Genomic DNA, 57,671 nt, shown 5'->3' with positions numbered 1-57,671 from the left:
ATGTTCTTTTAGCCTTTTATGGGGATGAGCTGATTTTATCACGGGAACTACTCCTTTAAAATTCGGATATGCTTTTTATTTTTATTATGTGCGTACTTAAATTTTTTGAAATATTTTACAAAAGTAAACATTTATAATAATGCTAAAGATCGATATTTTGCAAACATTTTCTGTAATAATCTATTAATTTTTTGTAAATAGTAATCCGGGCCCTCTGCGAATTAAATATAAATTTTTATATTTTGTTTTGTTTTTTAAGGCATACCCTGATTTTTTTCAAACTCATCAATTTTTTAATCTGTATCACCTGTTATTTTCTGCTTTTACTTCTTATTATTTTTTAGTAAATGAATTAGTAATGTTATTTGATGTTTATATTCTTTTCTCGCATTTTCTTACATTGACTTATATAATATTTTTAGCAAAAATTTTTGTGTTTGATACTGTATGCCCTTATTTAACCCCGATTTTTTTGATCTATTCTTGATTTCTATTATATTTTTGCTTTATGTTCCATGCCAGAAATGAATGTTGTATTATATGTTAATCGTTTAACTTCTTAAGAAACTTTTTTATACTTTGCAATCATCGTATACGAATAATCTCACAAAATCTTGTGTGAAACTAATCAATTATTTATGGGAGGTATACTTATGCTGTTAAGCATAATTTCATCAAGTGCTATTTCCTCGAGTGCAATTTCCTCAAGTGCAATCTCTATGGTTACAAGTCCCGGGATCCCTCAATATGGTGCTGCGGTGGTTGTAGGGCTCATAAGCCTTCTTTCTTTGAAGGAGATCCTTTCAGCATCCGAGCACTGGAACAGATCACTGGACAGTTCTTTTAATATGACAATTCTGCCTTTGCTGTTCAGCTTTGCTGCAATTGTCGTTTACAAAGTAACCGGAGTAATTTAAATTCCGCATTTCCGGAATCATTCTCTTTTTTGCCGCATCAGACAGGTTTCGTGCAACTTTGCACTATTATTTTTTTAATACTTTCTGATTTATTTCAGTCACTTTTTAGCTATTTTTAAATTTTCGCGTCTTTCTGTCATTATTTTTTCTGTGTATCAAAATAAGAAAAGACCGTTTAACATTAAAGCTGAACAGAATAAATAAACTGTAAAGAAAGTGACAACTCCAAGACAAACCAACATTTTAATTAATAATTAAAAGTAAAGGGCAAATAAGAGGAAAAATAACTGGAGAATATCCGGATAGAAAAAGTTGAAGTTAAAGTTGAATTTAACTTTCGAATAATGAATTAGAGGATCGAATAAATTAAGTTGTTCAGGTAGATAATATCTCAAAAAATTTCAATTTTTTTTGTTTGGTAAACATAATATTATTTGATTGTGAAACTTGATTGTGAAACTTGATTGTGAAACTTGATTGTGAACTTACTTCTCTATTTCGATAAACCCTATCCATGACAAATTATTTTCCAGTTTACACTTTATTACTTTTTTCTTTTTCTATCTTTTTTATTTATTGTTTTATATTCTTAATCTCCACTATTTTTACAAAATCTTTTGCAAAACTTTTTATAGGGCATCTTTCCGTACACGAATATTTTCTATAATGTTTCATGCCAGTTTACTCCTGAAGCCCTTTAAAATTTTTCTGTTACCTTAATTTCTTCTTTTTTGCATGATCTTTTTCTGCCTCAGAATTACGGGCTTTCCTTTTTCCCTGTCTATTATAAAATCTCCTGTCCTGGATATTAAGTAGATAATCATGAGGAGACTGAGAATATAGTCAGGCAAATACTGGCTATATATGTTTATTTTTTAGTGGCTGTTAGCAGGGATATTTATCTGTCTTTTATACAGTTTCACTGTTCATTTTTTTACATCTGCTCCTTGATTAATCATGTCAATTACAGCCTATTTTTTTCAGGTAAACAGGTTTTCTATTCCAATAACCTCTCCCTCTGCAATGTATTACGTGCTGGAGATAGGACCGCTCATAAGCCTGATTCTAATATTTTCCTGTTATTAATTTTAAAACCGTGTTCAATGAATCCGGGAGGACAATAAAGGCATCTACCCGCTATTAAAATTTAGGAACTTGGAAAAAGTGTTTTATAGTATGTTGTATTATTATACCAATGATCTAAGATTATGTCAGTAGTCTATTATTATATCAATGATTCTCCAGTATCCGGGGTATATGCTTTAATGTTTAAAGGGGTGTCTTTATGCTCTTAAGTATAGTTTCAACCAGTGCTATTTCCTCAAGCGCTATCTCTTCAAGTGTAATTTCCATGGTCACAACCCCTGGTCTTCCTCAATATGGGTCTGCTGTAGTTGTCGGGCTGATTTCCCTTCTTTCCTTGAAGGAAGTTCTTTCCGCATCCAAATACTGGAATAGACGACTTAATAACTCTTTTAATTTGCCAATTATTCCTTTACTGTGCAGTTTTGCTGCGATTGTCGTTTTTAAGGTTGCTACAATCCTATGAGATTATTACTTCTCTTTATTACTTCTCTTGAAATTACCGGCTCTTTTTTGAAAAAAAGTTTTTTTTCATCTTATCTTTTTTATTACTTTCTCATTGCTTCCTGTCGTCAGTATGCTCTAATTTTTCTTTTATCTCTTAAAAAGGGGTTTTCCATTTTTGTTTAATTCATGATATCAGGTTTTCTTTCAGGAATATTATGGTTTTTTCGAAATAGTAGAGAAAGGAGATCTGAAAAATAAAGAATATAAGAAAAGAAAAATGGATCGGGAAGAAAACCCAGAGAAAATTTTAAAAAATTTATTGAATTTTAATTTGGTTTTGTATGAATTGTTTAGAGTCCTGGTAAGATATTTAGCTGGTGGGGCAGGATCCCGAAGAGGAAAACGTTAACAAAACCGTGAAGGACCGCAATAAAAGGCAAGCTCCTTGTTTTGTAGAAAGCGAGTCCCATGATAAGCCCTACAAAACCCGTATAGAGAATTTCCTGAAAAGTGCCGTACCCTGAGTGCATCAGCCCGAACATAAGGCTTGTAATCAACAGGGCTTCCCGGACGGTGAGAGCTTTTTCGAGCCTGCTTTGCAGGATTGACCTGAAAATCAGTTCTTCAACAAGCCCCACGAAAAAAACCATTATAAAGGTAAGCTTAAGAAGATTTACAAAAGTCAGGTCCGGAATCAGGTATCCTGACCGGATTGTAAGGTATTCCCCAAATCCGAGTAAAAAACCCAGAGGAACTGCAATAAGCATGTAAGGCACGAAATTCTTCATAGTTATGCCTATCTGCTCAAGGGAATCACGCTGGTGAAGTATAATAGTTATCACAGGAATTGCAAGGGGTCCGTAGACAAACATGAAGGTGTAAAGGGTAGTTTCAAAAAATATCGGCATTGAAAGGTTAATAAGCCTGAGTACGGGCAGAAGCATCAATGCCTGATATATCCTGTGTACCTCCGGATCTTTTAAAAATATGTCTGAAAGAGAGAGGGAGATAACGATCCCTATATGTACCCAGACAGCTGCACCCATCCTGCCTGAAAAGATCAGAAGTTCCGCAATTGTTATGCCCAGGACAGGAAGTGCCGTAAGAAGCCTGAGCCGTTTGGCTTTGAATTCTTCCTGACTATTTTCCTTAATATTTTCCTGAATATTTTCCTGAATATTTTCCTGACTATTTTCCTGAATATTTTCCTGAACATTTTTCTGAACATTCTGGACACCCTGGACATTCTCCTGAATGTTCTGAATCTTCTGGGCGTCCTTAATATTTTCCTGAATTCTCTGAACGTCCTGACCCTTCTCCATGCCAGATTCTTCAGGCCCTGTTATTTTCCTGATTCTGATCCGGGGGAGTCCTTTTATATATTTTTTTGTAACCTCCGGATTTCCAGAAGTTATGTGCAAATACCCTATAAGAATCAGAACTGCTGCCCCGATTCCTCCTGCGGTATATATGATATCTACATACTGCTCGATTTTCTGAATTGGGTCGGGATCTTCATGCAGAACCGATGCAGATACGGAGTTTTCTGTTTCTCCCGAAACCTCTGAATATATCTGTTCTGAAAGATGCCCTGTATCTGTTGAAGGGGATAATTCCAGGCTGCTTCCTGGTGCGGCATGTGCAGAAATTGCCAGCAGGGTCAGAGTAAGGACTGAAACGATAACCTGAATATTCAGTTTTTTTTGCTTATTGTGATAATTAGTTGGTTTTCGCACGGAAATTGCTCCTCTTTCAAACAGGGCAGTCCAGATTTATTTTGTGGACATCTTATTAAATGTTTTTTAGTTGTTTTCCTTATTAAATCTTGGGGATGTTATACGACTTTCATATTATACAGGTTTTTATTATAAAATCTTATATGAAGTTTTGTAGATAGTTAGATGTTTTAATTTCCAGGGTCCAAACTTAAAGAGTCTAAACTTAAAGGGTCTAAACTTAAAACTGGAGCAAAAAAGTTTTGAGTCCGTAAAAATATTACAGACCCGTTTTCCATAAGAACTTTTTCAGGATTCCGAATAATCGAATTTTCAGAAGAAACCCGATAAATAAAACCCGAAGCCTGAATCCGGTATTCCGGATATTGGGACAGAATGGCACAGATCGAAAATAAGATTCTGGGCTCCAATCCCACTTTTTCGAGTTATGAAATTTCTGTATCAGGTGTATCAGGTGTATCAGGTGTATCAGGTGTATTAGGTCCCTGTTGAGTTTACATTTATCCAGAGGTGGAGGTCCCTGTAGGACGTGTTCTTATCTGTCTCGTTAAAGAGCAGGAACTCAAGTTTCATGTTTTTCCCTTCTTCCGGAGGAGTGAGCGTTAGAGATTTTTCCCAGGTCTCGTTATGTGCGAGTGATACCTGCTGCATATTTCCAGGAATTGGAAGGGATTTATTTTCAAGCCTGACGTCCAGTGTGTAGTTTACAGGCCTGTACTCGTGGTTTACGACCCCTATAATTACTTTTCCGCTATCTCCGAGTGTGTAGTTTGTCGGGTAATTATCAGCCATTCCTTCAGGCCCGAGGATATAGAACTCCGTGAAGTGTTCCCCTTCTTTTGGGGTAATAATCACATACACGAGGGTTGTAACGGAGAGGAGAATGGAAATAACCAGAATGATTGTAAGGGTCCTGTCAAGTCCTGGTTCGGGCTTTTCCAGAATTTCTGCTTTTATTTCGAGCAGGGTTTTCCTGAAGGGAACCTCAAAGGCATCAGCTTCGGGAAGTTTTGCCCTCCTTATGTAGGCAAGCCCGCACATTATAATTGTGAACACTGACAGGCTTATAAGGATTGGCAGAAGCCTTATTCCCCACGGGGTATAGTTAAGCCCAAGACCTATCAGGGGCACGACCGCAATACTCAGCCCGAAGGAAAGGGCTGTCCTTTCAATGCCGTCAAGGTCTGATTTCGCGGGAAAAAGTGCAGCTATCAGGGCATATCCTGGCAGGAAAAGTACAAGGGGCAGGCCGAGGATATTACGGAACACAGTTTCACTTAATCCGGGCATGAGCACAAAGAGATCGGTAAGGAGCACAAGCCCTATAACGGTCAAGAGGTCTGAAGGAATTTTCTTTCCGGTCATTCAGGTCATCCGGCATATTATTTAAAAAAATTATTATATTTCTCCAATTTCTTCCGGAGAGTTACTATTTTTTCCTCATACATTTTATTCTTTCGCTCTTTCCACTTTATTTGTTTGTTCCGAGGAATTTTTTTCGTTCCTGTATTTTTTCTTTTATGTATTCAGGGCTCCATCCTTATACATTTTTTGCTTCAGTTTTTCCCCTTTTATTATTTAATTTCTATGTATATCTTTTGATTCGACTCGTCATTTTCCATTTAATTTGAATTTGATTTTAAATTTGATTTCATTGGTCATCGGTTAAGGTATTTTTTTGCCTGAAAGCTATCGATTTTGCACCAGAAGCCTATCTTAAATTTTGGTCGATTTACATGAAATCGATATCCTGTTCATGCCTATAATGAAATTAAATATTTGATGAATGTCGTAGGAATGGAGGCAATTTATCACGATTCTTCACTTCACCGAATACTCATGAATTTGATTTTAAATTTGATTTTGATTTTGATTTTGATTTTAAATTTGATTTCGATTTTGATTTTAATATATACTTCCCAATAAAGCCCGGAAAAATCTTGAAATTATTTTTTCAGAGTTTTTCTATCCTGTCTTCTTCTCCCTTTATCTAAATGCGGCAAGTGGGGTATATTTCAGGCCAGACTCCAAATCTTCAGTTCACAGGAGAAATTTATCAAGAATACTGGAAAGCCCGCGGTGTCTGAAGGCGGAATTTTTGTGCCCTTATGCTGTTGTTTTTTCGAAATTAATTTTTATCTTACTTTATATATCTTTTTTATGTTCTCCTTTTCCCGTATTTTTTGCACTTACGTAACCCAATGGTATAATGTTATATCCGTATAATCAATGGCTCTCCAGATACTATTATTACTTATTTATTATTATGCCACAGTACATCTGTCAATAAATTTATATATTCGCGGCCCAGATGTCAATCTAAAAAATTAAAGTATATTTGGGACTCAAACAGTTATAAAGTTGGTCTGGATTGCGGTGCAGCGACCGGTATTTAATGACGTTTGAGCCGCTTTAATTATTTCTACTTTATAATATAAATTAAAATGGGGTCATACATATGAGTAACGAACTTCTTATGAGCAGTGCAGAGTATCCGGCTCATCAAGAAAATAAGCGTTTCAGGGGGGCATCCTCTCAAAATATAACTGTAATCCTTCCGGCATGCAATAATGAAGTTTCAATCGGAAGCCTTATCCTTCTCACCAGGCTCTATGCCGACAATGTAATTGTTGTCGATGACGGCAGCACTGACAGGACAGTTGAAATCGCCAGGAAAGCCGGAGCCCATGTAATTGTTAACGAAGCCTGCAAAGGAAAAGTCGGATCCCTCAGGACCGGCTTCACAGCCGCAGCTGACCTGGGAGCAGATATTATAATAACTATGGACCCGGACGGCCAGCACAACCCTGCAGATATTCCCAGAATCGTAGCCCCAATAATTAAAGGCGATGCAGAAATGGTAAACGGCAGCCGTTATCTGAATTATCCCGGCAAAAATTCTTCCGTTTACAGCCGCACGGGCCAGACCATGCAGGACATTTCTGCAAATATGAACTTCAACCTCAAAATTACCGACACTCAGAGCGGTTTCCGCGCCTATGCAGCCTCTACAAAGAGCATTTTCCGCTTCAGCGGCAAAAAAACAGCCATAGAAAACGAAATGCTTGCCGACGCCGGAAGGTCAGGGATCCGCATTGCTGAAGTCGAGATAGGGGCCTGCACCAGCGTCGGAGCTTCGATCCGGGACCCGGTAAAGTACACGCTGGGCGCCCTGAGGACCATGGCTGAAGATATAGAAGCCAACAAGCCTCTGTACTTCTATTCCGTGCCAGGCTTTGCTCTTGCGACATGCGGCTTCTTTATGGGTTTCAAATTCATGGCAGATTATTTCTTCGGAATCGCAAGCCTCAACTTCGGGCACACATTCCTTATGGTCTTCCTCGCCCTTGCAGGCGCGTACATGACTCTCAGGGGAATAATTGCCCACTCAATGGCAGGAGCGGTCAGACAGACCGATTCTACCTGATATTTTATTCAGTAAAGGCAATTTAAACCAGCACGGCATTAAATCAATTCAATCTCTTTAAATAACAAAGCCCTGATAACTATTCAGGAACACGGATCTGAGCATTCAAACGAACCAAGTTATTGTTTTTTATTTCCGTGCCTGAATAGTTATATTTATACTTATATATTCACCGTTTACTTTATATGCAGTTAAATCCCTCTAATTTCGTTAAATCTTTAAATGTATTATTCTGGGGTTATTCGAATGAATAATGAACTGGCAATGGGCAATAACACCCATTTAGTAACAAAAAATGAGGAAATTCCGGATGTAAGAGGAATATCCCCGCAAAATATAACCGTGGTACTCCCCGCCTTCAATGAGGAAGTCTCCATCGGCAGCATAGTCCTCCTCACGAAGCACTACTGCGACAACGTAATCGTGGTCGACGACGGAAGCTCTGACCGCACAGCCACAATCGCCAGAAGAGCAGGAGCCCACGTAATTGTCCACGAGGCAAATAAAGGCAAAGGTGCAGCCCTCAAGACCGGCTTCACAGCCGCAGCCGACCTTGGCGCAGATGTGATTGTTACAATGGACTCTGACGGGCAGCACAACCCTGCCGAAATCCCCAGGCTCGCAGCCCCAATCATCGACGGCACGGCAGAGATGGTAAACGGCAGCCGCTACCTGAGCCATAAGGACAAAAATACCCCTATTTACCGCCGCGTCGGGCAGACCATCCTTGATACAGCCACAAATATGAATTCCGGCCTCAAAATTACAGATTCCCAGAGCGGTTTCCGAGCCTTTGCAGCTTCAACTAAAGACGTTTTCCGGTTCAACGCCAGAGGCATGGCAATAGAAAGCGAAATGCTTGCCGATGCTGGCAGGTCCGGGTTACGGATTAAGGAAGTAGAGATCGGGGTAAGATATGACGTTGACGGCTCAACCGTAAGCCCGATAGAACATGGTTTAGGCGTCCTTGTTATGATTTTAAAGGATATTGAATTTAACAAGCCTCTTTATTATTTTACAGCTCCCGGCCTTGCACTTGGGGTAGGCGGGCTGTATATGGGTGCTCATTTTCTGCATGAATTCATCCTAGGTAAAGGATTATACTTCGGGCCTACAATACTAATGATTCTTTTTATCGTTGTGGGAACTTTTATGGCATTGACAGGAATCTTGCTGCATTCTGTATCTGCGATTGCGAGGGAAACGAAGGCAGTTCAAACTTAAAGGCTAAGCTTTCAGGCAGCAAACAATCAGATCATTATGTGTTTTTAGGTATGATTTCCTGAAGATTCTTTATGTCTTAAAACGTCAAAAATATGGATAAGTTTTTAATAAATGCTGATTGGTTAATAAATGTTTATTTATTTTAAAACAGAGCGGGTTATTCGATGAAATTATTAGCGTTTGTCTCCACTATAGATTTAAAATACAAATTGGGATGCACCCCTTCATGGTGGCAGTTATTGAAAGCCCTCCACGAGACCGGAAACGAAGTAATAGTGGTTCCTTACCTTGGTGGGGCGGTGGAAAGCCTGTGGTGGAGAACTTACGAAAATTCGTGCAAGTTTGAAAGTATATTATATAACAACTTCCTGAAATCTCAGAGAAAAGTCGCTGATCCTTCAAAAACAAACGGTTTTCTTTCTCCCATCACGAAAAACCTGATCAACCTCGATATCAAGCCCAAGATCAAAAAACAACTACAGGACATCATAAACAACGAAAAAGACCTTGATTTTATCCTTTTCATGAATATCCCCCTCAACCATATCACAGGAATCCCTACGGAAATTAAACAGGAATTTGGAATTCCATGCCTTTACTATGACGGGGATATGCCCACAATCCTTCCAAAATATGCAATGTCTCGCGGCTTTAAGTTTGACTATTATCTAGAAGCCGACCTTTCCGAATACGACACATTCTTCGTCAACTCAAAAGGCGTAATTGAAGACCTTAAAGAAGCCGGTGCAAAAAACGTAATCCCCCTCTACTATGCAGCAGATGCAGATCTTTTCGCCCCCGTAAATGTGGAACAGACCATTGACGTCTCATTCTACGGCCACGGAAGCGAACTAAGGGAAGAATGGATGGCAAATCTGATCTCAAATCCCAGCAAAAGGCTTCCCAATGTTAATTTCTCTGTAGGAGGCGGCAATTTCGGGATAGACATGGGCAATGCAAAGCTTATAGGTCCGGTTTCATACAGCGCCTTCCGCGAATTTTGCTGTAAAAGCAAGATCAACCTGAACATTACCAGATGGTCTCACACAAATGTTTATGCCTCTGCCACAGCCAGGCCATTTGAGCTTGCAGCCTACGGAGCCTGCATAGTTTCCCAGCCTTATAGCGGGATAGAAGAATGGTTCAAGGTTGGAAAAGAGCTTATCGTTGTCAACAGCGAAGATGAAGCTGTGGAAACCTATGAATGGTTATTGTCATCTGATGAAGAAAGGCTGAAGATCGGTGAACGAGCCAGGCAGAGGATTTTGAAAGATCATACATACAGGCACAGGGCTGAAACGATTGTTACGTCGGTAAAAGGAACAGTGTCGAGTATTTTGAAGGAACCAGCTTACGAGCACAGGGCTGAGATGATGATTGAAATGAGCAAATCGTGCAACTAAAGTGAGCGCAGTTCATATGAAAATATTGCAGGTTACTAATTTCTTTAAACCTTCTTGGGAAGCGGGAGGTCCTACTCGTGTAGTATATGAAATTTCAAAAAAACTGGAAGAAAATGGGCATGAAGTTACTGTTTACACTACAGATGGATATAAATCAAGACTAAACGTTGAAAAAAATGTGCCTTTAAATATAGATGGGATCAAAACTTATTATTTTCGCAATTTATCCAATTACTTATCTAGAAGATTGGTGTTACCAATCCCATATTACGCACCATTCGTAATAAGGAAAAATATCAAATCTTTTGATATTATTCATATTCATGAATATAGGACACTCCTTGGAGTAATGGTACATTATTATGCAATAAAATATAATATCCCTTATGTACTACAAGCACATGGTACAGTATTACCTTTTTTTGAGAAGCAAAAACTAAAACAAATTTTCGACTGTTTCTTTGGAAGTTTACTGATTGATTCAAAAAAACTTATAGCTCTAACTGAGAAAGAATCTGATCAATACCAAATGATGAAGGCAAGTATAGACCAGATAGAGATTATACCAAATGGCATTAATTTTTCAGAATATTTGGAATTACCTAAAAAAGGATCGTTTAGAGAGAAGTATTCTCTAAATAAAGATGAAAAAATCATTCTATATTTGGGTCGAATACATAAAATTAAGGGAATTGATATTCTTATAAATTCTTTTTCAAAAGTTATGAACAAATATGATAATGTAAAACTGATACTTGTCGGTCCTGATGATGGATTTTCCTCTGTATTAAATAAACAGATAGAATCCCTAAAACTCAATGATAAAATTCTATTTATAGGGTCTCTTTATGATCGTGATAAATTAGAAGCCTATGTGGATGCAGATATCTTTGTTTTGCCTAGTTATTCAGAAGGGTTTCCAACTACTGTTTTAGAGGCATGTGCTTGTGAGACTTCTGTGATTATTTCTAACACTTGTAGCATTACAGATATAATAGATAATAAAGTTGGATATGTAGTAAATCTAAAAGATAATCAACTTTGTGATTTAATTTTAGACCTTTTAGTAAATGATGATTTAAGAACTAAGTTTGCCACTGAAGGTAGAAAATTAGTAGCAGAAAATTTTGACTGGTCAACTATTTGCAAAAAAATTGAAAGATTGTATGCAGAATGTATTAATTCCAAAGACAATTTAGGTTGATGTTTTATATTATAATTGTTGAAAACACAATAAACAGATTCGATAACAGTTTCTATCAACAAGATTATTAAAAATTTAAAAATCTATATGCTTAAACTTAATTACGTTTTGTCTGTTTGATGCGAAAATGTTTAAAAATTATTAGAATCTTGGTAACGAGAATGCTTCACTTTGCTTCAATATTCTTCGAAATTCTCCTTAAAAGATTTATCAACGGCTTAGTATCTTAAATGAATATGAATATGTTATAATCTGGTTTATTTACGAAAATTGTTCACGTAACTAACTAGTATGCTCTTAGAATGAGTCACCAAGAGAACTTACTCTCAGGTGAACAAAAAAATAGGAGTGTATATGGAAATTATAACTTCCGTAGTTTATAAGCGTGCTCAAAACCAATACTTTCTTAATTTGAATTCAAAATTTAATTTATGAAAGACTTCGGAATCCATGCACCATTTATGAAATAAGGTAACATCATTAAATAAAATTTCATTGTACACCAGTTAAGGAAGAATCGTTAACAATTTCATCGACTCCCGCAAAATTTGTCAAATTATAAATATTAAGCTGGAGTTTTATATCGATTTCAGTTTCAGCGCTCAAGATTTGAGCTGATTTCTTCTGTTGAAATCAAGATCAGTAGCAAGAAAACCTTAAACTATGATCAATGGATATGTGTTGAATTTATAGGTAGATTAACTGAAATAAAAGCTGTGCCTTTGTTACTTGATATAATTCAAGTGATAAAAGAGATCATCGCCTGAAGACAAAAATGGAAATAAACAATGAGTGGTAAAATTGAAGATAGTACATATTATGAATTGGTATATTCCTAAAATGGGATACCAAGAAAATTATCTTCCATCAGAACAGAAAAAACTGGGATATGATGTTGAAATTATTACATCAGATAGAATTCCCCCCTTCAAGGAATTTCGCGGAGAATTTCAGGATGAGGAAAGAATAATCGGGAAGGGATTATTTGAAGAAAACAACGTAACAATTCATCGATTGCCTGTGCTCCTAGAATCTAAGGAAAGTAATCAAGTTATCTTAATGGGGCTTAAATCAAAATTGAGAGAATTAAAGCCAAACATAGTCCATGTGCATGGAGAAATAAACCCTGTAACATTACAAACAATTATATGCTGCAAAAGGCTTAGATTTAAAGTATTCGTCGATAGTCATTCTAATAGTGACAATTTTAAACTCAATTCCCCATTAAAGCGGCTATACTATAAATCCGCGAAGGTGTTTTATATCATTTTTGGAAAACGAGTTCAATGCTGGTTGCCTATTACTAGTGCTTCTAAAGACTTACTAACAGAATATTTTGGCATAAGTGAAAAACACATGGAGCTCCTGCCATTAGGGGTCAATACTAACAGATTCTTTAAATGTAAAGAGTCCCGAGAGGCCAATAGAATTAAATTAGGCTATAGTGAGGACGAATTTGTGTTAGTATCTTCAGGGAAGTTCGATACTTCGAAAAAAATTGACATCTTGATCAAAGCTTTTTCAATAGTTGTGAAGGAAGTCCCTAAATTACGTTTATTATTGATCGGCAAAGGTTCGAGCGAATATATGAACTATTTAAACTCGATAATTGAGAGTGACAGTTTAAACGAATATATACGTATCCTAAATTTCGTAGACAACTCAGAATTAGGAATCTATTACAATTTAGCAGATGTGGGAGTTTGGCCTGGCACCAGTTCAATCTCTGTTATAGAAGCTCTAGGTACTGAACTACCACTTATCTTACCAAAAGGAAATGATGATTACAAAGTTGTATTTGACGCTAGTGCAGCGATTGATTTCGAAAAGAACAACATATATTCATTAGTAACGGCTTTGAAGAGCTTGATTCGATCTCCAGAGATGAGACTAGAGCTTAGTAATAATGCTAGAATCCTTGTAAAAGAAGAGCTCTCTTGGGAAAAAGTGGCTGAAAAGAGTATTGGAATATATTGTGGTAGTCGCCCCAAGGTTAAAGGACTGGTGGGGTGTCCTCCCGGCTCTTCCCAACGAGGTGATGGCTCGGGTATCCCGGGAAGATTTGGTCAATAATTTGGGATAAGCCGAGTATATTAGGTTTTGGTACTTAGCTTCGGAATGGATGCCTGAATTTTAGATTCAGACCTTTGGGAATGGGTTCGTGAATAAAATGAGGTGATAATATGAAATCCTGCCTGATCTATCCGGGAATTGAAAACTATCGGTCGAGGCAAAAGATGTTTGAATGTCTTGGCAACATTGTTGAAAAGGAGTTTATTATTACTGATCATATTGGGGACAAAAATAGGCTTCTGACAAATGAGAACGAGAGAGTTACATATATTGGATTATATGAGCACCAAAAACTAAAACCAATATTTATGTACGATACATATAAAAAAATGAATGAGTTGCTTTGTTACAATGATATTGACATTATTCACGATTATTTCTATAATTCGATTATAAGTAATACATTGCACAGAAGACTACATCTCCACGAACATGATTACCCTAAAGTAGTCACATCAATTGTTAGTAGAAATATTGGATGGTATAAGGAGATTCGTAAACTAGAGCCATATCCTAGTTTACGATATTCATATTTACGGGGAGTTAATATTTTTCTCGAGTATATCTCCTGCAAGCAAGCGGATGGTATTATGGTAAACTCCGAAGAAATTAAACAAGATCTTATAAGATACTGTAAGATATGCCCTGATATCATCCGAGTAATACCAAATTCTGTCGATACTGATTATTTTCGACCAAATTACGTTAAAAAAGACCAACTGGGATTGAATCCTGAAGAAAACATATTGTTATTTGTTGGCAATGTTTTTAGACTCAAGGGAATCTATGATCTCTTTGATGCTTTGCCAAAGGTGCTAATAAAGGAACCAAATACCCGTTTGATTATAATTGGCTCGATCCACAAAGATGAACTGCAATATTTATCCAACTATATAAAAGAGAGAAAGATCGAGAGTAATATACTATTCTTAAACCACATGTCGCAAGATGAGTTAATTAAATATTACTCTGTTGCAGATGTGTTTGTATTTCCATCACTCTATGAAGGATCTCCACGATCTGTGCAGGAAGCAATTGCTTGTGGGTGTCCTGTAGTAGCAACAAATATTGGAGGTATAAATATTTTAGATGAAAATCATGAATATATATCATTTGTTAATATAAAAAGTCCCGATATGATCTCCAAGAAAGTACTGGAACTAATAAAGGATTCGAACTTGGCAAAGGCAAAGGCTAAAAAAGGAATTCATCATATTCAACAAGAATTTAGTGACAAGAGTGTTGCAGGTCAAATAGTTGAGTTTTATCATCACCTGGTGGGATAACTTGGTGGTGAGCTTGTCTTCTCTTATAGTATGGGATCTAGGCAAGCACTGAGTATCATAATTAAGTTGCCAGAGCATTAGTGTCGCGTTAATCATTAAGGATTAATAGATACAACTGATAATATGCGACATTCTATGGCAGACACGACGATTTTCTTGCATAATATCTCTTAAAATTGGTAGAAAGTCCCAAGTTACGTTCTAAGATTGCTAAAACATCAAATTCGTCGTTTTGCAAATACTTCCTTAGGAAAAATTTGGAGTAAACGATATCGTATGTTCTATGGAGGGATTGAGATTAAATTAAAAGAAGATTGTGAAGACGAGCCATTGATCATATACGAAAAAAAGAGAGCATATTCAACATTTTGGGCAAATATAGAGAGATTTGTGTACCTGGGGTTTTCAGCAACTTTCTCTCGTTTTCTAAAAAATAATATTTTTTATCTTTGCTTGTTATTTGTTTTTATAGGGGTTATTTGTCTTATAATTAATTCCAATCAATATGCCTCATTTCCTGGATTACTTTTAGTTAGTATTTTTTTAATTCTCTTCCCGACAATCATAATTTTTTCTAAATATTCCTGTTATTTGAATAAATCTGAGTCAATTCTTTTAGTTTTCATCCCCTTAATTTTTTTAAATTACCTCTATTTTATAAAGGAGGGGTCACCAGTAGGTTTTGAAGATGTTCATCAACATGTTTTTGAATTCACTAAACTGTTTGATCAAAGTGGGAAGCTATTGTTTTTAAACGCCCAACAATTGTCTTTCAATTTTGTGGGTTTATATGTGATATTTAAATTTTTAGCAAATATTTGTAATGTCAATGTTATTTTTTTGGCTTCTTTAGTTCCTCCCATTTTTAATTTAATTTCAATAATTTTTGTATATGTGATTGCTAATAGGCTTCACTCTCATAAAATTGGTTTAGCATCGATGTTGTTTTTCGGCTGGGAAAATCAGGTTCTTATTTTTGGTCAAGAAATGAGAACACAAACATTAGGTACACTGCTCATTTTTTCTTTATTTGCTTTTATACTCATTTCAACAAAAAATAAAAGAAAATTCCCCTCTGAAGTCATAGTTTTAATTATATTGTTATTTGGGATTGTAACTACATCTTTTGTTTCTATATTTTATACATTTATTCTTCTCTTATCCACATTAATCACTCAGTATATTATTTCAAAAATTTACAGATCTTCTAAAACTCGATCTATAATTTCATGGGAGATCTTTTCTCTGTTTATAGTATTTTTTATTTTCTACCTCCTTTATATAGGAGTTTCATTCTCGGATACACTTTCTTGTATTTTGAAATTAATTTATGAAATGGGACAGGAAAATACCTCAATTTCTTCTTCAGTTTCTTCTAATACAGGACAAACAATTTATGGAATCTTTGTCCAAAAATTCACATACTTTTTTTGGGGTGTTTTTTTATTGTCGACATTATTTTACACTTCATTCGCATATACTCTGAAAAAAGCACCGAATTTAATATTTACGGGAGCATTTGGATCTTTATTTGTATTTTGTCTTCTTAATGGTGTAATTGGTCTTCTTTCACCTGGTCGAGTTTATGTAATATCTTTTATTTTTATTTCCATTGTGACCTCTTTTGGACTTTTAGAATCTGCTAAATATATTAAACAACCTTCAATAAAATCATTATCCACATTTTTTTTCTATGTTACTATGACACTTTTCATTATAGCTTCTGTTTCGAAAATTCCAAATTATGTTGTCGGGAATACAGAACCTTTAAGGTCAGAAGAACCAATAGATCTTATAACATACTGGGACTCTGATTTGCCTCAACACTCCTTAGTTTCTTTTATATCCTCTTATATGAATGATGACCAAATAACAAAATCTTCAATGCTGATTCGCAGATATGAATTTATGCAAGTATCAAATTCAAAAGAATTCAAAAAAAGTCAAATGGGAAATAATTATTCTAAGAATTTTATTGAGCCAACAGGATTTTGGATACTCCACGATTCTTTTCATGGTCGCCATTATACCAATAGAGATAGTTTACCTCCTAGTTATTTATTGCAAGATTTCAATAAAATATATCACTCTCAGGATTATGCTATCGCCTATAGAGAATCATAATTCTTGTAACATTTGTAATTAAGGTATCTTGTTAAAGCTACATTTTTCTCTTTCCAAGCGGCGCCGAGAGGGGTGACGCGGCGCCTGGCAGGAGATTCGACAAGAGTATTGAGGAGGTGTCGAATTGGTCTGCAGTCTCACGGGGAGAGTAGTTCTTGCTTCTGGTGTAATGAAATCAGATATCTAGGTGGGAAGCTCTTCTGGGGGGAAATATCTACGAGATATCTATTAACTCCCCAATGTTGTAGTCATCTCTTACTTCCTTTAAGAAATTGAACTTAGGCGGTATTTAGTCTCTTGCAAGTTTACTACAAAAATGGATTATACTTACTCATTTTACCTTACAATATTTCCTTTTGACTATTTATACAGTATCTAGAAGCGAGTACAATCACAGTGTTGTCATAAAACTTTCCTTAAGCAAAACATCAAATAATGTCCGTCTTTCTCGGTTGATTACCTGAATTTGTTCCATACCCAATAACTTTTTTTGCAAAAAAGGGTTCAAAGATAAAAATCTATAATTAATATCCATGCGTCTTCGGTTAAGTGAAGAGTCGTGATAAATTGCCTCCATTCCCACGACATTCATCAAATATTTTATTTCATTATAGGCTTGAATAGGATATCGATTTCATGTAAATTGACCAAAATTAAGATAGGATTCTGATGCAAAATCGATAGCTTTCGGGCAAGAAAATTCCTTAACCGATGACCAATGAATTAATATCAATAATATCTTTATCCACTTTGGATAGTGAACTATATTCAACCTTTCCCACTTCATATTTTTCATCGGTCGAGCGGATTAGCTCAAGTTAAAGAATTTAATCATAATATCTACAGTGCTTTTTACTGAGGGGTGATATTATCGTCGGAATAAAGATTACTACTTGATCCTTCTTGAGTTACTAACACCTTCTCTTTCAAGTACTTCCGCTCCAAACCTATCGTTAAGCACGTCCATAGTAAATAATAACATACATAAGCAATACCTGCACCAATCAATCCCATCCATTTAATAAATATGAATAATAATGAGAAGTAGCCGATTGCACTCAAAAGGTGTACCCAGAATGTTGTTTTAGGGTGGCCCATTGATAACATAGCCGGTTGTAAAGGAAAACCATAGATAGCTATAACCATTGCCAACATGTACCAGACAAGAACTGGTTGAGCAGCAACGAATTCTGCTCCGAAGACAAGCTGGATAAAAAAGGATCCAAATAGAATAACACCTAGCCAGATTATTGTAGCCCCTCCCCCTGCAACAAGACCCGAACGAACAATGAGTTGCTTAAACTTTTTAATATTTCCTTTTGCCCATAGTCTAGACAGGTCTGGATATATAACCTGATAGAAGGGATCTGAAAGCATAGCTGGAATCGCTGCAATCTGCTTTGCAATTTTAAACAGACCAGCTCCCTCGACTCCTGCAATACCTCCAACGATTATGGTATCAAGTTCTCTAACAGTCATTTTAATTGAACTGTTCAGATTTGTTGTCAGTACAAATCCCCAGATTCCAGGATGCTTAGTTGAGATGCCTTTTATGGGCACTTTATGTATTTCTTTAAAACCTTGTTTATGAAGTTCACGCCAGCCTAGGCCAAACAGTAACAATTGGCCAATAATTGTCGTTGCCATCCAGAGGATAAGAACAGACCACAGGTCTACACCAATAAACAACAGGATTAAAATTCCTATGAACTTTATCGCTGCAGTTATAATGTTTTGAACTGCAAACAATCGAAAGCAATTGAATAGTCGAAGTATTCCGGTCGGAGTGCCACTTATGTTGAACAGAATAACGAAGCTATAAAGAGCTGCCATCAGGACTGTCTCGCTCTCCCATGCTAGCAATTGGCCAACCCATGAGACAGCCACAGTAGCAACGACGGTCCCGAGAATTGCTGTGGCTACATCTGTCAGTGTGCAAAGTTTTACAATAGTCTTAAAGTCGTCATCGCTTTTCCTTACCAATGCTTCGGCTCCGTACTTGATCAAGGCCTGCCAGGACTGGAAATGTACCAACTGGTCTACGATGGTGACATATGTAGTGATTAGCACAAGTATACCAAACTGTGTTGGTCCCAGAATTCGCGCTGTGATTGCAAAAGTAGCGAGCCCCAATATCCATGCAACAATATTTCCACTCAAAAGAGTACCAGCATTCTTAAAAAATAGCCTAAAAGAATCTTCTTTGCACCATTGATAAAGCGTATTAAGAGAAATGTGCCTAGTCATATCAAAAGAAGAACTAAGTCTCATACCCGAGGCCTCCATTATTTCAGCAGAATATCCAGCAGTTTTGATTTGTGATGGAAAATGAAACAAAATATAAAATACCTTATTATAAACTTAACAATTTTATACTCTCACTACGCTGCCATTTCAATCATGATTGCAGTAGGATTTGAGAAGTTCAAGATATATTGTCTCTACTTGGCGAGCCATACATTCATAGGATCTATTTTTTATAACCCATTTATACCCATTTTCTCCCATTACTTGTGATGACTTAGGATCATTTAATAACTCAAGTATACCATAAGCAAACGATTGAGGTTGAAACTTAACCAAAACTCCAGCCCCACTTTCTTCAATAACTTCTTTTTGTTCTGGAATTTCTTCATTTGCTACAACCGGCTTACCCATTACCATATATTCAAATAGTTTTGTAGGCGAACTTACTTTATTAATTTTGAGTGGGGACATAGGAGATAAACAAATATTTGAAGCAGAAATGAAATAAGGTATGTCAAAATATGAAACTTGTCCTGTAAAAATTATATCTTTGCTGATTCCTAGTTCTGTAGATAATTCTTCGAGATGCAGTCTGTCATTCCCATCACCGACCATTAACAATTTTATATTTGGATTTACTTCATGGACGTGTGAAAAGGCGTGAATAATTGGATCAAGCAATCTCAGTTTATCCATAGTTCCTACATAGAGAAGAACCGTGGAGTCAGTTAAACAATATCTTTCTCGTATCTTTGAACTATCTGTATTAATATTAAATAGTTCTGGGTTCACACCCATTGGAAGTGGCATCATCTTCGATTTAGGATATCCGTCTTCTATTAATTCGGATTCCATCCACTTACTTATTGGAAATACAAAGTCTGCTTTTTTTAAGACATGTTTTTGAATAGAAGCTTGAACCATCCCAAATAAGTAACTTAATAAATAGCGATAGTATTTTCTATTTTTTTCGAATTTAAATACTTCCTTTGGAAATGAGTATTGAAAAACAAATGGGATATTATATCTTTTCTTGATATATATAGCTATTAAAGCAGCAAACACGTCGTTTCTTACCTGGATAAGATCGTACTTTTCAGTGTTACATATTTTTAATAAAAGATTATATTCATTTATATAATATCTAACAAAATTAACTATTTGCCCGAGGATTGAGGAATGTTTGTAGAAAGGAACGAGATGTATTGTAACTTGATTAAACTTTATCATTTTAATTTCCTTAGTTTCAAGACATGGCGAGATCCATCTAACCTCATGACCAAAAGAAGGCAGGTAATTGCCATATATTTCTGTAACTGCAGGCCTTGCTGGCATCTCTGGACTATATAAATTCGGAGATATCAAGCATAGCTTTAATCTTCTGTAACTCATCATAACATCCTTATATAAGAAATATATCCCAAAACTATCTTCTGGGATTAGCTCATACGTTTTCTGTCTTGACGAATCTATTATTTTATTGTTAAGTCCTTTCTATAGAGAGTAATATGAAGAGCGTTGAAAATGATCTTATTCATCAATTTTTCCCTAGCCACTTTACTACTTCGGATAATTCATGTTTAAAGTTACTTTTTGGACTATATCCAAAATTCCCAGCTCTTGAAATATCTGCAAGGGAATGTTTGATATCTCCAGATCTCGGGTCTGAATGGATTGGTTTTATTTCCTTTCTTGTAATTTCGTTTATATAATCTACCAGTTGATTAATCGTAATTCTCCTCCCACATGCAATATTGAAAATTCCTGTCATATCGGATTCACAGGACAGTATATTTGCATCAACAACATTTTTGACAAAAGTAAAATCCCTACTCTGTTCTCCATCCCCATAAATTACAGGACTTTCGTCGTTCAAAATTGCCGTTATAAATTTCGGAATTACAGCAGCATATTGAGAATTTGGATCCTGCTTGGAGCCAAAAACGTTGAAATACCTTAAACTAACTGTTGGAAGTCCATAAAGGTCTTGAAAAACTTTGCAGTACATCTCTCCGGTTACTTTCGTAATCGCATATGGAGACATTGGGTTTGTAGGCATATCTTCTCTTTTTGGAAGGGTTGGAGTATCGCCATATACAGAAGAAGATGAAGAAAATATTGTTTTCTTAATCCCGGCTTCTTTTGCAGCTATTAAAACATTCAGCGTTCCTGTTACATTGGAATTATTTGAACTAAAAGGATCTTTCACACTTCTTGGAACGCTGGGGATAGCTGCGAGATGGAAAACATAATCCTTTTCTTTAAAAATTTCTGTTAGATTTAAATCTACTATACTGCCTTTTATTACATTTAGGTTTTTGTGGTCTAATAAATGCTTAATATTTTCAATTTTACCTGTAGATTCATTATCAATAACTGTTACTTCGTTATCCTCAAGTAACTTCTCGGTAAGATGGGAACCTATGAAGCCCATTCCACCAGTGACTATTACTTTTTTATTTTTCAAATAATCCCCTCTATGAAACTGTAAAATTATGAAAGTTTTTGGAGTTTTCTTTTCTGCACTTCTTTTTTAATTCTCTGGATATGGCCTCTTCCGAGCGCTTTGACTTCACAGCCCAGTTCGAAGTACCTTCTGATATTTTCGTCGGACAATATTCCGAAGCAGTCTATCACTGCAATAGGTCCACCTGCCATTTTCACAATAGTTTCCGGCTCAAGATTAAGATATTGGTTGTGTGGAACTGCAAAAATCAGAGCTTCTATACCTTTAATAGCTATTGAAAAGTCGCTTTCCATTTTTAGCTCTGTAAGACCATCCTGGTTTCTGAAGAAACGCTTCCAGGATTGACCTGATGCCGGATATGCATCCTGACTTTCCATCTCATACCAGTGATCTACGTAAGGGTCATGTACACGCATTTCGGCGCCCATTTCCGTAAGTTTTCTTACAACAATTTCGCTTCCACTATATCTGGTGTCGCCTACATCCTGCCTGTAGCTGGCTCCGCAAATCAGGACATCTGCTCCGGCGATGTATCGGTCCATGTTTCGAAGAGCATCCCTTGTGAGTTCAGCTACGTGAAGGGCTCTGGTATCGTTGACATCAATTGATGTGGGAGTGATCTTAAATACTTCATCCCCATCCTCAAAACCCAGGATGTGTTTGTAAGCCCAGTAACCCAGACCTCCGTCTTTAGGAAGGCAGTAACCTCCGATTCCAGGCCCTGGGAAGATCATGTTGCTGTGAGTTGGACGCATTTTTATTGCATCTACCACCTTTATGATATCCACGCCGTTTCTTTCCGAAAAGAGGCTCCATTCGTTGAGGAATGCGAGTATTGTTGCACGGTATGAATTTTCAATAATTTTTGCGGTTTCTGACTCAATCGGTCTGTCCATTACAGTCAGAGGATAATCTTTTGTGTTGATCACCTCCCTGAGGAATTTTTCAACCTTTACTTTTGCTTCGTCAGTGCAGCCGGCACAGACTCTCCAGAAGTCACGTACACTTGCAACGTAATCCTTCCCTGGCATGACTCTCTCATAACTGTGTGCAAGGAGAGGGGTTGAATCGATTCCACGCTTGTAGAATGCTTTTTTCAGGAGTGGGAGGGCAACGAATTCGGTAGTTCCGGGAGCAACGGTGGTTTCGATCAAGACAAGGCATTCAGGACGTATGTTTTCTCCGATTGTTTTCATGGAAGCTTCAAGGGCTGCCATATCAGTTTCGCCGGTCCTGACGTTTCCAAGTTCGCATTTTACATAGTCGCATTGAATGTCCACCACAACAACATCAGCAAGCTTCAGACAGTCATTTGTGTATGTGGCAACCAGTGTTTTTGTTTCAAGGACGCAGCGCTTTATTATTTCATCTACTTCTTTGTCTTCCGATTTCACAGGAGACTGTCCTCTGTTGAGTAGGGGAATTTTCCAATAACTTCGGGTACTTGGTCTCTGACAGCCAATCACAAATTTACTATAGTTACCATTTTCATCTTTTGTGTCTGCGATAATCGCAGCCATCACAGCTCCAACGAATCCGACTCCCATCACAACGACAATTTCTTTTCCTTCTCCACGGGCTTGATCCACAAGAGTCTTAATTCTCTTAAATTCTTGTTTATATTCTTCAGGTTCGGGTAGTGGAAATTCTTCTCCTTCTGGGCTAATTGAATAGTCTTTAATTTGAGAAGTAAGTTTTATAAGTGAGTCTCTTTCATTTTGGAGCTCCTCTGAGCTAATAAAATGACTTTTTATTTGAGATGACATGACTCTTTCTCCAAAAGCATTCATTTAAGTAAATATTTTTCTAATTGACTTTTAGATATAGTGCTTTATGTTAAGATAACTGCAATTTTCATGAAGCTCCTATTTTTCTTTATAGGAAATTAGATTGATTCATAATTTTGACTCAATATACCATTCGTAAGTTTCCCTAATTCCGTCTTCAAGTGAAATTTTAGCTTCCCATCCCAGTCCATTCAGTTTCGAAACATCCATCAATTTCCTTGGAGTCCCATCGGGCTTTGAAATATCGTACCTGATCTTCCCTTCAAAACCTACAATCTCTTTTATTAATTCTACAAGTTCACTGATTGTAACATCCTCTCCAACCCCGATATTCACAAACTCCCCTATTTCAGAATAATCATAATTCTCCATCAAATACACGCATGCATCTGCCATATCGTCCACGTGCATGAACTCCCGGAGTGGCTTTCCCGTACCCCACACAACAACTTCAGGCTCATTATTCACCTTCGCTTCATGGAATTTCCTGATCAATGCAGGCATCACATGTGAAGTTTCAAGATCGAAATTGTCATTAGGTCCGTAAAGGTTAGTAGGCATAACTGAAATGAAATTTGTCCCATATTGCTGGTTGTAATGTTTGCAGAGCCTGATTCCTGCAATCTTTGCAATTGCATAGGCTTCATTGGTTTCTTCGAGGGGACCCGTCAATAGATATTCTTCTTTTAAGGGCTGAGGAGCAAGTTTTGGATAAATACAGGAAGAACCAAGGAAAAGTAACTTTTTCACTCCATATTTATAGGCTGCATGGATAATATTTGACTCAATCATCAGGTTTTCGTAGATGAATTGAGCAGGATAGGTACTATTGGCAAGAATTCCACCCACTTTTGCAGCGGCTAAAAATACATACTCTGGCTTTTCCTGTTCGAAGAATTCGTTTACTGCCTGCTGATTTGTGAGGTCAAGTTCTTTGTGGGTGCGGAAGATAAGGTTGGTATAGCCTTTTGATTCAAGTTTTCTTTTGAGGGCTGAACCTACGAGACCCCGGTGACCGGCTAAATAAATTTTTGATTCTTTGTCCATTTAATCGCCTTTGGTTGAAAAGAGGAGTTCTTTGGAGGGTTTTGCTATACTGTATATTGATTTTTATAAGCTTTTCATATTTAATTTCGAGTTTTCAATCAGGTTTTCTTCAGATTCCTGGCAGGCTGCTAATTTTTCAGATGGGTAGGTTTTCAGGACTTCTTCCTCATCGGCTTTTATCATAATTTTTGCCAGCTCTTCCATTTTGACTTTTGGTTTCCAGCCAAGTTTTTCTCTGGCTTTTGAGGGGTCGCCGATAAGGAGTTCTACTTCAGTTGGCCTGTAGTATCCAGGGTCTATCTCAACTATGATTTTGCGTGTACTGGCGTCTATTCCCACTTCTTCTACGCCTTTTCCCTGCCAGATAATATCGATTCCCAGCTCTTTGAATGCAAGTTCGGTGAATTCTCTGACTGAGTGGGTTTCGCCGGTTGCAATTACATAATCGTCGGGGTTTTCCTGCTGGAGCATCAGCCACATGGCTTCCACGTAATCTTTTGCAAAGCCCCAGTCTCTTTTTGCATCAATGTTTCCAAGGTAGAGCCTGTCCTGCATTCCGTACTTTATTTTTGCAGCAGCCATTGTGATTTTTCTTGTGACGAAGGTTTCACCGCGGATTGGGGATTCATGGTTGAAGAGGATGCCGTTGCATGCAAAAATTCCGTAGGCTTCCCTGTAGTTTATTGTGATCCAGTAGGCGTACAGCTTGGCTGCTGCATAGGGGCTTCTCGGGTAAAAAGGAGTTGTTTCTTTCTGAGGGATTTCCTGGACTTTTCCGTAAAGTTCGCTGGTTGAAGCCTGATAGAATTTTGTTTTCTTTTCAAGGCCAAGGATGCGGATTGCTTCAAGGAGCCTGAGTGTCCCAAGGCCGTCGGAGTTTGCCGTATATTCCGGGGTCTCAAAAGAAACCTGGACATGGCTCTGGGCTGCAAGGTTGTAAATTTCGTCAGGCTGAACTTCCTGAATTATGCGGATCAGATTGGTTGAATCGGTCAGGTCTCCGTAATGCATAAAGAAGTTTACATTCCTTTCATGAGGATCCCTGTAAAGGTGATCTATTCTTGCAGTGTTAAATGAAGAGGACCTTCTTTTTATTCCGTGAACAATGTATCCTTTATCAAGTAAAAATTCAGCTAAATAAGCTCCATCCTGTCCTGTAATTCCTGTTATTAATGCAACTTTGGGCAACCCTGTCACTCCATTCCTTTTAATAAATTTAAACAAATTCTGAATTAAAATTAGAATTAAATCTACTAAATTTCCTTATAATGCTCATTTTTATAATCTCAGGCCTCGTGCCGAGAATAATTGCAATCTTCATATTTTTACCGCGTCCTTACCGGAAATCATTCTCTAATCAACTTATGAATCTATATTCTATTCTTCGGATGTCTTATTTTTCCATGAAACTGATATAATCGCTAACAGTTTTATAATTTATTGTATGATGCCCTATAAGTTTTTTTCTATACTTTGCTTTACAAGCATTCCAGCTCTTAACAAACTCTCAAAAGTCCCAGCATCACTCCAGAAACCCTCAATCTTCCGCAAGGCTGAGTGCCTGGGCAATCCCCCCGGCTTTTTCCTGAATTTCATAAGTAAAATGCACTTCATGCTCTACCCCGGAACCCAAAAGTTCAAGAAAATGTCCTGCATGTCCTCTGCCGGAAACGATCATTATTTCTTTTATTCCGGCGTTTATTAGAGTCTCCATCGGGTAGTAGATCATTGGCTTGTCATAGACAGGCAAAAGGTGCTTGTTAGTTACTTTGGTTAGAGGATACAGTCTGCTGCCCGTACCGCCTGCAAGTATAACCTCTTTCATATATTTCTCCCCTGCAAATAGTCCTTAAGTGCTTCTCTCCAGTGTCTCATGGGTCCGGTTTTAGTATTCACAAGAACTGAATACATTGGACGTTTTGCTTTCCTTTGAAATTCTTCACTGGTGCACGGAATAACATTATCGATAATAGAAGAGGCAAATTCGTACCAGGAACAGATTCCATCATTTGTAATATGATAAATTCCGGGTTCGAGTTCAATTATTTCCTTTACTTTTCTGGCAAGGTCCATTGTGTAGGTGGGTTTGCCGAACTGGTCATTGACAACCTTTACGGTATCCATTTCTCCTGATAGTTTCAGCATGGTTTCAACGAAATTTTTCCCATGCATTCCAAAAAGCCAGGAAATTCTTACAATCCTGTAATCATCCATATTCTCGATGATCTTTTTTTCACCGAGAAGTTTTGAATCACCGTATACATTAATCGGATCCGGGATGTCAGACTCTATATATTCTTTTTTGGAGCCGTCAAAAACATAATCAGTACTGAAATGAACGAGTTTTGCACCTGCTCTGGCGCAGGCTTCTGCAATGTATCCGGGTCCGGATCCGTTGACCTGGAACGCAAGTTCCTTGTTGTCTTCACAGCCGTCCACATTGGTGTAGGCTGCTGCGTTTATTACAACATCAGGTTTTATTTTTAAAATGGATTCAATAACCTGCTCTCTGTCTGTGATGTCGAGGTCATGGTGTGTCAGTTTGACAGCATCGGGAAAGACTTTGCACAGGTCTGACCCGAGCATCCCGCTGGAGCCGATGATCAGCGTTTTAATGGCTCCCACCACCATTTGTTTTCTAAATACCACCTGACAGTCTGTTCGAGAGCGGTATCAAAATCATATCTGGGTTTCCAGCCCATTTTTTCCAGTTTGCTGCCGTCAAGGGAGTAGCGGAAATCGTGGCCTTTTCGGTCTTCAACATACTCTATTGAAGATTCGTCTTTCCCAATCATTTTAAGGAGCCGGTGCGTAATTTCAAGGTTTGTGAGTTCGTTTCCGCCGTCTATATTATATATTTCTCCGGCGCTTCCGTTGTGGAGAACAAAATCGATCGCAGAACAGTGGTCTTCTACGTAGATCCAGTCCCGGATGTTCATGCCTGTACCGTAGACAGGGACTTTTTTTCCTTCCATCAATCTGCTGATGAAAAATGGAATTAATTTTTCCGGGTACTGGTAGGGACCAAAGTTGTTTGTGCATCGGGTTATGCAAACCGGAAGTCCATAGGTTGTGTAATAAGACATTGCAAGGAGGTCTGATCCTGCTTTGCTTGAAGAATAGGGGCTTGAAGGGTTCAGTTTATCTGTTTCTGTAAAAGAACCTTCCATTGTGCTTCCGTAAACCTCATCTGTGGAAACATGAATGAATTTTTTGATCTTATTTGCAAGGGCACTCTGGAGAAGGGTATTTGTCCCGAGCACGTTTGTCCTGACAAAAACCGAACCGTCTTCAATCGAACGGTCAACGTGGCTTTCGGCTGCGAAATGGACAACCTGGTCTGCTGTTTTCATAACCTCGTTTACAACCACAGGGTCGCAGATGTCGCCTTTGACAAAAGAGTAGTTCGGGTTATTTTCAATGTCTTTGAGGTTTGCAGGATTTCCTGCATAGGTCAGTTTGTCAAGGTTTACGATTTGATAGTCCGGATATTTTTTCAGCATATAACGGATAAAGTTGCTGCCTATGAATCCGCAGCCGCCTGTTACAAGCAGTTTCAATTGAGTCACCTTTTTGTGGGGTATAGATACTTTTAAGGAATGATCATTTCAGGTAATCAGAAATTCATCTAATCAGAAATTCATTCTGGCGTTTTTCAATTCAGGCAGAAGCTTATCCTTCTCTGAAAGTTTCACATCTTTTTCAGGTATTTTCCAGTCAATTTTCAGGGTAGGATCATTGTAGATTATACCGGCTTCAGCTCCCTTTTGATAGTATTCGTCACATTTGTAAGCAAAAACGGCAGTTTCGCTCAGGACGGAAAAACCGTGAGCAAAGCCTTTTGGAATTAAAAATTGCTTTTTGTTTTCACCGGAGAGTTCTACGCCTGCCCATTTCCCAAAAGTTGGGGAATCCTTCCTCAGGTCTACGGCAACATCGTATACTCTGCCCTCCAGAACCCTTACAAGTTTTGCCTGGCTGTAAGGGGCTAACTGGTAGTGAAGGCCTCGGATCACGCCGTATGATGATCTGGATTCATTGTCCTGTATGAAGTTATATTCCTTCCCGGTCAGTGATTCCAGTGTTTTTTTATTATAACTTTCAAAAAAATAGCCCCTCCCATCTGCGTAAACTTTTGCTTCAAGGATTAAGAGGTCTTTTATTGTTGTTTTTATCAGGTTCATTTGTTTTGCCTCATTTGACACGTTTAAGCCGCTTCAGGGATCCTTCAACTTTGTTAACTTTTATTGAATTACACTTTACAGTTATTTAATACATTTGATTTAAGTTTATCATTTAACCAGCTTAATTTTATTTATTAGCTTCTTCTCATCCCTGGCCCCAAATTTGTTCTAATAGAAATATTTTATAAGAGCTTCTGAAATAGATTTTCTAAAATAAAACCTGAACCTGAAAAGTTTCATGGAATTGTACAGATAATTGATATTATTTAAGAAGAAAATATAGAGCCAGTCGTTTTTAAGAAATCGTCCATCTCTTGATTTTCACTTGCGGCACTATTAATTATTATGACACGCCTCTTTCTCAACAATAATATATATTTTTATCTTTGTTTTCTATTTTAGATGAATATTTATACTTTTATATTGCTTGGTTTCAGGTGATTAGTCCAGCGGTTAACTTTTATGAGGATATTTTAGCAATGCTCTCAGAACTTTAGTAATGCTCTCAGAACTTTAGTAATGCTCTCAGAAGTGCCGCATTTTCTCATGGAATCTGAAATATAAGGTCAATTCACATTTATCAGTAAGGGCAGATTAAAACGGGTGTAGAACAGGTGGCTGAGGGTAGTTTTTTCTCTTTTATTCCGCAGGAAACCTCTGAAAAGGAGCAGATAGATTACCGGAAGATAGCCGTTATTCTTCCGGCTTATAATGAGGAGGTGTCCATAGGCAGCATTGTCCTGCTTGCCAGGAAGTACGCTGACAGGGTGATAGTTGTAGATGACGGGAGCACGGACAGGACAGCCGAGCTTGCTGCAATCGCAGGTGCTGAGGTAATTGTGCATTCCCCGAATCTGGGCAAGGGCATGGCTTTCAGGACCGGGTTTGCAGCAGCTGAGGGCGCAGATATTTATAGTCACCATGGACTCTGACGGGCAGCACAACCCTGCGGATATCCCGAAGCTCGTTGCTCCGGTCCTCAACGGTGAAGCTGACATGGTAAATGAGAGCCGTTACCTGAACGGCAGGGAGACGGACACGCCCGCTTACAGGCGCATAGGTCAGGCTATCCTTGACAGGGCCACGGTAATGAACTCAGGCGTCAAAATCACCGACTCGCAGAGCGGTTTCCGCGCATTTTCAGCCTCCACAAAAGATATCTTCCGCTTCAATGCGCATGGAATGGCAATAGAAAGTGAAATGCTTGCCGACGCAGGCAGGGCAGGGTTAAGGGTAAAAGAGGTGCCCATAGGCGTCAGGTATGACGTTGACGGCTCGACCGAAAATCCGGTAAGGCATGGGGTCACCGTTCCCTTAAAGATTTTTAAGGGTATGGAGTACAGCAAACCTCTGTACTACTTTACACTTCCCGGTTTCCTTCTCGGGGCGGGCGGGTTTTACATGGGGCTCACTTTCGTAAGGAATTTCTACCTGGGTGGGAGTCTGGAATTCGGGCCTACCATGCTCATGATCCTTCTGACTATCGTCGGTGTATTCATGTCTTTTACCGGAGTTCTCCTGCATTCGATAGCCGGGTTGCTCATGCATCTAAAATAAGTAGGTTCTGGCGGGATGAATTATGCTGTAATGGTATCTGAAAAATATCTAACATAACATACATTCCATAACATTCATGGCATGTATCTAAATTACTTGAATGGCAGGTTACTCAATCTCACTAAGGATAGATTTGAAAATCGGGACAAGAGGGGGGATATCCTGTTGTGCGGTGTCCCACAAAATTATCAGATCCACGCCAAAATATCCATGAATTAGCCTGTCTCGCATGGTAGCCATATCTCTCCATGGTACAGCCCGATATTTTTCCCTTATCTCCAGTGGTAAGTTTTTAGATGCCTCTCCTATGATTTCGATGGCTCGGATCACTGCATATTGTGTTTTCCTATCGTTGACAAACTGTTCATAGGAGTATTCGGCTATAAAGTCCTGAATATCGAGTAGGGCATTAAGTATATCTTCTATGTAATCCCCCGCAACTCCTGTGGTCATATTTCAACCACTTCTGAAAGGATGTGTTTTCCTATCCTCGGCTTCAGGGCAGTTTTTGATACCAGATCAACCTTGATCCCAAGTTTATCCGATAATTCATTCTCAAGCCTGGCATACCCTAAAAGTGTGATAGACCCGTTAAACTCTACCAGTATATCCAGATCGCTTGATGGGCTCTGCTCTCCCCGGATGTATGAACCAAAAATACCCATATATTTGATAGGGTACTTCTTCTTCAGTTCCGGAAGCATTTCCTGCAGTTTTTTGATGTATATGTCAACTCCACGTTGGCTCTGCAGTTTCATAGTGTTTTGAATTTATGGGCGTTCACATATAAATTAATAGTTTTTCCTTTAAGGAGCTTTTATTTGATGCTCAGTTTGTTTATGTAAAACTATGACTTTGAATAGATTCTCTTAATTAAGTTGTCATTTTTTCAGGACCGTCTGAGAGCATTTTGATCATTTTATTACGCACCTGCCTGGACTTCGGGGCTGCCGTGCTCATGATCCTTCTGACTATCGTCGGTGTATTCATGTCTTTTACCGGAGTTCTCCTGCATTCGATAGTCGGGCTGCTCATGCATCTAAAATGACTTAATAATATGACTTAAGCAGGGTTCAAAATAAATAGGGTGTGAAAACGGACTAATTCAAAATAAGTATCCAAACAAATTAATTCTAACTTTATTATTTAATTTTTTCAATAATATTGAATTTTAATCTCTACCGTCACCACTTCCTTTATATATCGTCAACTACCTTTAATTTTATTTAATACTCAGTGTATTAGTTGGGGTTGTTTGAATTATTGAGTGCCTCTGTTCGAAAGGTGCTCGCACGACAACGAAAAACAGGAAAGTTCAGCTGTAAGAGGGATATTCCATTGGAAAATGAATGTTCCTTCCTGGCTGTGCCGAGAAACACCAGCTACAGTAAATCCTGCTTTCAAGTTCTCCGGATCGAGAATAAAGGGGTTTCAGGCTTGCTGATCAGTATATAAACAGTTTAAAAGATGGTACTGAAATTATATTCAGACAACTCTTGCAGAAAAATGGGAAAAACGGAAGAAAAACGTAACTGAGAATCAACAATTGATGATCCTTCTGAAAAGTTGCCGTAAAAAAACGGTCCAGCTTCATAACGAGTTGATTTAAATGTCTAAAATAGTGATCACAGGCGGTGCGGGTTTTATAGGCTCCCATATTGCAGAAAACCTCGCAAAAGATGGTCATGAGATTGTTATTGTCGATAATCTTGATCCTTACTATTCTGTTGACCTGAAAAAGAAAAATTTGAATATTGCCCTTAACAGCGGGGATGCCACTTTTATTAATGCTGATGTCACCGACCTTTCAGGAATAAAAGATGTCATTGACAGCACAGTAGATTACGTTTACCACGAAGCTGCCCAGGCAGGCGTCAGGATTTCGGTAGAGGACCCTTTTAAGCCAAACGATGTAAACGTGCATGGCACTCTGAACGTGCTCAAAGCCTCTCTTGACGCGGGCGTAAAAAAGGTCATCAATGCTTCCTCATCTTCCGTCTACGGCAAAGTAAAATACCTGCCCTTCGACGAACAGCACCCAACAGAGCCAGTATCCCCATACGGCGTCAGCAAATTGGCTGCAGAGCACTACTGCAGGGTATTTTACGAAGTATACGGCCTCCCGACCACCTCATTACGCTACTTCACAGTATACGGTCCAAGAATGAGGCCCGACCTTGCAATCTCAATCTTCACCCGGAAAATGCTTGCAAACGAACCCATCACCGTCTTTGGTGACGGGGAACAGACACGGGACTTCACATATATCGAAGACGTCGTGGAAGCTAACAAAAGACTCCTTTACAACAGGGCAACCGACGGTAAAGTCCTGAACATCGGAGGCGGAAACCGGATCAGTGTAAACAACCTGATAGAAAACTTAAGGTCTATCACCGGTTCAACCTCTGAAATCATAAACGCCGACAAACAAAAAGGAGACACAGAAGACACACTTGCAAATGTTGACCTTGGAAATAATATGATAGGATACACACCATTATTCAACATCAATAAAGGCCTGAACAAATTCGTAGACTGGTTTAAAACCGAAAATCAATGCCGTGATCCGGAACAATCCCTTTTAAGTCAGTCCGCTCCGCAACTTCTAAAGTAATATTCTTAATTTCATCTCCATCTCCAGCTAAAATTAGTCCTCTATTAGTCCTCTTGAGCGAGCAAAGCGAGCGAAAAGGACCGCGTGCTCCCGATGCGCAATTCGGGCGAGACGAGAATCGGGCGAGGCGCAATTCGGGAATTACCTGTATCTGGAAATCAGGTACTTTGCAATATAGCCGGCAAAAAGTTCCAGGTCGTCAATGTCTTTCTGAAGATGGGAGTAAAGTTTTCCAATGTCGATATCTGCATACATATGGACAAGCACGTTCCGAAATCCTGCGGCAGGTGCCAGTTTTCTGGAAAAATCCTCCGGGAGGATACCGCGCTGGCCAAGTATCAGGATAACTTCTCTATAAGTATCCGGGCGCCTCAGTTTTTCAATGGAAATGACCATCTCGCAGATATCAATCATGCAGGCGAGTGAGACCTCCATGTACCTTTCAATCGCCCCTCTCAGAGTATGGTTGTTCATTATCTCTTCAATATCATACTGTTGATACTCTCTGAGGATACTGACATACTCCCCAAGCTGTTCCAGCTTGAAGTTTATCTCTTTTATCATCGGAACCCGCTCTCTGATATCCTTTTCAGGCTTTCTTTTGCATGCCTTTCAATATGATACCGTTCGTCCAGGTACCTTGACATCACTTTAGTCTCAAACTTTACCCTTAAAGGTTCGTCGGACTTCAATATTATTCCCTCACGTATAATATTATATGTCAAAAGGAGAGGAGAATCATTGAGTACCACAAGGTCCACATTATCCGTTTTAAGAAGGCATGTAAGTTCGCTTATCAATTCCACCTGGGGGTCAAAAGCTTCCTTTTGTAAAAGAGCATCATCAAAAAGTACAGCAATATCTATATCGCTAAGGCAATTAGATTCTCCCCTGGCAGTCGAGCCGAAAAGATAGGCTAATTTAACGCTCTCCACTCCTGATAAAAAGTCCCTTAGCTTCTGTTCAAGCTGTTGGAGGTTTAATTGTGGCACAACAGGTTGCATATCGAAGATCACCCGTGACTTTATGTTTATTTCTGTTTATAATTTATGCAGGCTTCATAATTTCCAGACCCGTTTCCTCAAGCTTCTAAAACCCAATCCAAAACTACTTCGAGTAAATACGCAGATATTTCCAGTACCGATATTTAATGAAAATTGAAATTTGAAAATAGGTTGCCTTCAGGCTGACCTGTTCTTTTTCTTTCTCACTCCTATTAAGTTCAGCTACTCTCAACTATAAAGCAGTATTCTTAATTTCAGCTCCATCTCCAGCTAAAATTAGTCCTCTTGAGCGAGCAAAGCGAGCGAAAAGGACCTCGTGCTCCCGAAACGAAACTCGGGAAGGACACCGTCCTCCCGAGACGGGACTCGGGAGAATAAACTTTATCATCTCTTAAGGAAAATAGGTTGGTATGCAGAAACGTGCCGAGATCAAAGTATATGGCCGAGTCCAAAAAGCAGGTTTCAGAGACTTCATTGATGAGATTGCCTTTAATCTGAATCTCAATGGATACGTTAAGAATCTCGACGACGGGACAGTGCAGGTTGTTTGCGAAGGAGAAGAAGCCGCAATTAGCGAATTGCTCCAAAAAATTAACGTCACTCAGTACCCTATCAGGGTAGAAAACATTGAGGTGACTTGCAAAGAACCGACAGGCGAATACGGGACATTTGAGCTTATTAGAGACGAAGACCTGACAACAGCAACTTATGAGAGAATGGATGTAGCTGCGCGGTATATTCGTGAAATGAATTCAAACCTGTGCCAGAAGATGGATTCTATTGGCGGGAAAATTGATGGCCTCGGAGGGAAAATGGACTCTCTCGGGGGCAAAATGGATTCTCTTGGAGGCAAAATTGATTTTCTCGGCGGGAAGATCGACGTTCTGGGAGGCAAAATTGATTCCCTTGGTGGGAAAATTGATGTCTTTGGCGGAAAAGTGGATTCCTTCGGCGGAAAAATTGATGTCCTGGGCAATAAGATCGACCTTGCCAGGGTGGAAATTACATCTGAAATACGCATAAGCCGGGAGAGTCTCAGGTCTCATCTCGATGAAAGGATTTCGGTCATAGAACGAGAATTAGCCCTCATTAGAGCAAAAGTTGTGACCTGAAACAATTTTCTTTACTTTTTTTCCCTTCTCTATAATTCCTTTAAACTTTCTTTACTTTCTTTAAACTTCTCTTATTTTTCTTGGCTATATTGCTTTTCAAGCTTTTAATGCCTGATAAACCCTGAACATGCTTTTTTCTGACAATCTGGGGGGCGCTTAAGACTAGTTGAAAAAATTAAAATTTAAAGCAGGCAGGGTTTCAGTTAAATTTCCATTTAAGCCTGCTTTAAAACTCTGACACATTTTTCTGTTCCTCTTCAATTAGCGCAGTTTCTTTATTATTACAATCCCGATAAGAAGAGTTCCTATAAACCCTATGAGGAAAGAAGCAAGTTTTGGGGGGTTCTTTATTACTTCTGCTGCCTGAAGTGCTTCTCCTCTGATCTGAGGCCCGAGGCTTTCCAGTCCTAGTGAGCTTGCGGTGTCAAGAATGGAATCCTCGGTTTCCTGGGAGAGGGGCTCCTGGATCTCTGTTACAGGGTTATTGTTTGTTTCCTGTTTTTTATTTGATCCGTCAGATTTTTTGGCTTCGCGGATGGATACCTCGGTCTGGGCTACGCCGACAATGCCTTTGCCTTTTTCGTAGGCGCCTGCAAAGAGAAGGTAATCACCCGGAGGGAGGTCAAAAGCAGTAAGTGAGAGTGTGTTCTGATTCTGTTCTCCTATGCTGATGGTACCGTTTCCTTCTCCTATCAGGGTCTGAATTTCAGTCGTGAGTTCGTCTTTGTTGAGTTTTGTTTTATAGTTAGTTGAGTTGATGTCAAACTCATCAATGACATCTATTCCATTAACAAATACACTGGTTTCTGCTGCTGTCCCATTTGAGCTGGCATATATTTCTGCGCGGTAGGCATCTTCCCTTATCAGCAGGGCGCCATATGTGTAATTCCCCTCAGAAGGAGCTTTTTTCAGGTCCAGGCTGACCTCAAGGTTATCGCCATCTTTGAGCTTATTCGGGGACTTTATTTTCAGTTCATATTCCAGAACCTCAAAGCATGTTGCGGAAAGGACTTTTCTCTCTGACTCAGGGTCCACATTTCCATCACCTGCAAGCATTATGACTACTCCGTAGCTGCCAGCATAAAGGGGGTCAAGGGTCAGGGAAGAGGGGAGGTCTCCGTTTTCGTCCAGGGTAACAGTGTTTATCAGGGTTGTAGAATTCGTGGTGTCATCAAAGACTTCTTTCAGGCTCACGGAGTTTCCGTCCCTAGCATCCGTGAAAGCCTCATCAAGGGAGTTAAGGTCAAGCCCTTCAACCAGGTAAATATTAGCCTCCTTCTGCCCGAAGGCTTCAGGACCTTTATAATCCAGAGTCACTTTGTCTTTTTCAGTGTAAAAAGGATGAGCAGTGTACGGGTACGAAATAGTTATTTCAGTTTCTTCCTCTGATGCCTCTGATTTCAATTCAAGAGCAGCTCCTGCACTCTTAAGGCTGCCTGTCCCGTTATATGTAAAATTAAGAGGTTGGGGGAGCTGAATTTCATTTCCTCCGCTCAGGAGGATCCAGCCTCCTTCAGTCAGGTTTTCATTGTGGTCTGCAAAATACACGCTGTTCCCGTTTTTTTCAATAACTGCAATCCAGGGTCCATCTTCAGAGAATGCCGCTGACACCGGACTCAATAAAAAAATAAGAATCAAAACTGTCAGGGTTAACCTGAATATTCCACCATGAACTCTATACATTCCTGTTCTCTTCTTCAATTATAGCACCCCTCAGTTACCTTTTTCCTTTCTGGTTCCGGCTTTTGTCTTTTTCAGGGCTTCATGTGTTAATTTTCTTAGTTAGTATAATTCAACATTCATATATTTGTTTAAATACTTGTTTGATTTATTCAGAATACATACTTGATTTATTTAAATACTTGTTTGATTTATTTAGAATACATACTTGATTTATTTGGAATAAATACTTGATTTATTTAAATATACATTTACTTTATTTGGAATATCTATTTGATTCATTTAGAGCATTATTTTGCTATTAAATTCATTGAAAATGCCTTTACAAACTTTTACAGGTTTGAAAATCACTTCTGCACGAATTTACTCTTTAAAATTTCAATAATTTTAACGCTTTTTTCTCCTCGAATAAAACAGGAGCAGTATCACTCCGGTTAAGGTTCCTGCTGCCAGTATATTCCAGTTTTTCCATTCCCCGGAAAAATCCTTTTTTGAGCTTTCTTTCTTTCCTGGTGAAGTATTTACGTCTGAAGGCGGTTTTTCTGCCGGCTTCAGGGTAACCTGCTTTGTGGTGTTCCCGGCTTTTATCTCAAAATTGCCTGCTGGTATGGATTCTGTATTATATCTATAACTGAAATTGCCCGAATTGACTTCCATCTGCTGGCGACCTGTAATCCTGAGTTTGACCTCGGAGGCATTTGACTTTCCATCTATCCTGATCTGATAAGTCCCTGGAGGTACAGCGGACTGCGATATCTCTGCAACTCCTCCTTTTGCCTTTGCAGTTCTGCTTATCCACAGTATCATTTTTACCCTCACGTTCAGGTCTTCGGCTCCTTTAGCCTGTACATTGAAACGGTTCTTGAATCCGGGTGAGATTTCCACATTTTCAAGCAAATACTCATATCTGCCTTCTGAGACCGGAACATCTTTTTCAAAGGATACAAGTATCTCAGCCGTATCTCCAGTGAAATTGGACCCTTTTATCTCTATTATATCCCCGGCCACCGGGCTTTCAGGGACCAGTTCCCAGCTGTTAGCTGCAGCTGAGGCAGCTCCGGGGAGGGTGACCAAAGATATGAATAAAGAAAGCTAAAGCAGAAACTTTAGCTTTTTTCCACTTTTCCGGGCCGTAAGACCAGTAAAAACCAATTTTGTGAACGTGGTTCCTTTAAAAAGCAAGATTTTGAATCTCCTTTCTCCACTTTTTCCGGCTGCAGTTTCTGGCCTGATCAGTTCATGTGTGCACATAAATCAGCATACATATGTGATTTTGCTTTTTATTTCCAGATTTTTCGACGTGAATTGTCAAGCCATCGGGCAGTTTGATACTAACATGTTTCAGAAAAGTCTATTTATATTTTACTACGGATTTTTATAGTTTTAAATTCTTATATAAATCTAAATATTAATCTTTACTTAAATTCCGACCTAAAAATTCTGAATATGGAAATTAAATGGGGATTTCTGGCAATAAAATCGGCTGTAACCCAAAAGGAATTGAATATGTAATTAATTTTCCAGCTTCTATTCAGTGTATTTTTCTCTTTACTTCCCTTTACTTTTAAGTCCGGGGCTATGGAGACCAATTGAGTTAATAACATTTTTCAGCATTATTTTCGTTTGTCCTGATCATCCTGAGGTGTGGAGGTGTAAATTTCAGTCTCTTACGCTTTTCCCGGAAGTTTGAACTCGGCAATAATCTCTTTCATCTGCTTATCCATCTTCAATATATACAGATAGTAAATGCAGATTATCAAACCGGATATTACAACAAGAAGGATCTGGTTTATTCCCGCGGTCTTGAGCGCAGTAAGAACCACTCCCGCAGGGATAAAAAGGACAAAGTTTGAGAATACTATTTTAAGGGCTTTCGAAGTCTTTACTCCTGAGTAATACATCATTTTCAGGCACAGATACCCATATACCACAATACCTGATATTGAAAAAAGGATAAGGGCTATACGAGCGTTTCCGAGAATGCCTCCGATTGTAAGAGAAAGGAAGCGGGTTGTAAGGTTGAAAAAGTTATAGCTGAAGCCGAAATGGTGCTCTTCCACAACCAGGTATATTGTGGTCAAGGGGGATGAGATAAACCATATAAAAGCCCAGAGGCTCAGGATCTGGGCATATACTCCTGCTTCCGTCCAGGCTCTCCCGAAAACTACTGTAAAGACGTCTCCGCCTACAATTGTGAGAATCAGTATAGGAAACATGCCTATAATCACAAGTATTCTGAAAACACTTTCTACAAGAATGCTGAGGGTGCCGTCGGATACTGCTCTGGATGCCCTCTGATAAAATACCTGTGAGATTGAGCCGCCGATAAAACTCATAGGCAACTGAAGCAGGCGGAACCCAAGGGAATAGAAGCCGACTATTGCGGGAGTAAAAAATGCTGAGAGTAGAAAAGCCGGGAGCTGCCAGGAAACCGAGTTCATAAGGGCAGACCAGCTGTCTATAAGGGGAAGGTTGCGGTGCCTTAGAGCGCCTTCATATATTTCCTTCCAGCTCAGGCTCTTTTTTATCAGGTTTTTATCATCTCTCCAGATCTGGCCCCCAAGCACAAATGTCGCTATAGACTGACCTGCAAGACTGCCCCCTATTAAACCGGCTGAGGTCGGAGGGTGCTGCATAAGTCCCAGGACTATCTGGGTTGCAGTGGTTGAAACCGAACTGGAAATCTTTGAGAAAGAGAGCCTCTTGAAGAGCTTTGTTCTTGAGTTCCAGTGGGTGAGTGCAAGAAAAATCCCGTTTACAAACACGAACGGAGGGATAAGCCATAAATAACCCTCTATCTGCGGGGCATTTAAGAGATCAACCAGCTGGGCTTTAAAATACCATACCGCTGGCACGGTTAATCCGGTTACGGTCAGGACTGCAAGGACGCTAAGACCTAAAAGGTTTACTGCCTCCCTGTCTGATTCTGGCAGCATTATAGAATAGTCATACCTGAGGCATGAAATAACACTTATAATGCTGGTGATGGAGACGTAAAGAGCCCAGACTCCAAAGTCTTCAGGTCCGTAAAGCCGGGTAAGGACAGGGGCTGCCAGAATCGTGAGGATCTGGGCAAAAGTTGTTCCGCCTGCAAGTGTCAGTACATCCGACGCAAAACTTGACTTTTTTTCGTTACTATATGGCTTTTCTGCTGATTCTTCTATCTTTCTATCCATAGCAGTACCCTGTGAAGGAAGTTGTTTTTCAGCCAGATATCCAAAAGTTTTAGTTCCCGTGTTGGGTCATTTAAAGACCCTGAAGCATATTTCCCTGAAGAATCTTAATTCTTCAAATTTCAGTATCCTGACTTCTCCTTTTTTCTCTGTGCCTTTTTATCTCCCTTCCAAACTCCTATACACAAATTCTCCTTTATATACTCATCCGATTCTAAAGCGCCCTTTTCCCATTAGTGACAGCCTTTATCCGGAAAACCCGCGAAATAAGAATTTTTACAGATATATTTTACCCTGCAGTACCGGACAATTATTTATTATCCTCGCTTATCAGAGAGATATAATTACATCTCAACGGATAAAATAATTATCGATATTTCAAAAGAAAGTCACTGTTAACTCTTTAAGATAACAAAACTGTCTGTCAACATCAACCAGGCAATTCACCTGAGGCAGCCGTATTTTAGCAAAAAAGAGTTCTCTTTGAACTGTCTTTTATTGATGCTGTTTTTTGTTCAATAACTGTGATTTCTCAATAGTAATGTATAATGTTCCTTCTGTAGTGGTATATCGTTCTCTAAATTCAATATACGTCTACTTTAGTTTCCAGGCTCAATCTTACTGGTCCACCAGTTGTAGATTTCCTCTCCACTGGTAATCCAGGCGTTTTTCTCGGCGCAGTATTCAAGGACTTTTTCATAATACCTGAGGTTCTCTCCATCGATGCACATATTATTGTGCCAGAGGATAGTGATCACACCGTTATATTTCTCAACTGTATTGATCAGATGCTTTGTACATTCCCAGGCTTTCTTAACGTTCAGGCGCATGTAATCCTTCAAAAGAGAACGGTCCATTATCACCAGCGGGATCTCCAGGATATCGATCTGGCGCCCCTCGTTTAAATTAAAAGGCCTGTAAGGATGGCACATCCCGTTTCTAAAACCGGCACAGTCCGAATATCCGAATGTGGTATCGTATTTGAACCCTGCTTTGCTTAATAATTCCCAGGTATCCGGTACTCTGAACCTTAGATAGTGGTTTCTGTACCCGACAACCTTTTTGCCCAGGACTTCCTCAAGTCGCCTCTTTTTTTCTTTAATATCTTCAAGGCTGTTGTAAGACTCGTGCCCTCCGTGAAGTCCGACTTCCCATCCGCTATCTGATATGAATCCAAGCTCGGTTTCAAGATCTTTAATATTATAATTGAAGTCGGTTTCTTCAGATGTCAGGGCAAGAAAATAGAAACTGGATTTTGCATTGTACTTTGCTTCAAGAGCCAGTATTTCCCTGAAGTTCCAGCAAGGGTTCCATTTCCTGTTAACTCTTGAAAAAGGAGCTTTTACTGCTTCAGCCAGTTTCCCCCTGGAAAGGGCTTTTACTGGCCCGACAATCGGATACAATTTGTCCGGATAAATCGCATCGATATCATGTGTGAGGCAGACAGCGAACTTTTTCCCGTCCGGATACTGAGGTTTTAACCCGTTTTCTACCAGGAATTTGGAAACCCTCGGCTCAAAGATATTCCTGTGACTGCTCAGATAATAAGGGAACCTCTCATACGCGTCGCGAAAAGTTACACTGTACTCTTCTTTCCTGGTAAAGAGGTCCCAGAGTTCTTCGTTTTCTTTCAGTTTATCAAACATAATTTTCGCCCTGTTTCCCAGAATATAAAATATATCAAAGGGGAATTTTCCCCTTCATTTTATTTTATGTGAGTTTTTGTCTCCCCTCCCAATTCCCTTGTAAACGAACCCTTTCCCGATAAATTCGTCCGGCTCGATGACATTTCTCCCATCAATAATAACCGGATTTGCTTTTGCGCTTACTTTCTTTGCCCAATCAGCTTTAAGGCTGGAGTATGCACTGTGCCCTGCAAGTACAACTATAGCGTCTGCGTTTCTGACAACCTCTTCCAGATTATCTGAAATTTCAACGCCCGGATAATTGACAACGTAAGGGTCGTGTACCATTACGCTGGCCCCGGCTTTCAGGCAGAGGTCCCTGTATGGTTCCGAAGGTGTGTTTCTGGCATCGTCCGAATCTTTGATAAATGCCCAGCCGAGCATTGCGACTTTTGAGCCATCCATCTTCTTCCCGAGCCTTTCAAGGGCTGCAACGGTCAGGTTATACATGTGTGCGGGCATGAAATCATTGACTTTCCTTGCAAGCACGTAAATAGAATCTGCACCTTCCGGATAGTCAAGTTCTCCCCTCCCGATTTTAACCCCTCTTTCAAGGTGGTAAGTGTCTTTGGTCAGGCAGTGGCCTCCAACTCCTGCTCCGGGCCAGAGGACAGCCCTTGTAATTCCCTCGCCTTTTAAGCTGTCAACTCCTGTCCTGACATCATAGACATTTATGCCCATAGCTTCACAGTAAAGGGCGAGCTGGTTGATTGCTGCAATCTGAAGGTCGCGAAAAGTGTTTTCTGCGGTTTTTGTGACCTCAGCCGCTGTTGCACTCATAGGGATAACCTGTCCGACTGTAAGCACAGGGGAGTACAGTTCAACAGCCCTTTTTGTGCTTGCTTTATCTATTCCGCCCACAATCCTGTCGTGTTCTCTGATGTTCTTTAAAAGCCTGCCTACCATCACTCTTTCAGGGGCGTGTGCAAGGGCAAAATCTTCACCTGCTTTCAGCCCTGACTCTTCTTCAAGGATCTGTTTTGCCATGCCTTCAGTTGTCCCGGGAGTAATTGTGGATTCCAGGACCACAAGCATCCCCGGTTTAAGGTATTTGCCCACATTTCTGATACCATCTATAAGCGCGCTGAAATCAGGTTCCAGGTCTTTGGGATTTGCAAAAGGAGTCTGAATTGCAAGTGTAACTGCATCAAGCTCGGAAATCCTTGAAAAATCAGGTGTGCATTCGAACTTTCCGGCTTTTACAACCTTTCCAATAAGCTCTTCAAGGCCGGGCTCTTCCCCTTTGAGCGGGCTCTCCCCTCTGTTAAGCATTTCAATTTTATAACCCGAGCTTTTTGAGTTGCGCTGGAAGCCGAGGACTTTCTCAAAACAGGGAGCATCTGCAAAAAGGACAGCAGCAGGGATTCCTACATATCCCATGCCAAGAACGCCTATCTTTTTTATAGGGCCGCGTTCCTTCAAAAGTTTTTCTAATTTGCTCATACTTATCACTTTCCGGTATTGTTTTTTAAAATTTTTTTGAATTTTCCCGAGGCTTTCGGTTTCTTTTTCCCTTCACCCTTTATCTTTTATGCGGTTTACTTCCCCACTTCAATCAGTCTTTCTTCTTCGTAAGACCTGATTGCTGCCATCGCCACTTCAAGGGCATGTTTCCCATCTTCACCGCAGGGGTTTGGTTCTCTACCTGTCTGAACACAGTCTATGAAATAGGCGAGTTCATTTTTCAGGGGTTCACTTGGCTCGACTTTGGCTTTTCTTATCCAGCCGTTGTCGTGCAGTTCTACTGTCTGGTCAATATAGTCCAGATACGCCACACCCTTGACCCCTATTGCTGTCAGGTGCCTGACCTTATGAGGAGTCAGCCAGTTTGTTTCTACAACTCCTGCAAAGTTATGGTCCATACGCAGGATAATTGAGGCATGGTCTTCAAAAGAGTGTATGTCTGCACCTGCAATGGCGTAAACGCCTTTTATTTTCTTGCCGTAGAGATATGAAATGATATCTATATCATGGACACCGATATCCAGAATTACGCCGACGTCTCTTATCCTCGGGTTATACGGGCCTACTCTTCTTGTAGAGATAGATACTATTTTACCCAGAGTGCCTGAATTTATGATCTCCTTAAGCCTTATGACTGCAGGGTTAAAGCGTTCGATATGACCTACCATGAGCACTTTACCTGCCTTTTTTGCAGCTTCTATCATAACGTCTGCGTTTTCAACCGTATCTGCTATGGGTTTTTCAACAAGGACATGAAGGCCTGCTTCCAGGGCATCAAGGACTACCTGTTTATGCAGTTTTGTAGGCACAACAACGCTCACTGCATCAAGGCCTTCGGCAAACATTTTTTTGTAATCTGTAAAGGCTTTTGTTTTAAACTGGGCAGCCATGGCTTCGACTCTACTCTGGTCCACATCGGATATCCCTGCAAGCTTCACGCCTTCCATCTCACTATAGATCCGGACGTGATTCTGGCCCATGGCACCCGTGCCTATTACTCCTACTCTTATCAAAATTTCACTTCCTTTTTAAGAATGTGATTGCAACCTGAAAACTGATCAGGCACTTGCATAAAATTCTTTGACTTCCTTTATTACTTTCAGAACATCGTCTCTGGACAGGGCAGGATGTACAGGAAGGGAAAGAACCTCTTCTGCTGCTTTCTCCGAGACAGGCAGGGAGTCTTTGTATCCAAGCTCCATATAATAAGGCTGTTTATGGATAGGTATCGGGTAGTGAACTCCTGTGCCTATGCCTTTTTCCTTCAGAAAATCTGCCAGTTTATCTCTGTTTTGTGCCCTTATTGTGTACTGGTGAAAAACGTGGGTATAACCTTCCCTTGTAGTTGCGGGTACAATTCCTGAAATGCTTTTAAGCCCTTCTGAGAGCATGGCTGCATTTTTCTGCCGGGAGGCATTAAACCCGTCCAGTTTTTCAAGCTGAGCAAGCCCTATTGCGGCTGCAATGTCAGTCATGCGCAGGTTAAAGCCCAGCATTTCGTGCAGGTAGCGGACTCTGGAGCCGTGAGCCCTGATCATTTTTGATTTTTCTGCAATTTCCCGGTCGCTGGTTGTAATTATTCCGCCTTCGCTTGTTGTCATGTTTTTGGTCGGGTAAAAGCTGAATGCTCCTGTCCCGAAACTGCCTGCTTTCTTCCCCAGGCACTCTGCGCCATGTGCCTGGCAGGCATCTTCTATCACAACAAGTTTGTGGTCTTCAGCGATTTCCATTATGGCTTTCATGTCAGCAGACTGCCCGTAAAGGTGGACGGGCATAATGGCTTTCGTTTTTGGATTGATCTTTTCCTTTATTTTTTCCGGGTCTATATTGTATGTATCAGGCTCAATGTCTGCAAAAACAGGTTTTGCTCCGGTATAGAGGATGCTGTTTGCAGTGGCAATAAATGTGAAGGGACTTGTGATTACTTCATCTTCTTTTCCGATGCCGTGGGCAAGAAGTGCAATATGAAGAGCGGCAGTGCCGGAATTTACGGCTGCTGCATATTCGCAGCCTGTGTACTCGGAAAAAGCAAGCTCAAATTCTTCTACTTTTGGTCCCTGTGCGATCATGCCTGAACTCAGGACCTCTGTTACTGCATCAATCTCTTCCTTGCCCAGCAGGGGCTTGGCGATTGGGATCATTTTTAGACCTCTTATAATCTTGATTATGTTCCTTTTATTTCGATTAGCTTTTTCAGTAGGCTTATATCCTGTTTAATTCTTTGAGATCTTCCGGGAGTTCCTGTATTTTAGCAGGCACACCTAGAGCCAGTTTCCATGGGGGCACGTCTTTTGTTACAAGAGCTCCTCCGGCAACCATTGCTCCTTCTCCAATCTCTACTCCTGGAAGTAAAGTCGCGTTCGCGCCTATTGACGCTCCTTTTCTCAAAACAGGGCCTTTAAGCTCGTACTTTTTACGTATAGGATATTTGTCGTTGGCAAGAACAGCACAAGGTCCAATAAATACATTGTCTTCGATAAGCACATTCGTTGGAATATACACATTCCCCTGAATGCTGACGTTATTACCTATCTTTACGTTTCCGTCTATGATAACGTTCGTTCCGATAAGTACGTTGTCTCCTATTTGTGTATTTTCCCTGATCATTACATTATGTCCGGTCTTGAAGTTATTCCCGGTCTTTACACTGGAGAATATTGTCGAACCTGCTCTAATTATCGAGTTTGCGCCTATAGTGCAGCCCGGAAAATCAAAGTCCTCAATCTCTATATTTTGTTTGAGGATTTCCATGAGGATTTTGTGTTCCGGATACCCCAGTATTACATTTTCCAGAACCACAGTATCTTTCCCGATTACAGAATTTCCGTAAATCTTGGAAGAATCATGGATTTTGAATTGTTTTGAATTCATATCTTTCCCCTTCGTATACTTTATATCCGTTCGATAAATTCCAAATCGAATAAAGACATATTTAAAATTTTTACTGAATTAGAAAGTATATATTTTATTTTCATGTTCCGAACTTTCTGGTTATCTGTTGTTACAGCCTGCCCGGGACATTTGTTATTTCCTTATTCCCTGTACCCACTCCCTTCAATTTACTAACTATGTGAATTTTTTAGTTTGAATACACTTTATAATTATTTAACTGATTTGGTTTATCTGTCAATCCACAGCTTTTTCGATTTTTTTTGGTAACACTATTTAATTTATCGAAATTATTTGGTACAAATTAACCTTAAAGCTCTTTTAAATTCATATCTAATTTTTTACAGTGTATGTATATCTTTAATCACTGTCTTATTCCTTATTGACTTTTTACTTCTATAATAATTGTGGTTTTATTTCTATGATTGCTGTCTTACTTTTACATGGCTGTCTTGATTCTTTTAGAACAATATGTATAATACTGAATACACACAGCTATAATTTTATATGATAGTAATCCGATTTAAAAATTATCTATTAATCTATCAAAAATATTTTTAAGCCCTTCCTGATAAGATCTTACCATTTCTCTGTTAGAAGATTTATATGGATGGGGACTTGTGCCAGTAGCTTGTTGTAAGGGCAATATATTCCACTCATCTTCTGCCTTACATAAAAAAGGTATGTATATCTCATTTTCAAGGAAATAACTAATAACTATAAAGCTGGATCGCCTTTGATTTAAAATTTATATATCTACTTTTTTATCCTGCAAAATGGAGCAGGATTTTTTGAAATTAACATCTATTGCTTTCTTTTTTCATTCTCTTTTTACGTTCTATTCTTTGAGTTCAGGAGATTAAATGAAGGAGAGTTTTTATATCAGATCGCACATTTGATTCTTTTATACTTCAATCAACTAGAGGAGTTTTAACTACGCTCAGTTTAATTTCATCAACTTCTGCTTTTTCGGGCGAGCTAACAATGATGACTCCACCGGGAGTCCCTGATGGCGCATCAGTCGCCGTAGCGGTTTTGCTTGTAATGTTACTTCTCAGAGACATCCTTCCTTTGCTAAAAAACTGGGATGAATCTGTACAAACTTCTTTGAATATGGGAATTCTTCCACTTCTGTTTTCTTTCGGTGCAGTAGTCCTTTATAAACTCGTAGCTCTCTTCTAATTTATGGAGAGAGCTTAATATTTTAAGCCTGTAAGCTGGAGACAAAACACTGTAGAGATAAACCATTTTTTATTTTAAAAGTTCTGAGGAAAATTAGTTTTTCCAGGCTGTCAAAAATAAGTTTTCCTGCCTTTTTTTCTGCTCCTTGTTTTCTGCCTGTTCATTCTTTATGTCCTGCTCTTTTTTGCTTTTTATTTACATTCTCTTACCTGCTTCAAGCATCTGATTTTTCTTTCTGTCGGCAAAATTTTATGGCAGAATGCGTGGCATGGTTGAAATTACAGATCGGAGTGTGCATTTTAAAAAATAAATTTAAAATAGATGGGGAATAACCCCAAAGAGGAAGACATTTATGAAGCCGTGTACCATTGTGACAAGGGGGAGGCTTCGGGTTTTGTAGAACATGTATCCTATAATAAAACCTACCAGGAAAGCGTAGAAAATTTCAACCATGCTTCCATATCCCGAATGCATCAGCCCGAAGAGGACGCTTGTCACAAGCAAGCCACTCCTGCTTCCAAGGAACATTTCAAGCCTGTTTTGCAAGATGGATCTGAAAATGATCTCTTCAACAAGACCTACTAAAAAGACCATAACAAGGGTGAGTATCAACAGGCTGATTATTGAGAGATCAGGAACCAGGTAATTTGTCCCTATTATAAAATATTCTCCTATTCCGAGAAGGAGACCGATAATTATTGAAAGTGGAATATAGGTGCCTATTTTTTTGAAGGTTACCCCAAGTTGTTCCTGGTTAAATCCCTGATTGGTGAGCGCAACAGTAACTGGAATTGTGAGGAGCCCATAGATAAAAACAAATGAGTAAAGGGTTATCTCATAAAAAGCTGGCATTGAGAGATTTACCAGCCGCAGGATTGGCAGCAGGATAAAAGCCTGATAAGTCTTCTGGATCTCTACATTTTTTATATATAGCATGGAAAAACAAAGCCCAATAAGAAGGACTGCATGGACTTCCATCGCAGGTATGATTTTTCCGGAATATATCAGAAACTCTGCAATTGCGACTAATAATGCCGGAATAATAATGTAGAGCCCTTTGTTTTTTATTTCGGGCTCGGATGCTGACATGTGCGCGTAAGTCCCCCGGTATTCAGGCCTTTGTGCCTCTCTATCAGGTGTTTTTAACTCCAGATTCTCATAAGTTTCCATTTTTATGCCTCCCCGATAACATCTATCCAGAGGCGCAGGTCCTCATAAGGTATCTCTTTTTCGGTTTCATTGAAAAGCAGAAACTGGAGCTCCAGATCTTTTCCTCTTATAGAGGGGGTTATCTCAAGAGGTTCTTCCAGGGTCTTATTGTCTTCAAGCTGTATGTGTTTCAGGTTTTCAGGCAGAGCCAGTGATTTATTTTCAAGCCTGACATCCAGTGTATAATTTACTGTCCTGTGTTCGTGGTTTGCAATCCCTATAATGACAGTTTCGCTTTTTCCCTGCACATATTCCATAGTATAATTATCGGCTTTTCCCTCAGGCCCAAGAATATAAAATTCTGTGAATGGGTCATGCTGGTGGGGAAATATGCTTACATATGCCGTAGCCCCTGCAAGTGTCAGGAGGGAAATTGCCAGAAAAGCCCTCAGGGTCTTTTCCGTTGAAGATTCCGGTTTTCCCAGGACTTCAACTATGGAACTGGCAGATTTTTTGAAAGAAACTTCAAAGGCTTTGTCTTCTGGAAGCTGCTTCCTGCGAATATACGCTCCTGCACATGCCAGGATAATAAATACAGAAAGGCTTGCGAGAAGAGGCATCTCTCTTATCCCGAATGATGTATTATCAAGTGCAAGTCCTGTAAGAGGTACTATTGCAACACTCATCCCTATGGAAAGTGCTGCCCTTTCAACTCCTTCAAGTCCGTTTTTTGCCGGAAATAGTAAGGCTACAAGGGCATACCCCGGCAGAAATAACACCAGTAGCAGTCCAAGGACTATGCGAATAAAACTCTCGTTAAGTACAGGAATGAGTACGATAATATCTGTAAGAATTACAAGACCTGCCACGAGCAGCAGATCAGATGGAAACTTCTGGTTTCCGGCCATATGACTCCTCATAAAACGGTTTTAATGTTTTTCTGGGTTCCCAGTTATTTTTTCGTGTATTCAGGCTAACTCTACTGATCCGATTGTCAATCTTCATGTTTTTTAGACGAACTTATTCGATGCTTTCTCAGCTCGTCTGCCCTTCTCTTCTATTATGAAGAATTGAGGTCCAGAATGATATAATTTACCCAGATGTTTCAATCCAGTAGCGATTTTTTTGATGTATTAAATTATGTTTCCGAATAAGCTATATTATTTCAATTATGATTTTAATTTGAGTAGATCAAATTATCTTTTTGTATAAAATATCTTTCCCTTTTCCTGTCTGCTATTATAAAAATATGTTTTTTCTTTACAGCCTCTTCGGGGATTTTTATATCTTAGATAAAGTTTAATGATTCTTTTGAAATGATTTTCCTGATTATGTTCATTTTTTTTAATTATGTCTCCTGTATCACAAAAAACACTGTTAACAATGAATCAGTATAAAATTTTATACCAATCCTCTCTTAATTATGATTCCTCTAGGAGGGTTTTAAAGACTTCTCTGGCTAATAGGTTTCTTAATTCGATTTAATTTTTTTTCGTCATCGGCTAGACTGCTAAACTATTTTTCGTGTCTAAATGCTTATATAGCTCATATATTAAAACAAATACACGTCTTAATAGGAACTATGACCTGGCTGTAAAACATCTTTGCTTTCGCTAAACGGAGCATAAAAATCCCCCAATGATGTTTCTACACCCTTAATTGTAGTTAATCCTGAGAAACCCTATAAAATTTGTGGAGCGACGACCCTGAAAAATTTATTCACTGTATTTGGAATTCTGGTCACTTTCTCTGCAGAACAGCGGTTTATACAGACATTTGTATCTTTTGATGAAGAGGTAGTTGATTATACATGACCATTACTATTGCAGCCATGCCTGCGTATAATGAATCCCATTCTATCGCCGATGTTATTCAGGGCTGTAAAAAATACGTGGACCGGGTTGTGGTTGTGGATGATGGAAGTACTGACAACACTGTTGATATCGCTGAGTCCCTTGGCGCTTATGTCGTCCGCCACGAAGTTAACCAGGGTTATGGTGCAGCCCTCCGCCACTGTTTTGAAGCTGCCCGCAATCTTGGTGCCAGCTCCATGGTTATCATCGATTCCGACGGTCAGCACGATCCTTCTGAAATCCCCAAACTTCTTGAGCCTTTAAGAGATGGTTTCGACCTTGTTATTGGCTCACGTTTCGTCAACGGTAACGGAAAAAACGTTCCTATTTACCGTAAATTCGGCATGAAAGTTCTTGATGTGGCAACTTATATTGCAGGCGGTCTTCATGTTACAGATTCTCAGAGTGGTTTCCGTGCCTATGGCAAAAAAGCTATTGAGAATATCAACCTGAATGGGACTGACATGTCTGCAGGTTCTGAGATTCTTATTCAGGCAAGAGACCATAAACTTAAATTTACTGAAGTGGAGATCCACTGCAGATATGACCTTGAAGACTGCTCAAGTGAACATCCGTTCATACACGGTCCCCGTGTCCTGTTCCAGCTTTTAAAAGATATGGAATACAGGCGTCCCCTGTACTACTTTGCTGTCCCGGGCTTGATCATGACGTCTACAGGTGTCCTTATGGGTCTTAAGTTTCTCCAGGACTACATTCTTGGAGATTATCTGCGTTTTGGACCCACGCTCCTTATGGTGATGCTGACAATAATAGGCGCTTTCATGATATTCACAGGAATCATACTGCATGCGATTTCGAGAATGATATTTATCAATGAACAGATTCGAAGATGATAAAGGTTAAAAAGTGATTATTTAATACTCTCAAAAGTGATTATTTAATACTCTCTGTCCTGTGGTAAGATTCCTGAATGAAAATGTCAGAGAAAACCTGTACTTTCATGGGTAGAAAACTTATTGTCGACTACCCTGAATAATTATTTAATAATATCTTAATGAACACATTTTTATAATAAATACATCTTGATGAAAAAATATGAAAATAAAATCGTAAGTAAAATGTAATAAATCCGAATATTTTTAAATTATCTAGGCATTTTTTCAAAGCAAAATCTTCTTAATCAATGAACCTATTTGTGAATATTATTTGATTTTTAAAAAAAATCTACAATTTAACTTAAACCGATTGTCAGTGAATATAATCTGAATTGTATGAAGCTAAGGATAACAGGGATATTATGTCTTTATTGAATGAAATTGAGGAGTTAAAACCTGCTAATAACAGGTGGATGAAACTTATCTACTCTTTATTTCCATTATGCGTGATTATTGCTGTATTATTTGCATTCTTATGGATGTTTGCTATTGGAAAAGTAGCTTTTGTGATTAAAGGGATATTCACTGGAGTCCCTGCAGTCATCTCCTGTATTTTTTTATTATTTATTTATAAAAGAGATGTAGCATTAAATGATATTCGCGTTTTTCCTTCCATCAGTCAAAATTCCTTAACCTATTTGTTTGGAATTCTCTACCTCAGTTCAGTCACTGTACTTTTATTGTTCCCAGGAGCCAGGACCTGGCATTATTTTGCGCTGATTGTGCTGCTTTACATTTCTGTTTTGCTGCAAATATTATCCGAAAACTCCAACCCCTCTGTTATTCTAGTTGAGATTTTTTTAATTCTGCTGAATCTTACTTATAGTGTTACTTTAAATTACGATCTTTATTTTGGGACTACTGACATTATGCCTCATATTTTACTCTCTGAAATGACTGCAGCATCAGGACATGTTATTTCAACCTCTTTGACCGATTATGCATTCTTCCCTCTATATCACATAATGGTCGCTTCAGCTTCCAATTTATTGAACATAGACGTAAAATCAGCTCTCTTCTTAATAGCCGCACCTATCTTTGCAATAACTATCTTTTTTGTTTACTACCTTTCACAGTATGTATCTAATAATCGCCAGATTTCTCTGCTTTCTTCCTTACTGTTTTCTTCGAGTGCAATTGTGCTTTATTACGGTGCATATATGATTACTCGAACAATATCTTTTGTAATGTTTGTTGTATTACTGTATTTGATTTATAGTGTCAATTTCAAAGAGGATAAATTTCCTATAAAAGTTCTTTCCGTTATTGCCACTATTTTTTTAATACTGGTGCACAATGTTTCTTTACCCCAATTTATCTTGTTAATGGCCATTCTTCTTGTTTGTGAATATCTGGTTAATGTTGGCAAACATATAAGCAGGCCTTTTTTTGTTTTCTTAAGCGTTGCATTTGTATCCTACTGGTTTTTCGTAGCATATCTGTTTCTTCAGAGGAGTATATCTGTACGTTTACAGAGCCGGTTCTATGACTCAATGATTTTGACACTTGAGGGAGCAGAAAGTGTTAATGAACATCTGATTAATCTAGTAGGATCCCTGGATAACTCGGTTTTTCTGTTTTTTGCTTTAATTGGAATTGGTTTTCTTCTGAAAAAATACAGAAACAACTATGCTGCGGTATTTGGACTGTTCGCCCTGATTACTCTCGTATTTTATATCCCTAACCCCCTCAATACTATCTGGCAGTTGCAGGTTTTATTCAGGATTGATAGATTCAAGCTTTTTGTCAGTCCCTTTATGGCTTTTGTTATGAGCTACGGCATTTATGTATTCTGGAATTATCTGTCAAAATCTCCCTCTAAAAAGAGTTATCCTTTAGTTATAATTCTCTTATTATTCTCTACCTTTGTGTTTATTTCTTCTGTCTACAGTATCTCGGATTCTGAAAGTCTTGTTGTCGAGTCCGCGCATCCATACTTTACAGCTCAGGAACTGAAAGGATTTGAGCATGTTAAAGACTATATTCCCGCTGGCTCTCATATTTACTCTGACTATTACACGGCACGGTACTTTGAATTCCCTGGGTCAACAGGGGCATCAGAGAATAAGGACCTTTTGATTTACCGGAGCTATAGAGTCGATAATGTGAGTAATTTCGATCAGTATAAAGGTTACATTGTGATCAGAACTAGCGAATTCCTCCGAGCCGGTTTATATTTTAGCAAAGGAGGAACTAATGCGGAAAGTGCTAATTATTTTTATAAAGGAACTACCGAAAATAAACTGGAAATGGAAAATAATCTGAAAAAAATAAGTAAAATTTATTCAAGTCCGGTAGAATCTATATTCATTGGTGGCTATGGAGTTAATTAAACACCTATCAGTTCTCTTGTATGATAAATCTGATAATATCCAGATACGTTAAAATTTTTTAATATTTACTCCGGGAATATGTGAGCTATTTTTCTCACATACTTTCATAAGAGTAGAGTACGGCTGTCAAAAATGCGGAGGGGAAGAACTGCAGTAAATTGAGAATACTGTTAGATAGATAGTGTTTATTAATTATAGTTTGCTATTTATCTGGAAATGGAGGCAATCTTTGGATGGGTGATATTATTTTGTAGCAGGACATTTTTTATGTTCCGGAGTAGATATCTCATCCTTGATTTTCGAAAATTATAATTCTGTCGCATCCTCTAAACACATTTTTCAGACCGAAACGATTGGATAAAAAAGGCTACTGGATTATTTCCTTCCCAATTAAGGATTAAGGTCATTCTCAAAAACAATTTTGGGAATTATTTTATTCAAAACACGGGGACTAAGAATGAAAAAAAGAAATTGGATATGTAAATGGAAAAATAGAAAAAATGTCGGAATTTACATTGTAATTCTCTTTTTTTTAATCTTAACTGGAACAGCCTCGATTTCTCTTACTCCAGATATGACAGTTTATGTTGCAGGAGATAGCAGTGGAGACTTCAACTGTGATGGAGAGGCTGACCAGGTAGAGATAAATCAGGCCCTTAAATTTGTAGCAGAAAACCCTGACTATACCACTGTTTATCTCAAAGGCCCCTTCACCTATACTATTGACGAAACTATTTACATCCACAGCAACACAACCCTTAAAGGAGATTCAGATGCTGTTGTCAAACTGATTGATCGTGCTGGATGGACCAATAAGCCCATGATACCTTTGATTGGTAAATATGGAGATTCAAAAATAACCAATGTAACTATCAGTGGGTTTGAAATTGATGGAAATCATGATGGTAACACTGGACATTCCAAAGGTCAGGGCTACTATAATATGATTTATTTTAACAACGCGACAAATATAACAGTTTGCAATATGTATATGCACGACGGCCATGGTGATGGGCTGCGGATTAACTATGGTGAAAATATCCAGTTTTATAATAATAATATATATCAACTTGGACATGACGGGCTTTATGCTATTGAATCTTACAATGTAAAAGCCTGGAATAATACAATAACCTGCAGGACCAACAGTGGTCTCAGAGTCTGGAATTCAAATCACGTAAAATTCTATGATAATGTTATTGACTCGACTTATGATAGGAGCGCAGGAGGACCCGGAATCCAGATTCAAAAATCCTCAGCTGTTATGGATGATATAGAAGTTTATAACAATGTTATCCATAACACCTTTGGGCCCGGGTTATGGCTGATAGGTTACGACTCTTCTTACTCTAAAGAGGAGGCTCGAAACGTCCACATCCATCACAATATATTTTACAGTACTGGAACAAATCCAAGCATAGACTGGGTGGGCGGCATCGTAATCAGTGGATTTTATGATACTCTTATCGAAAACAATGTATTTGATGGCGTATACCATGCTGCAGTAGTCCATATGTACCCGGATGGCAAGTCTGCCGACCTTTCTCCTAAAGGTAAAGGATATACAACCATTGTCCGCAATAATATTATAGCGAACACACTTGAACGTAAAAAAAGCTCTCTGGGGACAGGATATGGTGTAATTAACTATCTCCCTGAATCACATAGTTTCGTGATCCAGAACAATTGTCTTTACAATAATAAAGGTGGAGACTTTATAAATGCAACGTCAACAGGCAGTGTTTATGAGAATCCGCTTTTTGCAAGCAGGAGGAATCATGATTACCACCTTAAGTCGACAGGCGGCAGATGGAACGGAAAAACATGGGTAAAAGACCGTGTAATATCTCCATGTATTGATGCAGGTTACTCCTCTTCAGATTATTCACAGGAGCCTGAAGACAATGGAGGCCGGATTAATATAGGAAGGTACGGAAACACTGAGGAAGCATCAAAATCAGGAATAATGCCCGGATATCAGGCGTGGTGGTATAAGGTATCTCAGGTATCTCCATTAGGTCTGAAAATACTCAGGACATTGATCAGGATATTCTTTTTTATTTGATATAAGTAAAGGAGGTCTTTCCGAAAACCAGGTGCCTGGAGATCAAATCCCCTTCAGTCCAGATCTCGGGGACCTCCTTAAAGGACATCCAGAACTCAACTGCTAAAAGCTTCAATTGATATACTCCAGCTGAAGTTTTGGCACCTGTGTTTCGTTTCCACAGTTGTTACTGTAGAATGCAACATAATTGTTATTTTCATCCCTGGCTTTTATGAGGAATCCTGTATTTGCATAGTTTCCGCTAACATATTCGTTTACAAGTTCTGTGACATCAATCTCATGATATTTATTGTCTGGAAGTTCGCTTCCTTTAAGGGTAATTGAAGCATAAGGAGTGTCTCCCTGAGATACCCCATTTTTATCGTACCAGTCTCCTCCTGGATTTTTCCATGCAACGTTTTTGTCTCTATTATTCCAGCTTACATAACTTGAGTTCCAGGAAGAAGCAGGTTTGTAAACCTCAATCACAGTATCATTTAGCCTTGAATTTTCTGCTGGATAATACCAGTAAAGGGAAAGATTTGCACTGGTGACTTCAGTTGCATTATTGAACTCATTCAGGTCAAACCACATTATATCTCTATATACGGCATTGTTCATTCCTCCAACATCAATAAAAGTTGAGTCCTGATAAACAGCGTCAGGAGAAGCCTCCCTTAGCCTGTTATCTATTGCACCGGTAAGAGTTGCGTTAAGAGTGATTTTTTCAATAATTTCAGGAACCACAGGTATATTCTCTGAGGATACCTTCTTTGTTATGTTAAGGCTGGGTTTCTGTGTTTCTTTTCCGCATTCGTTGCTGTAAAACGCAATATAATTGTTATTTTCATTCCTGGCTTTTATGAGGAATCCTGTATTCTCGTATTTTCCGCTAACATATTCGTTTACAAGTTCTGTGACATCGATCTCATGATATTTATTATCTGGAAGTTCACTTCCTTTAAGGGCAATTGAAGCATAAGGAGTGTCTCCCTGAGTGATCCCATTTTTATCATACCAGTCTCCGCCTGCATTCTTCCATGCAACATTTTTGTCCTTTTTATTCCAGTTTACATAACTTGAGTTCCATTCAGAAGCGGGCCTGTAAACCTCAATTACTGTATCATCCGGTCTTTCATTTCCTGCAGGGTAATACCAGTAAAGGGAAAGAGTAGAATCGGTAACTTCGGTTGTGTCATTGAACTCATCCAGGTCAAACCATATTACATCCCTGTATCTTGCATCGTTCATCCCCCCCACATCAATAAAAGCTGAATCCTGATATACTGAATCAGGAGACGCTTCACGTAGACGGTTATCTATTGCCTCATTAATCGTTTCGTTAATGATAATAGGTGCCGGAGTTTCTTTAGTTGTTATGTTAAGTTTTGGTTTCTGTGTTTCTATTCCGCCTTCGTTGCTGTAGAACGCAATATAATTGTTATTTTCAGTCCTTGTTTTTATGAGGATGCCTGTGTTTTCGTATTTTCCGGTAACGTATTCCTTTACAAGCTCTGTTACATCCAGCTCATAATACCTGTTATCGGGAAGAGTACTGCCCTTAAAAGTTATCGTGGCATATGGAGTGCTGCCCTGCAATACTCCTTTTTTATCGTACCAGTCTCCACCTGCATTCTTCCATGCAACATTTTTGTCTCTTTTATTCCAGCTCACATAACTTGTGTTCCAGGAAGAAGCAGGCCTGTAAACCTCCACAATGGTGTCATCTGGCCTTGTACTTCCTGCAGGGTAATACCAGTAAAGGGAAAGGGCAGCACCGGTGACTTCCGTACTTACTTCTGCAGTTTCATCGTATCCGCTCAGATCAAACCACATAACATCCCTGTATCTGGCATCGTTCATCCCCCCCACGTCAATAAAAGTTGAATCCTGATACACAGTATCAGGAGAAGCCTCACGCAGACGGTTGTCATATACTTCAGGGATTGGTTCGGGACCGACTCCTGATAGGGATGCGTGGATAGTGTTTCCATACCTTCCGATATTGGCCCTGTTCCCGTTATCTTCAGGTTCTTTTGAATAGTCAGAAGATGGGTTTCCGGCATCAATGCATGGAGAGCTCACACTGTCTTTTACCCATGCTGACCCTGTCCAGCGTCCCGTCTGTGATTTAAGGTGATAGTCACCATTTTTACTGTCTACGAAAAGAGGATCAACATTGATGTCCGTCGGGTGATTTACGTTCTTATAATCGCCGGCTGCGCTATTATATACACAGTTGTATTCCACCACCATATTGTGCGATTTGGGGAGGCAGTTCAAAATTCCATATCCGGTTCCTTGCCCTTCTCTGACATTCCATGTTAATCTGGGAGTTGTATTGGCAATAATATTATTCCTTATAGTTGTCGTGAATCCT

At 39.0% G+C, this 57,671-nt stretch carries 46 protein-coding genes and 1 pseudogene (2 of these 47 running past the window's edge); 17 read left to right on the top strand and 30 right to left on the bottom strand.

From position 1 onward, the window contains the following. Positions 1-42, bottom strand: the start of a protein-coding gene (locus tag M886_RS03310; protein WP_193334227.1) for a hypothetical protein. Its footprint begins 852 nt before the window's first position; 42 of the gene's 894 nt are visible here — the first part of the coding sequence; it begins with the start codon at positions 40-42; the stop codon falls past the left edge of the window. A 611-nt stretch (positions 43-653) separates the two neighbouring features. Here M886_RS03310 and M886_RS03305 point away from each other — a divergent pair. Continuing rightward, positions 654-917 carry a hypothetical protein gene (locus tag M886_RS03305; RefSeq protein ID WP_015411649.1) on the top strand — a complete coding sequence of 88 codons (264 nt, stop codon included), beginning with the start codon at positions 654-656 and terminating at the stop codon, positions 915-917. A gap of 1,285 nt (positions 918-2,202) precedes the next feature. Beyond that, a complete protein-coding gene (locus M886_RS17635; RefSeq protein ID WP_164481378.1) occupies positions 2,203-2,466 on the top strand; it encodes a hypothetical protein in 264 nt (87 codons plus the stop codon). A gap of 331 nt (positions 2,467-2,797) precedes the next feature. On the opposite strand, the gene M886_RS03300 is transcribed toward M886_RS17635, so the two are convergent. Continuing rightward, positions 2,798-4,183, bottom strand: a complete 1,386-nt coding sequence (locus M886_RS03300) for a CPBP family intramembrane glutamic endopeptidase (RefSeq protein WP_235203862.1) — start codon at positions 4,181-4,183, stop codon at positions 2,798-2,800. A 477-nt stretch (positions 4,184-4,660) separates the two neighbouring features. Beyond that, positions 4,661-5,548 (bottom strand): DUF1616 domain-containing protein, encoded by an 888-nt coding sequence (locus M886_RS03295; protein ID WP_048050655.1) that lies wholly within the window; start codon positions 5,546-5,548, stop codon positions 4,661-4,663. A gap of 1,093 nt (positions 5,549-6,641) precedes the next feature. Between M886_RS03295 and M886_RS03290 the strand changes: the two genes are divergently transcribed. The 7 genes from M886_RS03290 to M886_RS03260 all read left to right on the top strand — a co-directional run bounded on the left by M886_RS03290 (position 6,642) and on the right by M886_RS03260 (position 16,924). Beyond that, complete coding sequence (locus M886_RS03290; RefSeq protein WP_048050654.1) at positions 6,642-7,610, top strand: glycosyltransferase family 2 protein; 969 nt, start codon at positions 6,642-6,644, stop codon at positions 7,608-7,610. A gap of 246 nt (positions 7,611-7,856) precedes the next feature. After that, positions 7,857-8,834 (top strand): glycosyltransferase family 2 protein, encoded by a 978-nt coding sequence (locus M886_RS03285; protein ID WP_048050653.1) that lies wholly within the window; start codon positions 7,857-7,859, stop codon positions 8,832-8,834. A 164-nt stretch (positions 8,835-8,998) separates the two neighbouring features. Beyond that, entirely contained in the window at positions 8,999-10,237 is a 1,239-nt protein-coding gene (locus M886_RS03280; protein WP_084685040.1) for a CgeB family protein, read from the top strand. 16 nt (positions 10,238-10,253) lie between these two features. After that, positions 10,254-11,441, top strand: a complete 1,188-nt coding sequence (locus M886_RS03275) for a glycosyltransferase (protein ID WP_048051627.1) — start codon at positions 10,254-10,256, stop codon at positions 11,439-11,441. An 840-nt stretch (positions 11,442-12,281) separates the two neighbouring features. Continuing rightward, complete coding sequence (locus M886_RS03270) at positions 12,282-13,514, top strand: glycosyltransferase family 4 protein (protein WP_160173153.1); 1,233 nt, start codon at positions 12,282-12,284, stop codon at positions 13,512-13,514. A 110-nt stretch (positions 13,515-13,624) separates the two neighbouring features. Further along, positions 13,625-14,800, top strand: coding sequence for a glycosyltransferase family 4 protein (locus M886_RS03265; RefSeq protein WP_048050650.1), 1,176 nt, complete (start codon positions 13,625-13,627; stop codon positions 14,798-14,800). 207 nt (positions 14,801-15,007) lie between these two features. After that, the gene (locus M886_RS03260) at positions 15,008-16,924 is read left to right on the top strand and encodes a hypothetical protein (RefSeq protein ID WP_152557982.1); all 1,917 of its coding nucleotides are present in this window, start codon (positions 15,008-15,010) and stop codon (positions 16,922-16,924) included. An 852-nt stretch (positions 16,925-17,776) separates the two neighbouring features. Here the strand turns inward: M886_RS03260 and M886_RS03255 are convergent. The 10 genes and pseudogenes from M886_RS03255 to rfbC form a co-directional block, all read right to left on the bottom strand. Next, complete coding sequence (locus M886_RS03255; RefSeq protein ID WP_048050648.1) at positions 17,777-19,261, bottom strand: lipopolysaccharide biosynthesis protein; 1,485 nt, start codon at positions 19,259-19,261, stop codon at positions 17,777-17,779. Positions 19,262-19,318: 57 nt separating this feature from the next. After that, positions 19,319-20,563 carry a glycosyltransferase family 4 protein gene (locus M886_RS03250; protein WP_048050647.1) on the bottom strand — a complete coding sequence of 415 codons (1,245 nt, stop codon included), beginning with the start codon at positions 20,561-20,563 and terminating at the stop codon, positions 19,319-19,321. Positions 20,564-20,708: 145 nt separating this feature from the next. Then, positions 20,709-21,638 (bottom strand): SDR family oxidoreductase, encoded by a 930-nt coding sequence (locus M886_RS03245; protein ID WP_048050646.1) that lies wholly within the window; start codon positions 21,636-21,638, stop codon positions 20,709-20,711. Between the two features lie 26 nt (positions 21,639-21,664). Further along, positions 21,665-23,404 (bottom strand): nucleotide sugar dehydrogenase, encoded by a 1,740-nt coding sequence (locus M886_RS03240; protein ID WP_084685038.1) that lies wholly within the window; start codon positions 23,402-23,404, stop codon positions 21,665-21,667. A gap of 129 nt (positions 23,405-23,533) precedes the next feature. Continuing rightward, the gene (gene fcl / locus M886_RS03235) at positions 23,534-24,472 is read right to left on the bottom strand and encodes a GDP-L-fucose synthase (RefSeq protein WP_048050645.1); all 939 of its coding nucleotides are present in this window, start codon (positions 24,470-24,472) and stop codon (positions 23,534-23,536) included. A gap of 63 nt (positions 24,473-24,535) precedes the next feature. Continuing rightward, the gene (gmd, locus tag M886_RS03230; RefSeq protein ID WP_048050644.1) at positions 24,536-25,660 is read right to left on the bottom strand and encodes a GDP-mannose 4,6-dehydratase; all 1,125 of its coding nucleotides are present in this window, start codon (positions 25,658-25,660) and stop codon (positions 24,536-24,538) included. Positions 25,661-26,012: 352 nt separating this feature from the next. After that, a pseudogene (locus M886_RS03225) lies at positions 26,013-26,297 on the bottom strand (sugar phosphate nucleotidyltransferase); the annotation flags it as partial. Beyond that, on the bottom strand, positions 26,294-27,103 hold the full coding sequence (gene rfbD / locus M886_RS03220) for a dTDP-4-dehydrorhamnose reductase (protein WP_048050643.1): 810 nt from the start codon (positions 27,101-27,103) through the stop codon (positions 26,294-26,296). The gene rfbD and the pseudogene M886_RS03225, both read right to left, overlap by 4 nt. Beyond that, complete coding sequence (rfbB, locus tag M886_RS03215; RefSeq protein WP_048050642.1) at positions 27,076-28,032, bottom strand: dTDP-glucose 4,6-dehydratase; 957 nt, start codon at positions 28,030-28,032, stop codon at positions 27,076-27,078. Before rfbB ends, rfbD begins: the two co-directional genes overlap by 28 nt. Positions 28,033-28,104: 72 nt before the next feature. After that, positions 28,105-28,656, bottom strand: a complete 552-nt coding sequence (gene rfbC / locus M886_RS03210) for a dTDP-4-dehydrorhamnose 3,5-epimerase (protein WP_048051625.1) — start codon at positions 28,654-28,656, stop codon at positions 28,105-28,107. 614 nt (positions 28,657-29,270) lie between these two features. Here rfbC and M886_RS19030 point away from each other — a divergent pair. Further along, a complete protein-coding gene (locus tag M886_RS19030) occupies positions 29,271-29,588 on the top strand; it encodes a glycosyltransferase family 2 protein (RefSeq protein WP_235203861.1) in 318 nt (105 codons plus the stop codon). Next, positions 29,542-30,213: a glycosyltransferase family 2 protein gene (locus M886_RS03205; RefSeq protein ID WP_235203860.1), complete on the top strand. Its 672-nt coding sequence runs from the start codon at positions 29,542-29,544 to the stop codon at positions 30,211-30,213. Before M886_RS19030 ends, M886_RS03205 begins: the two co-directional genes overlap by 47 nt. A 108-nt stretch (positions 30,214-30,321) precedes the next feature. On the opposite strand, the gene M886_RS03200 is transcribed toward M886_RS03205, so the two are convergent. The 3 genes from M886_RS03200 to M886_RS18550 all read right to left on the bottom strand — a co-directional run bounded on the left by M886_RS03200 (position 30,322) and on the right by M886_RS18550 (position 31,248). Beyond that, entirely contained in the window at positions 30,322-30,666 is a 345-nt protein-coding gene (locus tag M886_RS03200; protein WP_048036835.1) for a HepT-like ribonuclease domain-containing protein, read from the bottom strand. After that, positions 30,663-30,971 carry a nucleotidyltransferase family protein gene (locus M886_RS03195; protein WP_048036797.1) on the bottom strand — a complete coding sequence of 103 codons (309 nt, stop codon included), beginning with the start codon at positions 30,969-30,971 and terminating at the stop codon, positions 30,663-30,665. Before M886_RS03195 ends, M886_RS03200 begins: the two co-directional genes overlap by 4 nt. 115 nt (positions 30,972-31,086) lie before the next feature. Next, on the bottom strand, positions 31,087-31,248 hold the full coding sequence (locus M886_RS18550) for a hypothetical protein (protein ID WP_155395319.1): 162 nt from the start codon (positions 31,246-31,248) through the stop codon (positions 31,087-31,089). Positions 31,249-31,822: 574 nt separating this feature from the next. Between M886_RS18550 and M886_RS03190 the strand changes: the two genes are divergently transcribed. Continuing rightward, positions 31,823-32,827: an SDR family NAD(P)-dependent oxidoreductase gene (locus M886_RS03190; RefSeq protein WP_015411631.1), complete on the top strand. Its 1,005-nt coding sequence runs from the start codon at positions 31,823-31,825 to the stop codon at positions 32,825-32,827. A 141-nt stretch (positions 32,828-32,968) separates the two neighbouring features. On the opposite strand, the gene hepT is transcribed toward M886_RS03190, so the two are convergent. Together hepT and mntA are read right to left on the bottom strand one after the other, a co-directional pair. Continuing rightward, positions 32,969-33,391: a type VII toxin-antitoxin system HepT family RNase toxin gene (gene hepT / locus M886_RS03185; RefSeq protein ID WP_048039608.1), complete on the bottom strand. Its 423-nt coding sequence runs from the start codon at positions 33,389-33,391 to the stop codon at positions 32,969-32,971. After that, complete coding sequence (gene mntA, locus M886_RS03180) at positions 33,388-33,831, bottom strand: type VII toxin-antitoxin system MntA family adenylyltransferase antitoxin (protein WP_048050641.1); 444 nt, start codon at positions 33,829-33,831, stop codon at positions 33,388-33,390. The genes hepT and mntA overlap by 4 nt, the downstream gene beginning before the upstream one ends. A gap of 410 nt (positions 33,832-34,241) precedes the next feature. Between mntA and M886_RS03175 the strand changes: the two genes are divergently transcribed. Continuing rightward, on the top strand, positions 34,242-34,943 hold the full coding sequence (locus M886_RS03175; protein WP_011033108.1) for an acylphosphatase: 702 nt from the start codon (positions 34,242-34,244) through the stop codon (positions 34,941-34,943). A 261-nt stretch (positions 34,944-35,204) separates the two neighbouring features. Here M886_RS03175 and M886_RS03170 read toward each other — a convergent pair whose 3' ends face one another. The 8 genes from M886_RS03170 to M886_RS03135 all read right to left on the bottom strand — a co-directional run bounded on the left by M886_RS03170 (position 35,205) and on the right by M886_RS03135 (position 45,816). Next, positions 35,205-36,644 (bottom strand): TIGR04279 domain-containing protein, encoded by a 1,440-nt coding sequence (locus tag M886_RS03170; protein WP_048042551.1) that lies wholly within the window; start codon positions 36,642-36,644, stop codon positions 35,205-35,207. A 366-nt stretch (positions 36,645-37,010) separates the two neighbouring features. Next, entirely contained in the window at positions 37,011-37,697 is a 687-nt protein-coding gene (locus tag M886_RS03165; protein ID WP_011033106.1) for a hypothetical protein, read from the bottom strand. Positions 37,698-38,290: 593 nt separating this feature from the next. After that, complete coding sequence (locus M886_RS03160; protein ID WP_048050640.1) at positions 38,291-39,799, bottom strand: lipopolysaccharide biosynthesis protein; 1,509 nt, start codon at positions 39,797-39,799, stop codon at positions 38,291-38,293. A 596-nt stretch (positions 39,800-40,395) separates the two neighbouring features. After that, positions 40,396-41,442 carry a polysaccharide deacetylase family protein gene (locus M886_RS03155; RefSeq protein ID WP_011033104.1) on the bottom strand — a complete coding sequence of 349 codons (1,047 nt, stop codon included), beginning with the start codon at positions 41,440-41,442 and terminating at the stop codon, positions 40,396-40,398. Positions 41,443-41,496: 54 nt separating this feature from the next. Continuing rightward, positions 41,497-42,924 (bottom strand): nucleotide sugar dehydrogenase, encoded by a 1,428-nt coding sequence (locus M886_RS03150; protein ID WP_015411624.1) that lies wholly within the window; start codon positions 42,922-42,924, stop codon positions 41,497-41,499. Positions 42,925-43,019: 95 nt separating this feature from the next. After that, positions 43,020-43,958, bottom strand: coding sequence for a UDP-N-acetylglucosamine 3-dehydrogenase (locus tag M886_RS03145; protein ID WP_011033102.1), 939 nt, complete (start codon positions 43,956-43,958; stop codon positions 43,020-43,022). A gap of 45 nt (positions 43,959-44,003) precedes the next feature. After that, on the bottom strand, positions 44,004-45,086 hold the full coding sequence (locus M886_RS03140; protein ID WP_048050639.1) for a DegT/DnrJ/EryC1/StrS family aminotransferase: 1,083 nt from the start codon (positions 45,084-45,086) through the stop codon (positions 44,004-44,006). A 61-nt stretch (positions 45,087-45,147) separates the two neighbouring features. Then, positions 45,148-45,816, bottom strand: a complete 669-nt coding sequence (locus M886_RS03135) for an acyltransferase (protein WP_048050638.1) — start codon at positions 45,814-45,816, stop codon at positions 45,148-45,150. A gap of 1,002 nt (positions 45,817-46,818) precedes the next feature. On the opposite strand from M886_RS03135, the gene M886_RS03130 reads away from it, so the two are divergent. Next, positions 46,819-47,016: a hypothetical protein gene (locus M886_RS03130; protein ID WP_015411621.1), complete on the top strand. Its 198-nt coding sequence runs from the start codon at positions 46,819-46,821 to the stop codon at positions 47,014-47,016. Between the two features lie 312 nt (positions 47,017-47,328). On the opposite strand, the gene M886_RS03125 is transcribed toward M886_RS03130, so the two are convergent. Together M886_RS03125 and M886_RS03120 are read right to left on the bottom strand one after the other, a co-directional pair. Next, complete coding sequence (locus M886_RS03125) at positions 47,329-48,186, bottom strand: CPBP family intramembrane glutamic endopeptidase (protein ID WP_011033098.1); 858 nt, start codon at positions 48,184-48,186, stop codon at positions 47,329-47,331. A 2-nt stretch (positions 48,187-48,188) separates the two neighbouring features. Further along, positions 48,189-49,073: a DUF1616 domain-containing protein gene (locus tag M886_RS03120; protein ID WP_015411619.1), complete on the bottom strand. Its 885-nt coding sequence runs from the start codon at positions 49,071-49,073 to the stop codon at positions 48,189-48,191. 902 nt (positions 49,074-49,975) lie between these two features. Here M886_RS03120 and M886_RS03115 point away from each other — a divergent pair. The 3 genes from M886_RS03115 (at position 49,976) to M886_RS03105 (ending at position 55,312) form a co-directional block, all read left to right on the top strand. Beyond that, a complete protein-coding gene (locus M886_RS03115) occupies positions 49,976-50,872 on the top strand; it encodes a glycosyltransferase family 2 protein (protein ID WP_011033096.1) in 897 nt (298 codons plus the stop codon). A 374-nt stretch (positions 50,873-51,246) separates the two neighbouring features. Further along, positions 51,247-53,247: a hypothetical protein gene (locus M886_RS03110; RefSeq protein ID WP_235203859.1), complete on the top strand. Its 2,001-nt coding sequence runs from the start codon at positions 51,247-51,249 to the stop codon at positions 53,245-53,247. A gap of 457 nt (positions 53,248-53,704) precedes the next feature. Beyond that, positions 53,705-55,312 carry a right-handed parallel beta-helix repeat-containing protein gene (locus M886_RS03105; RefSeq protein ID WP_048037493.1) on the top strand — a complete coding sequence of 536 codons (1,608 nt, stop codon included), beginning with the start codon at positions 53,705-53,707 and terminating at the stop codon, positions 55,310-55,312. On the opposite strand, the gene M886_RS19290 is transcribed toward M886_RS03105, so the two are convergent. Beyond that, the gene (locus M886_RS19290; RefSeq protein ID WP_015411615.1) at positions 55,305-55,427 is read right to left on the bottom strand and encodes a hypothetical protein; all 123 of its coding nucleotides are present in this window, start codon (positions 55,425-55,427) and stop codon (positions 55,305-55,307) included. The genes M886_RS03105 and M886_RS19290 overlap by 8 nt on opposite strands. Beyond that, positions 55,424-57,671 carry the 3' portion of a disaggregatase related repeat-containing protein gene (locus tag M886_RS03100; protein WP_230625086.1) on the bottom strand. Its footprint extends 986 nt past the window's final position, so only the last 2,248 of its 3,234 coding nucleotides appear in the window; its start codon lies off the right edge, out of view; its stop codon occupies positions 55,424-55,426. Before M886_RS03100 ends, M886_RS19290 begins: the two co-directional genes overlap by 4 nt.

The sequence above is a fragment of the Methanosarcina soligelidi genome (assembly GCF_000744315.1).
GTDB classification, from domain to species: domain Archaea; phylum Halobacteriota; class Methanosarcinia; order Methanosarcinales; family Methanosarcinaceae; genus Methanosarcina; species Methanosarcina mazei.
This window is presented reverse-complemented; position numbering and strand designations above follow the sequence as displayed.

Excerpts from the sequence above, each read along its gene's own strand:
- M886_RS03305 (WP_015411649.1), top strand. The coding sequence starts at position 654 with ATGCTGTTAAGCATAATTTCATCAAGTGCTATTTCCTCGAGTGCAATT.
- M886_RS17635 (WP_164481378.1), top strand. The coding sequence starts at position 2,203 with ATGCTCTTAAGTATAGTTTCAACCAGTGCTATTTCCTCAAGCGCTATC.
- M886_RS03295 (WP_048050655.1), bottom strand. The coding sequence starts at position 5,548 with ATGACCGGAAAGAAAATTCCTTCAGACCTCTTGACCGTTATAGGGCTT.
- M886_RS03290 (WP_048050654.1), top strand. The coding sequence starts at position 6,642 with ATGAGTAACGAACTTCTTATGAGCAGTGCAGAGTATCCGGCTCATCAA.
- M886_RS03285 (WP_048050653.1), top strand. The coding sequence starts at position 7,857 with ATGAATAATGAACTGGCAATGGGCAATAACACCCATTTAGTAACAAAA.
- M886_RS03280 (WP_084685040.1), top strand. The coding sequence starts at position 8,999 with ATGAAATTATTAGCGTTTGTCTCCACTATAGATTTAAAATACAAATTG.
- M886_RS03275 (WP_048051627.1), top strand. The coding sequence starts at position 10,254 with ATGAAAATATTGCAGGTTACTAATTTCTTTAAACCTTCTTGGGAAGCG.
- M886_RS03270 (WP_160173153.1), top strand. The coding sequence starts at position 12,282 with ATGGGATACCAAGAAAATTATCTTCCATCAGAACAGAAAAAACTGGGA.
- M886_RS03265 (WP_048050650.1), top strand. The coding sequence starts at position 13,625 with ATGAAATCCTGCCTGATCTATCCGGGAATTGAAAACTATCGGTCGAGG.
- M886_RS03250 (WP_048050647.1), bottom strand. The coding sequence starts at position 20,563 with ATGAGTTACAGAAGATTAAAGCTATGCTTGATATCTCCGAATTTATAT.
- M886_RS03240 (WP_084685038.1), bottom strand. The coding sequence starts at position 23,404 with ATGTCATCTCAAATAAAAAGTCATTTTATTAGCTCAGAGGAGCTCCAA.
- fcl (WP_048050645.1), bottom strand. The coding sequence starts at position 24,472 with ATGGACAAAGAATCAAAAATTTATTTAGCCGGTCACCGGGGTCTCGTA.
- rfbD (WP_048050643.1), bottom strand. The coding sequence starts at position 27,103 with ATGGTGGTGGGAGCCATTAAAACGCTGATCATCGGCTCCAGCGGGATG.
- rfbC (WP_048051625.1), bottom strand. The coding sequence starts at position 28,656 with ATGAACCTGATAAAAACAACAATAAAAGACCTCTTAATCCTTGAAGCA.
- M886_RS03200 (WP_048036835.1), bottom strand. The coding sequence starts at position 30,666 with ATGACCACAGGAGTTGCGGGGGATTACATAGAAGATATACTTAATGCC.
- M886_RS03195 (WP_048036797.1), bottom strand. The coding sequence starts at position 30,971 with ATGAAACTGCAGAGCCAACGTGGAGTTGACATATACATCAAAAAACTG.
- M886_RS18550 (WP_155395319.1), bottom strand. The coding sequence starts at position 31,248 with ATGAGCAGCCCGACTATCGAATGCAGGAGAACTCCGGTAAAAGACATG.
- M886_RS03190 (WP_015411631.1), top strand. The coding sequence starts at position 31,823 with ATGTCTAAAATAGTGATCACAGGCGGTGCGGGTTTTATAGGCTCCCAT.
- hepT (WP_048039608.1), bottom strand. The coding sequence starts at position 33,391 with ATGATAAAAGAGATAAACTTCAAGCTGGAACAGCTTGGGGAGTATGTC.
- mntA (WP_048050641.1), bottom strand. The coding sequence starts at position 33,831 with ATGCAACCTGTTGTGCCACAATTAAACCTCCAACAGCTTGAACAGAAG.
- M886_RS03175 (WP_011033108.1), top strand. The coding sequence starts at position 34,242 with ATGCAGAAACGTGCCGAGATCAAAGTATATGGCCGAGTCCAAAAAGCA.
- M886_RS03160 (WP_048050640.1), bottom strand. The coding sequence starts at position 39,799 with ATGGATAGAAAGATAGAAGAATCAGCAGAAAAGCCATATAGTAACGAA.
- M886_RS03155 (WP_011033104.1), bottom strand. The coding sequence starts at position 41,442 with ATGTTTGATAAACTGAAAGAAAACGAAGAACTCTGGGACCTCTTTACC.
- M886_RS03150 (WP_015411624.1), bottom strand. The coding sequence starts at position 42,924 with ATGAGCAAATTAGAAAAACTTTTGAAGGAACGCGGCCCTATAAAAAAG.
- M886_RS03140 (WP_048050639.1), bottom strand. The coding sequence starts at position 45,086 with ATGATCCCAATCGCCAAGCCCCTGCTGGGCAAGGAAGAGATTGATGCA.
- M886_RS03135 (WP_048050638.1), bottom strand. The coding sequence starts at position 45,816 with ATGAATTCAAAACAATTCAAAATCCATGATTCTTCCAAGATTTACGGA.
- M886_RS03130 (WP_015411621.1), top strand. The coding sequence starts at position 46,819 with ATGATGACTCCACCGGGAGTCCCTGATGGCGCATCAGTCGCCGTAGCG.
- M886_RS03125 (WP_011033098.1), bottom strand. The coding sequence starts at position 48,186 with ATGGAAACTTATGAGAATCTGGAGTTAAAAACACCTGATAGAGAGGCA.
- M886_RS03120 (WP_015411619.1), bottom strand. The coding sequence starts at position 49,073 with ATGGCCGGAAACCAGAAGTTTCCATCTGATCTGCTGCTCGTGGCAGGT.
- M886_RS03115 (WP_011033096.1), top strand. The coding sequence starts at position 49,976 with ATGACCATTACTATTGCAGCCATGCCTGCGTATAATGAATCCCATTCT.
- M886_RS03105 (WP_048037493.1), top strand. The coding sequence starts at position 53,705 with ATGAAAAAAAGAAATTGGATATGTAAATGGAAAAATAGAAAAAATGTC.